The organism is Bacillus sp. FSL H8-0534, from assembly GCF_038005885.1.
GTDB classification, from domain to species: Bacteria; Bacillota; Bacilli; order Bacillales; family Bacillaceae_G; genus Bacillus_A; species Bacillus_A pseudomycoides.
The window spans coordinates 1672475-1730145 of the sequence record NZ_JBBOUC010000001.1; the positions used below are offsets into that span (position 1 = coordinate 1672475).

General features: G+C 35.1%; 59 protein-coding genes, 3 pseudogenes and 2 riboswitches (2 of these 64 running past the window's edge). Of the genes and pseudogenes, 17 read left to right on the forward strand and 45 right to left on the reverse strand.

The window, feature by feature from the left end; all coding sequences use genetic code 11:
• The 10 genes and pseudogenes from MHH71_RS08810 to MHH71_RS08855 form a co-directional block, all read right to left on the reverse strand.
• Window positions 1–133, reverse strand: the 5' end (the start) of a protein-coding gene (locus tag MHH71_RS08810) for an SAV0927 family protein (RefSeq protein WP_006094112.1). It extends 158 nt beyond the left edge of the window; only the first 133 of its 291 coding nucleotides appear in the window; the start codon lies at window positions 131–133; the stop codon falls past the left edge of the window.
• An 18-nt stretch (window positions 134–151) separates the two neighbouring features.
• Window positions 152–1450 carry a Glu/Leu/Phe/Val family dehydrogenase gene (locus MHH71_RS08815; protein WP_006094111.1) on the reverse strand — a complete coding sequence of 433 codons (1299 nt, stop codon included), beginning with the start codon at window positions 1448–1450 and terminating at the stop codon, window positions 152–154.
• Between the two features lie 223 nt (window positions 1451–1673).
• Window positions 1674–3023 carry an APC family permease gene (locus MHH71_RS08820; protein ID WP_003196101.1) on the reverse strand — a complete coding sequence of 450 codons (1350 nt, stop codon included), beginning with the start codon at window positions 3021–3023 and terminating at the stop codon, window positions 1674–1676.
• Window positions 3024–3438: 415 nt separating this feature from the next.
• Window positions 3439–4407, reverse strand: a complete 969-nt coding sequence (nrdF, locus tag MHH71_RS08825; protein ID WP_003196100.1) for a class 1b ribonucleoside-diphosphate reductase subunit beta — start codon at window positions 4405–4407, stop codon at window positions 3439–3441.
• Window positions 4408–4588: 181 nt separating this feature from the next.
• Window positions 4589–5977 carry a ribonucleoside-diphosphate reductase subunit alpha gene (locus tag MHH71_RS08830; RefSeq protein WP_003196099.1) on the reverse strand — a complete coding sequence of 463 codons (1389 nt, stop codon included), beginning with the start codon at window positions 5975–5977 and terminating at the stop codon, window positions 4589–4591.
• A 17-nt stretch (window positions 5978–5994) separates the two neighbouring features.
• The gene (locus tag MHH71_RS08835) at window positions 5995–6786 is read right to left on the reverse strand and encodes an HNH endonuclease (RefSeq protein ID WP_006094110.1); all 792 of its coding nucleotides are present in this window, start codon (window positions 6784–6786) and stop codon (window positions 5995–5997) included.
• Between the two features lie 240 nt (window positions 6787–7026).
• Window positions 7027–7725: pseudogene (locus MHH71_RS08840) on the reverse strand (ribonucleotide reductase N-terminal alpha domain-containing protein); the annotation flags it as partial.
• Window positions 7712–8071 (reverse strand): class Ib ribonucleoside-diphosphate reductase assembly flavoprotein NrdI, encoded by a 360-nt coding sequence (gene nrdI / locus MHH71_RS08845; protein WP_006094109.1) that lies wholly within the window; start codon window positions 8069–8071, stop codon window positions 7712–7714. The pseudogene MHH71_RS08840 and the gene nrdI, both read right to left, overlap by 14 nt.
• 545 nt (window positions 8072–8616) lie before the next feature.
• Complete coding sequence (locus MHH71_RS08850) at window positions 8617–8928, reverse strand: hypothetical protein (protein ID WP_006094108.1); 312 nt, start codon at window positions 8926–8928, stop codon at window positions 8617–8619.
• A gap of 24 nt (window positions 8929–8952) precedes the next feature.
• Window positions 8953–9147 (reverse strand): hypothetical protein, encoded by a 195-nt coding sequence (locus MHH71_RS08855; RefSeq protein ID WP_003196093.1) that lies wholly within the window; start codon window positions 9145–9147, stop codon window positions 8953–8955.
• Window positions 9148–9364: 217 nt separating this feature from the next.
• Here MHH71_RS08855 and MHH71_RS08860 point away from each other — a divergent pair, with 217 nt between their 5' ends.
• Window positions 9365–9943 carry a GNAT family N-acetyltransferase gene (locus tag MHH71_RS08860; RefSeq protein WP_006094107.1) on the forward strand — a complete coding sequence of 193 codons (579 nt, stop codon included), beginning with the start codon at window positions 9365–9367 and terminating at the stop codon, window positions 9941–9943.
• 36 nt (window positions 9944–9979) lie between these two features.
• On the opposite strand, the gene MHH71_RS08865 is transcribed toward MHH71_RS08860, so the two are convergent.
• Both MHH71_RS08865 and MHH71_RS08870 read right to left on the reverse strand, forming a co-directional pair.
• Window positions 9980–10582: a histidine phosphatase family protein gene (locus MHH71_RS08865; protein WP_018764170.1), complete on the reverse strand. Its 603-nt coding sequence runs from the start codon at window positions 10580–10582 to the stop codon at window positions 9980–9982.
• A gap of 94 nt (window positions 10583–10676) precedes the next feature.
• Window positions 10677–10835 (reverse strand): hypothetical protein, encoded by a 159-nt coding sequence (locus tag MHH71_RS08870; RefSeq protein ID WP_003196090.1) that lies wholly within the window; start codon window positions 10833–10835, stop codon window positions 10677–10679.
• Between the two features lie 232 nt (window positions 10836–11067).
• Between MHH71_RS08870 and MHH71_RS08875 the strand changes: the two genes are divergently transcribed.
• The gene (locus tag MHH71_RS08875; protein WP_003196089.1) at window positions 11068–11253 is read left to right on the forward strand and encodes a YkvS family protein; all 186 of its coding nucleotides are present in this window, start codon (window positions 11068–11070) and stop codon (window positions 11251–11253) included.
• A gap of 48 nt (window positions 11254–11301) precedes the next feature.
• On the opposite strand, the gene queF is transcribed toward MHH71_RS08875, so the two are convergent.
• The 4 genes from queF to queC are packed head-to-tail and all read right to left on the reverse strand — an operon-like array spanning window position 11302 to window position 13693.
• Window positions 11302–11799 (reverse strand): preQ(1) synthase, encoded by a 498-nt coding sequence (gene queF / locus MHH71_RS08880; RefSeq protein WP_003196088.1) that lies wholly within the window; start codon window positions 11797–11799, stop codon window positions 11302–11304.
• Window positions 11800–11827: 28 nt separating this feature from the next.
• Entirely contained in the window at window positions 11828–12544 is a 717-nt protein-coding gene (gene queE, locus MHH71_RS08885; protein WP_018764168.1) for a 7-carboxy-7-deazaguanine synthase QueE, read from the reverse strand.
• The gene (gene queD, locus MHH71_RS08890) at window positions 12537–13031 is read right to left on the reverse strand and encodes a 6-carboxytetrahydropterin synthase QueD (RefSeq protein WP_003196086.1); all 495 of its coding nucleotides are present in this window, start codon (window positions 13029–13031) and stop codon (window positions 12537–12539) included. Before queD ends, queE begins: the two co-directional genes overlap by 8 nt.
• Window positions 13031–13693 carry a 7-cyano-7-deazaguanine synthase QueC gene (queC, locus tag MHH71_RS08895; RefSeq protein WP_018764167.1) on the reverse strand — a complete coding sequence of 221 codons (663 nt, stop codon included), beginning with the start codon at window positions 13691–13693 and terminating at the stop codon, window positions 13031–13033. The genes queD and queC overlap by 1 nt, the downstream gene beginning before the upstream one ends.
• A gap of 93 nt (window positions 13694–13786) precedes the next feature.
• A riboswitch (PreQ1 riboswitch) is annotated at window positions 13787–13830 on the reverse strand.
• A gap of 420 nt (window positions 13831–14250) precedes the next feature.
• On the opposite strand from queC, the gene MHH71_RS08900 reads away from it, so the two are divergent.
• Window positions 14251–15459, forward strand: a complete 1209-nt coding sequence (locus tag MHH71_RS08900) for an ATP-binding protein (RefSeq protein WP_026008420.1) — start codon at window positions 14251–14253, stop codon at window positions 15457–15459.
• Window positions 15460–15467: 8 nt separating this feature from the next.
• On the opposite strand, the gene MHH71_RS08905 is transcribed toward MHH71_RS08900, so the two are convergent.
• From MHH71_RS08905 to MHH71_RS08920, 4 genes are all read right to left on the reverse strand, one after another.
• Complete coding sequence (locus tag MHH71_RS08905) at window positions 15468–15584, reverse strand: DUF6254 family protein (RefSeq protein ID WP_000018497.1); 117 nt, start codon at window positions 15582–15584, stop codon at window positions 15468–15470.
• Window positions 15585–15860: 276 nt separating this feature from the next.
• Window positions 15861–16394, reverse strand: coding sequence for a DinB family protein (locus MHH71_RS08910; protein ID WP_006094103.1), 534 nt, complete (start codon window positions 16392–16394; stop codon window positions 15861–15863).
• A gap of 138 nt (window positions 16395–16532) precedes the next feature.
• Window positions 16533–18227, reverse strand: a complete 1695-nt coding sequence (locus MHH71_RS08915) for a M3 family oligoendopeptidase (RefSeq protein ID WP_003196081.1) — start codon at window positions 18225–18227, stop codon at window positions 16533–16535.
• Between the two features lie 712 nt (window positions 18228–18939).
• Complete coding sequence (locus tag MHH71_RS08920; protein WP_006094102.1) at window positions 18940–19386, reverse strand: MarR family winged helix-turn-helix transcriptional regulator; 447 nt, start codon at window positions 19384–19386, stop codon at window positions 18940–18942.
• Between the two features lie 238 nt (window positions 19387–19624).
• On the opposite strand from MHH71_RS08920, the gene MHH71_RS08925 reads away from it, so the two are divergent.
• Complete coding sequence (locus MHH71_RS08925; protein ID WP_018764165.1) at window positions 19625–21121, forward strand: DUF3149 domain-containing protein; 1497 nt, start codon at window positions 19625–19627, stop codon at window positions 21119–21121.
• A gap of 29 nt (window positions 21122–21150) precedes the next feature.
• On the opposite strand, the gene MHH71_RS08930 is transcribed toward MHH71_RS08925, so the two are convergent.
• On the reverse strand, window positions 21151–21432 hold the full coding sequence (locus tag MHH71_RS08930) for an aspartyl-phosphate phosphatase Spo0E family protein (protein ID WP_006094100.1): 282 nt from the start codon (window positions 21430–21432) through the stop codon (window positions 21151–21153).
• A 552-nt stretch (window positions 21433–21984) separates the two neighbouring features.
• Here MHH71_RS08930 and MHH71_RS08935 point away from each other — a divergent pair.
• Complete coding sequence (locus tag MHH71_RS08935) at window positions 21985–22752, forward strand: divergent polysaccharide deacetylase family protein (protein ID WP_006094099.1); 768 nt, start codon at window positions 21985–21987, stop codon at window positions 22750–22752.
• 41 nt (window positions 22753–22793) lie between these two features.
• On the opposite strand, the gene cbpA is transcribed toward MHH71_RS08935, so the two are convergent.
• The 5 genes and pseudogenes from cbpA to MHH71_RS08960 all read right to left on the reverse strand — a co-directional run bounded on the left by cbpA (window position 22794) and on the right by MHH71_RS08960 (window position 26407).
• Window positions 22794–23417 (reverse strand): cyclic di-AMP binding protein CbpA, encoded by a 624-nt coding sequence (gene cbpA / locus MHH71_RS08940; RefSeq protein ID WP_018764164.1) that lies wholly within the window; start codon window positions 23415–23417, stop codon window positions 22794–22796.
• Window positions 23418–23540: 123 nt separating this feature from the next.
• On the reverse strand, window positions 23541–24170 hold the full coding sequence (locus MHH71_RS08945) for a class II aldolase/adducin family protein (RefSeq protein ID WP_006094098.1): 630 nt from the start codon (window positions 24168–24170) through the stop codon (window positions 23541–23543).
• Between the two features lie 472 nt (window positions 24171–24642).
• Window positions 24643–25425 carry a DeoR/GlpR family DNA-binding transcription regulator gene (locus tag MHH71_RS08950; protein ID WP_003196072.1) on the reverse strand — a complete coding sequence of 261 codons (783 nt, stop codon included), beginning with the start codon at window positions 25423–25425 and terminating at the stop codon, window positions 24643–24645.
• Between the two features lie 28 nt (window positions 25426–25453).
• Window positions 25454–25973: pseudogene (locus tag MHH71_RS08955) on the reverse strand (2-aminoethylphosphonate-binding protein).
• A 281-nt stretch (window positions 25974–26254) separates the two neighbouring features.
• A complete protein-coding gene (locus MHH71_RS08960) occupies window positions 26255–26407 on the reverse strand; it encodes a hypothetical protein (protein WP_000240797.1) in 153 nt (50 codons plus the stop codon).
• 173 nt (window positions 26408–26580) lie between these two features.
• Here MHH71_RS08960 and MHH71_RS08965 point away from each other — a divergent pair, with 173 nt between their 5' ends.
• Complete coding sequence (locus MHH71_RS08965; protein WP_016113926.1) at window positions 26581–26916, forward strand: DUF3905 domain-containing protein; 336 nt, start codon at window positions 26581–26583, stop codon at window positions 26914–26916.
• Window positions 26917–26953: 37 nt separating this feature from the next.
• Here the strand turns inward: MHH71_RS08965 and MHH71_RS08970 are convergent, their stop codons facing one another.
• From MHH71_RS08970 to phaR, 5 genes and pseudogenes are all read right to left on the reverse strand, one after another.
• Window positions 26954–28303, reverse strand: coding sequence for a TrkH family potassium uptake protein (locus tag MHH71_RS08970; RefSeq protein ID WP_006094095.1), 1350 nt, complete (start codon window positions 28301–28303; stop codon window positions 26954–26956).
• A gap of 23 nt (window positions 28304–28326) precedes the next feature.
• Window positions 28327–29520, reverse strand: a pseudogene (locus MHH71_RS08975) (NAD(P)/FAD-dependent oxidoreductase).
• Window positions 29521–29669: 149 nt separating this feature from the next.
• Window positions 29670–30755 (reverse strand): class III poly(R)-hydroxyalkanoic acid synthase subunit PhaC, encoded by a 1086-nt coding sequence (phaC, locus tag MHH71_RS08980; RefSeq protein WP_003196066.1) that lies wholly within the window; start codon window positions 30753–30755, stop codon window positions 29670–29672.
• An 83-nt stretch (window positions 30756–30838) separates the two neighbouring features.
• Window positions 30839–31582, reverse strand: coding sequence for an acetoacetyl-CoA reductase (locus tag MHH71_RS08985; RefSeq protein WP_003196065.1), 744 nt, complete (start codon window positions 31580–31582; stop codon window positions 30839–30841).
• A 160-nt stretch (window positions 31583–31742) separates the two neighbouring features.
• Window positions 31743–32225: a polyhydroxyalkanoic acid synthase subunit PhaR gene (gene phaR / locus MHH71_RS08990; protein ID WP_006094092.1), complete on the reverse strand. Its 483-nt coding sequence runs from the start codon at window positions 32223–32225 to the stop codon at window positions 31743–31745.
• Between the two features lie 198 nt (window positions 32226–32423).
• On the opposite strand from phaR, the gene phaQ reads away from it, so the two are divergent.
• The 7 genes from phaQ (at window position 32424) to MHH71_RS09025 (ending at window position 38058) form a co-directional block, all read left to right on the forward strand.
• The gene (phaQ, locus tag MHH71_RS08995; RefSeq protein ID WP_003196063.1) at window positions 32424–32876 is read left to right on the forward strand and encodes a poly-beta-hydroxybutyrate-responsive repressor; all 453 of its coding nucleotides are present in this window, start codon (window positions 32424–32426) and stop codon (window positions 32874–32876) included.
• Window positions 32877–32918: 42 nt separating this feature from the next.
• Entirely contained in the window at window positions 32919–33443 is a 525-nt protein-coding gene (gene phaP, locus MHH71_RS09000; protein ID WP_003196062.1) for a polyhydroxyalkanoic acid inclusion protein PhaP, read from the forward strand.
• A gap of 101 nt (window positions 33444–33544) precedes the next feature.
• Window positions 33545–33988, forward strand: a complete 444-nt coding sequence (locus tag MHH71_RS09005) for a MaoC family dehydratase (RefSeq protein ID WP_018764158.1) — start codon at window positions 33545–33547, stop codon at window positions 33986–33988.
• A 189-nt stretch (window positions 33989–34177) separates the two neighbouring features.
• Window positions 34178–34363, forward strand: coding sequence for an alpha/beta-type small acid-soluble spore protein (locus tag MHH71_RS09010; RefSeq protein ID WP_000241213.1), 186 nt, complete (start codon window positions 34178–34180; stop codon window positions 34361–34363).
• A gap of 115 nt (window positions 34364–34478) precedes the next feature.
• On the forward strand, window positions 34479–35798 hold the full coding sequence (locus MHH71_RS09015) for a TrkH family potassium uptake protein (RefSeq protein WP_006094090.1): 1320 nt from the start codon (window positions 34479–34481) through the stop codon (window positions 35796–35798).
• A 38-nt stretch (window positions 35799–35836) separates the two neighbouring features.
• A riboswitch (yybP-ykoY riboswitch) is annotated at window positions 35837–36003 on the forward strand.
• A 91-nt stretch (window positions 36004–36094) separates the two neighbouring features.
• Window positions 36095–36892, forward strand: a complete 798-nt coding sequence (locus tag MHH71_RS09020) for a TerC family protein (protein WP_006094089.1) — start codon at window positions 36095–36097, stop codon at window positions 36890–36892.
• Between the two features lie 314 nt (window positions 36893–37206).
• Window positions 37207–38058 (forward strand): formate/nitrite transporter family protein, encoded by an 852-nt coding sequence (locus MHH71_RS09025; protein WP_006094088.1) that lies wholly within the window; start codon window positions 37207–37209, stop codon window positions 38056–38058.
• A gap of 29 nt (window positions 38059–38087) precedes the next feature.
• On the opposite strand, the gene MHH71_RS09030 is transcribed toward MHH71_RS09025, so the two are convergent.
• From MHH71_RS09030 to MHH71_RS09070, 9 genes are all read right to left on the reverse strand, one after another.
• Entirely contained in the window at window positions 38088–38399 is a 312-nt protein-coding gene (locus MHH71_RS09030) for a cyclic-phosphate processing receiver domain-containing protein (protein ID WP_033794431.1), read from the reverse strand.
• 64 nt (window positions 38400–38463) lie between these two features.
• On the reverse strand, window positions 38464–39246 hold the full coding sequence (locus MHH71_RS09035) for a prepilin peptidase (RefSeq protein ID WP_006094087.1): 783 nt from the start codon (window positions 39244–39246) through the stop codon (window positions 38464–38466).
• Window positions 39247–39299: 53 nt separating this feature from the next.
• The gene (locus tag MHH71_RS09040) at window positions 39300–40010 is read right to left on the reverse strand and encodes a LutC/YkgG family protein (protein WP_006094086.1); all 711 of its coding nucleotides are present in this window, start codon (window positions 40008–40010) and stop codon (window positions 39300–39302) included.
• Entirely contained in the window at window positions 40010–41431 is a 1422-nt protein-coding gene (locus MHH71_RS09045) for a LutB/LldF family L-lactate oxidation iron-sulfur protein (RefSeq protein WP_006094085.1), read from the reverse strand. Before MHH71_RS09045 ends, MHH71_RS09040 begins: the two co-directional genes overlap by 1 nt.
• 16 nt (window positions 41432–41447) lie before the next feature.
• Window positions 41448–42167 (reverse strand): (Fe-S)-binding protein, encoded by a 720-nt coding sequence (locus MHH71_RS09050; RefSeq protein ID WP_003206400.1) that lies wholly within the window; start codon window positions 42165–42167, stop codon window positions 41448–41450.
• 171 nt (window positions 42168–42338) lie between these two features.
• Complete coding sequence (locus MHH71_RS09055) at window positions 42339–43028, reverse strand: FadR/GntR family transcriptional regulator (RefSeq protein WP_255258758.1); 690 nt, start codon at window positions 43026–43028, stop codon at window positions 42339–42341.
• 313 nt (window positions 43029–43341) lie between these two features.
• Complete coding sequence (locus MHH71_RS09060; RefSeq protein WP_003206404.1) at window positions 43342–44742, reverse strand: sensor histidine kinase; 1401 nt, start codon at window positions 44740–44742, stop codon at window positions 43342–43344.
• Between the two features lies 1 nt (window position 44743).
• Complete coding sequence (locus tag MHH71_RS09065) at window positions 44744–45418, reverse strand: response regulator transcription factor (RefSeq protein ID WP_018781063.1); 675 nt, start codon at window positions 45416–45418, stop codon at window positions 44744–44746.
• Entirely contained in the window at window positions 45415–46386 is a 972-nt protein-coding gene (locus MHH71_RS09070; protein ID WP_033798751.1) for a YncE family protein, read from the reverse strand. Before MHH71_RS09070 ends, MHH71_RS09065 begins: the two co-directional genes overlap by 4 nt.
• 137 nt (window positions 46387–46523) lie before the next feature.
• Between MHH71_RS09070 and MHH71_RS09075 the strand changes: the two genes are divergently transcribed.
• The 4 genes from MHH71_RS09075 (at window position 46524) to MHH71_RS09090 (ending at window position 51855) form a co-directional block, all read left to right on the forward strand.
• On the forward strand, window positions 46524–47639 hold the full coding sequence (locus MHH71_RS09075) for a CdaR family transcriptional regulator (RefSeq protein ID WP_006094082.1): 1116 nt from the start codon (window positions 46524–46526) through the stop codon (window positions 47637–47639).
• A 177-nt stretch (window positions 47640–47816) separates the two neighbouring features.
• Window positions 47817–49229 carry a glycolate oxidase subunit GlcD gene (gene glcD / locus MHH71_RS09080; protein ID WP_006094081.1) on the forward strand — a complete coding sequence of 471 codons (1413 nt, stop codon included), beginning with the start codon at window positions 47817–47819 and terminating at the stop codon, window positions 49227–49229.
• Window positions 49226–50554: a (Fe-S)-binding protein gene (locus MHH71_RS09085; RefSeq protein WP_033798750.1), complete on the forward strand. Its 1329-nt coding sequence runs from the start codon at window positions 49226–49228 to the stop codon at window positions 50552–50554. Before glcD ends, MHH71_RS09085 begins: the two co-directional genes overlap by 4 nt.
• A gap of 458 nt (window positions 50555–51012) precedes the next feature.
• Entirely contained in the window at window positions 51013–51855 is an 843-nt protein-coding gene (locus MHH71_RS09090) for a CAP domain-containing protein (RefSeq protein WP_006094079.1), read from the forward strand.
• Between the two features lie 367 nt (window positions 51856–52222).
• Here the strand turns inward: MHH71_RS09090 and MHH71_RS09095 are convergent, their stop codons facing one another.
• The 5 genes from MHH71_RS09095 to MHH71_RS09115 all read right to left on the reverse strand — a co-directional run.
• Complete coding sequence (locus tag MHH71_RS09095; protein ID WP_018764147.1) at window positions 52223–52828, reverse strand: DUF1648 domain-containing protein; 606 nt, start codon at window positions 52826–52828, stop codon at window positions 52223–52225.
• A gap of 90 nt (window positions 52829–52918) precedes the next feature.
• Complete coding sequence (locus MHH71_RS09100; protein WP_003196042.1) at window positions 52919–53842, reverse strand: RluA family pseudouridine synthase; 924 nt, start codon at window positions 53840–53842, stop codon at window positions 52919–52921.
• 100 nt (window positions 53843–53942) lie between these two features.
• Entirely contained in the window at window positions 53943–54359 is a 417-nt protein-coding gene (locus MHH71_RS09105; RefSeq protein ID WP_003206419.1) for a hypothetical protein, read from the reverse strand.
• A 283-nt stretch (window positions 54360–54642) separates the two neighbouring features.
• The gene (locus tag MHH71_RS09110) at window positions 54643–56838 is read right to left on the reverse strand and encodes an MMPL family transporter (protein ID WP_006094078.1); all 2196 of its coding nucleotides are present in this window, start codon (window positions 56836–56838) and stop codon (window positions 54643–54645) included.
• A 324-nt stretch (window positions 56839–57162) separates the two neighbouring features.
• Window positions 57163–57671, reverse strand: the 3' portion of a protein-coding gene (locus MHH71_RS09115; RefSeq protein ID WP_006094077.1) for a phosphatase PAP2 family protein. The gene runs 139 nt beyond the window's last position; 509 of the gene's 648 nt are visible here — the last part of the coding sequence; its start codon lies beyond the right edge, outside the window — the gene reads right to left on this strand; the stop codon is at window positions 57163–57165.

Genomic DNA, 57671 nt, shown 5'->3' on the forward strand with positions numbered 1-57671 from the left:
ATGTGACCATTGCTTTTCCAAAAAATTGCTGTGAATACGTGACTGCTATATCATAGCGATGATGATTCGACATAATACAGTAATAACCAATTGGTTGCTTTTCAATTTGTTCTAATAAAATGTCCAGTTTCATTTGATTCCTCCCTTTAGCTTAAAAATGCAACCATCCTCTTAGACGCGACGCTTCTACAATTTTACGAACCCCTTCTATATAAGCAGCAATTTTCATATTTACCCCAAACCGTTTTGAAGTGTTAAATACATCAGAAAAGCTAGATGTAATTTTTTCTTTTAAACATTGGTCTACATATTGCTCTGTCCAATAATATCCTTGGTTATTTTGGCACCACTCAAAATAAGAAACAATAACACCTCCAGAGTTCGCTAAAATATCCGGAACAACTAAAACATCTTTCTCTTCTAATATTGTTATCGCCTCTTTCGTTGTCGGACCATTTGCAGCCTCAATGATAATCTTACACCCAAGTCTTTCTGCATTATGTTTCGTAATTACTCCTCCAATTGCTGCTGGAATGAGTACATCACATTCTTTTTCTAGCAACTCTTGGTTAGAGATTGTTTTACTAAAGAGGTTCGATACAACACCAAAAGAATCTCGATTCTCTAATAAATAAGGAACATCTAGACCGTCTGAGTTATAAATGCCACCTAAAGCATCAGATACTCCTACTACTTTCACACCAATATCATATAAATATTTTGCCAAATGACTTCCAACGTTTCCAAACCCTTGAATGATTACCCGCATATTTTGAATTGGAATATGTTTTAATTCACTCACTAATTGGAGCGTGTATAATACCCCTTTAGAAGTAGCTGTTTCTCGTCCTTGTGATCCTCCTAGCATTAACGGCTTTCCAGTAATAAAACCAGGAGAATCAAATTCCCTAATATGATCATACTCATCCAGCATCCAAGCCATAATCTGAGCATTTGTATACATATCAGGAGCTGGAATATCTTTAGTAGGTCCAACAATTTGGCTCACTGCTCTTACATAGCCACGGCTAAGTAACTCTAATTCTCTAAAGCTCATCTTCTGCGGATCACAAATAATTCCGCCCTTTGCTCCTCCATATGGAAGTCCTGTAACTCCGCATTTTAAGCTCATCCATCCGGCCAACGCTTTTACTTCCTCTGCTGTAACATCTGGATGAAACCTGATACCACCTTTTGTTGGCCCTGCTGCATCATTATGCTGAGCACGATATCCTTGAAATACCTTTGTTGTTCCATCATCCATTCGAACAGGAATACTTACTTCTAAAAAACGCATCGGCTTCTTAAGAAACTCGAATACTTCCTCTGGATAATGCAAAACATGGAGTGCTTCTTTTAATATGGCTTGAAATTCCTCTAAAGCATTTTCCGACTCAACTTTTTCTTGAATAGATTGTATTACATCCTCTTTTTCTGATTGAATTGCCACGATAACACCTCATTTATTTATTTATTTTTACTAGTTTTATAAAGCAATAATCGTGCCAACTGGAAATATAATGTTTATATTATCGTTTCAACCTCAACTCTTTCTCTTATTTACAAAATGTCTCACGTTCTTTATGAATAGTTGAATGATTTATGTATTATTGCATACTTGTAGCCTCTACAAAATAAAAAACACCGGATAAATCCCGATGTTTTTTATTATTTTACATTTCCTGCACTTCTTCAAAGTGCATTTGCGGAGGTGCTGAACGAAACATGTTCGTAATATATAAAAGATAACCGATTCCAATGGCAGCCCAGCTAAGTCCAAGAATAAGCGAATGAATATTGAGGTTAAACCATAATACAGCCACTGTACCTGCACCTAAAATAGGCATAACTAAGAAATTTAAAAAATCTTTTGTTGTTTTATATCTTTTTTGCTTTATAACATAGTAGGCAATTACAGATAAATTAACAAATGTAAATGCAATAAGCGCTCCGAAGTTAATAAGAGATGCTGCTGTTTCTAAATCAATAAACATAGCAGAGAGCGCAATAATTCCCACAAAAATAATGTTATATACTGGAGTTCGCAAGCGAGGATGAATGTATCCAAATATCTTCTGCGGAATTACATTATCTCGCCCCATTACGTATAATAATCGCGATACACTTGTATGAGAAGCTAAGCCTGATGCTATTGTTCCCATAAATGTTCCTACTAAAAAGAAAGTTTGAAATAATTTTCCTCCGACGTATAATGCAATTTCTGGAGCTGCTGATTCTTGATCTTTAAATACGGATGCATCTGGAAAAAAGGATTGTGTAAAGTACGTAGTGACAATGAATAAAATTCCGCCAATTAAAGCAGTAAGAAAAATAGCTCGAGGAATCGTCTTCTTTGCGTTTGGTGTTTCTTCTGAAAATGTAGTTACTGCATCAAAACCTAAAAATGAAAAACAAAGAATTGTTGCCCCTGCAACTAACGGTGATATTTGTATATCTGATTGAAAAAACGGCTGAATGGAAAAGACTTCTCCAGTTCCTTCTCCTGCTATCAATCCTTTTATAACGAGAACTACAAACACAACCATTACTAGCACTTGAAATGTTACTAAGAACGTGTTGAAATTGGCAGTAACATTTACACTAATAATATTGATAAGTGTAATAAGTAGAACAAAACCAATGACCCATGCCCAATCTGGAACACTTGGAAAAAGTGCCGACATATAAATTCTTGTTAATAGTGCATTCACCATTGGTAAAAACAAATAATCCAATAATGCTGACCATCCAACAAGAAACCCAAGCCTTGCACTAATTGTCTTTTGTGTATAAGTGTAAGCAGATCCCGCAGTAGGAAAAACCTTTACCATTTTTCCGTAGCTTGCAGCTGTAAATAACATCCCTGCTAATGCAATAAGATAAGCTCCAGGAACATGCCCACCCGTTTTTTCAGAAACGATTCCAAATGTATCAAACCCTACCATTGGTGTCATATACCCAACGCCTAGCATAACAATTGACCAAAGTCCTAATGAACGCTTTAACCCAACTCCTTTTCCCACCTATCATTCCTCCTACTTTCTCTATCTAATTTTCATGTACAGATTGATAACTAAACAGAAAACGCTTTCAATGAACCGTATATGTCATATAATGCATTACAAAACCCCTTTCTTTATTTTTTAAATATTCATGCAATTTTTGAGCCAAAATTGTCTTTGTTAAAAAATTTACTAAACAGCCATATTTTTTTATGCTCCAATGAAATTACAGGTGGGATTATTTTTCTAATTGCTTCGTTAATTTTCTATTCATTTTGACATAACTTATTCAATCTCTCATACCAATAAATACAAATGAAGTGAAACTTTAATCAGTCGGCGAATAAAAACTTATCATGAGATAATAACATTATGTAAACTATTCATAACAAAAAAGCTGCCTTTATATGAAAGACAGCTTTTTCAATCTTATCTATTAAAAATCGAATACGAAATCATCGTCTGATAACTTTTCAACATTTGTTGCTTTTACATAACCATTCCCTTTTACAGAGAAGAAATCATGGTTTTTCGTATCTGTACGTAAACCGTTTAATACGATTGGGTTAATTTCTTCTTCCTCAAAGCGTGGTTCTAATCCTAAGTTCATAAGCCCTTTATTCGCATTGTAACGAACAAAGCGATTTACATCTTCAACAAGACCAATGGATGTATAAATTTCTTCTGTATATGCCATTTCAATTTCATACAGTTCCATCAATAACTCTTGTGTTTCTTTTTGCACCTCTTGTTGTTCTTCTGCAGAAAATTCCGCAAAGATTTGCTGTGCTAAAATACCAACGAATACGCCGTGAATTGACTCGTCACGAATTATTAAGTTAATAATTTCACCACTCGCTGTTAATTTTCCTTGTCCTGCTAAGTAAAGCGGATAGAAAAATCCGCTATAGAACAAGTAACTTTCTAAAAATACACTTGCTACCATAGCCATGTATAATTCTTTTTTCGTTACTTGTGGCTTCAATAAACGACGATAGTAACCTGTAATAATACCTGCTTTTTTCTCAAGCAATGGATGGCTATCTACCCATTCAAAGATCTCATCAATTTCTTCTTCCGTTGCGAGTGTCGTAAAGATATGACTGTAACTCTTCGCATGTACTTCTTCCATAGCACCCATGAAAGCTAATACACTTTTCGCTTGCAAATTCTCAAGATGAACAAGTACAAGTGGCATCCCTTCGCCGCCTTGCTTTGTATCTAAAAGTGTTAAACCACCTAATACACGCTTATACACAATTTGCTCTTCTTTTGATAATTGCACCCAAGTATTTTTGTCAGAAGATACCGCAATTTCTTCTTCTGTCCAAAACTGAGCGATGTTTTGCTTCCAAAACATTAAACTAAAATCGTCTTCTTTTTTGTTCCAGTTTACCGCGCGCATTGAATCGCCCCTTCTCTATCAATAAGCTTTTCTAATATGCGGTAAAGCTTTCAGTTTGTAATGAAAACTTAACCGCATGTTAGACGTCTTAAATTTTATAACTAAGCATGAGCAGGGTCAGAAAAACCCTGCTCATGATGTCTTACTCTTTATTTTGTATATCAATCAATTATAGTTTGCATCAAACTGTACAAGCAACGCACTCTTCCACGCTTAACTTACGTGTTCTTGTATAATACAAACTCTTTAGACCTTTTTTATGTGCATAGATGTAATAACGTGCTAATTCACGCGTAGAAATATCGCTATTTACATAAAGAATTGTACTAATTCCTTGGTCAATATGCTCTTGAATTTCTGCGATTAAATCAATTAGTTTAAACTGATTCATATCGTAAGAAGATTTATAATACCAGAACGTATCTTTTGATAAATACGGCATTGGGTAATATGTTGTCGCATTTGCATACGTTCTTGACTCAATTTGACTTACGATCGGCATTACGCTTGAAGTTGCATTTTGCACGTAACTGATCGATTGTGTCGGAGCGATAGCCAATCTATATGAGTTGTATAAACCGTGCTTCTGTACTTCCTCTTTTAGACTTGTCCAATCTTCTTTTGTTGGAATATAGATTCCTTCAAATAACTGCTGTACTTTATCAGTTACAGGACTATAGTCTGTTGTTTCATACTTTTCAAAGTATGAGCCATTTGCATAATCCGACTTATCGAAGTCTTTAAATGTTTCGCCCTTTTCTTTCGCAATACCCATACTCTTTTCAATGGAGTAGTAATTTAACATCATAAAGAATGTACGAACAAATTCTTTCGCTTCTGCACTTTCATAAGCAATTTTATTTTTCGCTAAATATCCATGTAAGTTCATAGCACCAAGTCCAACTGAATGAAGCTCATCATTTGCTTTTTTCACAGTCGGCGCGTTTGGAATAACAGTCATATCAGAAACAGCTGTTAATGCTTCCATTCCTGCATGAACTGCTTCACGAATTTCTTTATTCTCCATTACGTTTACAATGTTTAATGATCCTAAGTTACAGTTAATATCACGGCGGATAATGTCATCTGTACCATAGTCATTAATTTCAGATGTTTCTTGTAACTGGAAGATTTCCGTACAAAGGTTTGACATCTTCACAGTTCCAATATCCTTTAACGGATGTTGTTTGTTCGCATTTGATTTAAACATTAAGTATGGATAACCAGACTCAAGCTGAATCATAGCAATTTTAATGAGCATATCACGTGCACTAATATCAAGTGGCTTCTTCTTCACATTCGGATTACTCATCAGTTCATCATACATTTCATCAATATCTATATCATCTAAATGTTTTCCGTACTCTTTATATACTGTATAAGGTGCGAAAACATGGAATGGTTCGTTTTTCTCTGCAAGCTCAAAGAACTTACTCGGAACGATAATACCGATTGATAGGGACTGAATACGGCTCTTCTCGTCGGCATTTATTTTTTTTGTATCGAGGAATTCTATAATATCCCAATGGAAAATGTTTAAATATACTGCTCCGGCACCTTTTCTTTGCATATTGTTACTCCATACCTTTAAAACGTATGGGGGATAGTCATTTCTGCTATCCTCTCTATATCGCTATAGAGTTCAGACCATATCTTCTTCTCACCAAATTCTTTGTTTAACCACTCATCGTATGTTTGATGTACATGAATATGACATAAATCACAAAGTGGCAATAAATTCATTATAAGGTTTGCTTGATTAAAGCTTTCAAAAAAACGGAATGGAATAATGTGATGTAATCTTAGTGTATTTATATCATATTTTTCTAAACACCTTTGACAACGAAAATCATAAAACTCAAACATATACTCTCGCATCCTGGACCAGTTTTTCCCATACTTGTTCGTTGTGCCGTAATTCAGCTCCACAAAAAATTTATTATTACAACTTTTTGAACAAAAAACTTTTGAATCTCTAACAGTATATGCTGGCCTAGAAAAAGGGTTTTCACAGTAAGAACATATTAAATTTACAAGCTGACTTCTATTCAATGTCCACCTACACTCATGCGAACATGTTTTTGTTACACTTTTATCAGAATAAAATTCACTCGCACATATAACACAAACTAATTTATATCTTTTAGTTTGACATTTCTTACTACAAAACTTTTGATTTATCCTTTTTCCTACAAATGATTTTCCACATCCAAAACATATTAAATTATAGTTTGTATTAATAAGTGCAAGCTTCTTCCGACACTCTAATATTCCACACGTTTTGGATCGTTCCATCTCTCTTTTATTATTCTGATTAACCTCATATTTACTTTTACAAATAGGACATATTTTTGTTATAAAGCTCTTTTTTCTCCCCATAACTGGATACACCCTTTGAATTCGGTTGGTTTGAGAAGCCAGGTTCGAGCTATATAGTCACCTACATAGCCACTTGGTCGTTGAACCTTCTCCCTATCTAATAGACTTAGGAGCTCGGCTGCTGATTTCCTGCAATCTTGGATTTTTAGGGGGCGCTACGTAATTTCTTCGTAGTATCCTACCTAGATATACTCAGGCGTTCCAGCAATTGACCCGGTTTTATAGTTGAGCCATAAGTTAACCCAACTGATTCGCATATGAAAACGAATCTTCAAGCAATTTCATAACTGGTACAACACCGCTTGCTGCGTTATCAATACCTTTAATTTGCTCACCGCGTGCGCGTAGCTTAGAAAGGTTTAAAGCGACTCCGCCACCAATTTTTGATAGCTGCATCGCCGTATTAATATTAAATCCAATCGAATTTAAGCTATCATCCATCTCTAACAAGAAACAAGACACCATTTCTCCTCTTCTGCTTCTTCCTGCATTCAAAAAGGTTGGTGTCGCTGGTTGGTAGTTTTGTTTTACAATCATGCTTGCAAATTGTTTTGCTTTATTAACATCACCGCGTCCTAAGTATAATGACACAATTGATACACGATCTTCGTAGCTTTCTAAGTATTGTTTTTGATTATTTGTTTTTAATGCATAATCCTTATAAAACTTAGATGCCGCCATATAAGATTGGAACTCGAAGTTTTCACCGTATGCAACGTTGTATACTTCCTCTACTTCCTCCAACTTATACTCGTCCAGAACGTTGTAATAGTAATCGTGCTTGTTCATATACTCGATTCGCTCTGCCACGCTATCAAAATGAACGGTATTCGCTCTCGCTTCTTCCATAAAGACTTCTAATGCTTCTTTATCTTTATGAAGCTGGTAGAAACCGTCTTGCATTTGCGTGATTTCATTATTCAGTTCAATGTGTCGCAATCTCCCGCACCCTTTCTTTAAAATATTCTACATCTTTATTTGTTCCAGATAACTCAAATTTTGATACAATAGGTACTTCGTATCTGGATGAGATTTTATCTGCACTTGCTCCGAACATATCTCCCCAGTTGCGATTGCCACTTGCAGATACGCCTTTTAAATTTGCATTATTGCGTTCTAAAAATTCTAAAACACGTTCCGGCACATTTCCAAAACCTGTTGTATACGTAATAAGAACAAAATCTTCGTCTAATACTAGATCGTCATTAATTTGAACGGCCGGCATATTTAATTTGTGGATGAAACGCTTCACGTTTCCTGTCATAGAATCATATGCAACTAACATTTCCGACCCTCCCCTTCTTTCTTTAATATCTAGATGTCGTTTCATGATTTCTCTATATATTGTATTACGTTTCAAAACAAGACACAAGATATATGTATAAATTCTTTCTTTTTTTAACTTTTACTTTTCGACATGACAAGTCCTTTTTTTCAATACAAAGACTATGAAACAACATTCTAAAACTCATGTCAATAAAGTGCTTTTCGAAAAAGTTGTCAACGAATTTAATCATATTTACAAAAATGTTATCAATATGTTTTGTCAAAAAACAGTAAATGCTGGAGAAATATATTTCTCCAGCATCACATAAAAAAGAACAGAATTTACGAGATAATCTGTTCGAAACCGGTTACACATTATTCAGATCACACAAGTAAGGAATTCTCTCTCTTGTGGATTAAACATTTATTAAATCGAGTACATATACTTTCTTTTTTGTTACACAATAAAACATATTATTGTAATGAAAAGGACAATTATTATGGCACACCAATTTATTCGTTAGTGTGATGAGAATTTTAAAAAGACTGTACACAAAGCACCGCTCATTCGCAATGTTCAATACGTAAAATATCCTTTATAAATAAATGATGAAAATTTTCGTCTTTATCTTGCATTGTAAATACTGGCGCTTCTTCATCAAAATATACAACCATTCCCTCTACATATTGATTCATAAGCTGAAATTTCACAGTTGCTCGAATGTGAATTTCTTGCTCATATGCTACTTTCAATTTTTCTATAACTTCTTCTGTACGTTTCTCAGGAAACATAACCATTCCTACGAATCGTTTTCCTGTACCATCTTTCCACATGTAGTCCCAGTGCGGTAAAATACCTTGTTTAAATTCTCCCATAATTCTCCTCTCCTTTTCCTTCTATTAAGAACGCGGTGTTTCTATATATGTATAAATAATTTTCCCGCCGTGCTGTGCATTCCCACTGAAATGTTTAAAATCTTCTCGATTTACTACAACCTCACGAAACGTATAAAATACATCCTTAGTTACAATATACTCTTCTATCTCTCCATTTTTCAGTTGATCTAAAATTGTATTTGCTAATTGTTTATCCATGTATTTCACCTCTCTGCAATATTTTATCCTATCTTTCACAAGTCGACAATGTTAAATTTCTTACATTCACAGCAAGTATCATATACTACCATAACGGTTCATCTATACTGAATCAATTGGATATTCAAGCTTATCCTATAAAATTCAAGAAATTGATGAATAACTGGTTGAAACTTTATTTTATGTTACAATAAGAATGACAACTAGGAGGGATAATATGATTCGGAAAGCAAAAAAGACAGATGCGAAGGCAATATCTCCTTTATTGTATAACGCTCTGCATGAAATTGCTGAAAAAATCACAGGTGGGAGAACAGGAACAGAAGTCTTGACAGGGCTTGAAACTTGGTTTTCAAAAAAAGAAAATCGACTTAGCTACGAGAACTGTTTCGTTGAAGAACAAGATGGACAAGCAATTGGAATCATCGTAGCCTATCATGGCAGCCATGCAAAACAACTAGATACTCCCATTGTAAAACACTTACGAAAAATCCATCAAGATTCATCTATTACGCTAGAAAAAGAAGCTGAGCTCGATGAATATTATATTGACACATTATCCGTTTCAAACACATATGGCGGACGAGGGATCGGCTCAAGATTGATTAAAGCAGCAGAAAATGATGCCTATGAAAAAGGCTATGAGAAAATCGCATTACTTGTAAATTTAGAAAACAAGCGAGCTTTCTCTTTATATAAAAAACTTGGCTACCAAGAGGATAAAACGGTTATGCTTGTTGGAGAGCCATATGCTCATTTAGTGAAACCACTATATAAAAAAGCTTTCGTTTCTTAAAAAAAGCACACGATTCTTTATTGTAATCGTGTGCCTTTATGTTAAATTGGTATTCAATATATTTCCATTCATTGCTTCATGAAATGTATATTCTGTACAACTCCATGGCTTCCCATGAAAAATAGGCGGACCAGACCATCCTCTAGCACGTAGCTCAGCCCCAATCATCGTATTAAAATAACTATGCCCTATGAGCGCAATTTGCCCATGTACTAACGCATATCCGACTAATGTATCAGCTGCTTGCTTCGCTCTTCCTTGTACTTCACGATAAGACTCAACACCTTTAGAATATCCAATCATCCATAATGTACGCCCAATAAATGTCCATACTTCCGGTTTGCACTTCACCCATTTCGGAACAAAGAAACTAGATGGTACTTCTGCCTCTCGAAAAAGGGAGCTTTGTATAAAAGAAAGAGAATTTGTTAATTCTGCTGCTGACTGTACCGTACGTTTTTGATCACTCGTTACAATAAGCTTCGCAGATTCGATTACTTCAACCGTCTCAATTGGTATGTCCATACTTTTTTCCATACCGTCTAAATCGTACCGCTCCATCCATTTGTGGAACGATGATACTGTCATTGATTCTGTAACATTGTTCAAGCGACCGTGACGAATAAAAGAAATTCGCATCTTCTCCACTCTCCATTCACCGCTCATCACCTATATTATTATGCACTTTTTCTTATTATCATCATACCATGGAGAAAGAGAAAGTCATACTTCCTTACATATCCGCACCGCTCTCATGAGTGACAGAAGCATGCATACCATCTAATCCATCAAAATATGTATCTGTTTCATGGATACGAATTATTTTTAATTGTTTATATGAAAATAAGAATAAAAGGATCATTATAAAACTTCCAACAATTTTAAACAACATTTTTACCGCCCCCAGTTTATTATACCCCTATATACTGATATAAGCACTTTTTTATCAATTCCCTCTCCTAAAATAGAAAAATACTTTATACATTTCTTATGAAAAATGACTATTTTTTGAAATTTTATCATGGAAACATTTACAAACAGGGGAATATAGTTCAAAATAAAGGGAAATAAAAAAGAACAACATTGTTCTTTTTTTGGTAAAACTGTAACAAGGAGAGTTGCTTATGAAAACCGCAGAAACTGGAGATATTATCGAATTTAAAGGTGGAATGCAAGGCCGTGTTCAAAAAGTAAATAAAAACTCCGTTATTGTCGATATAACAATCATGGAGAATTTTAGAGAACTAGATATGGAACCTCTTACAGTTGTAAATCACAAAAACTATACAGTTATCAATCAACATGCGTAATATAATAGAAAAAAAAGGATCTGCATGTATCATACAGATCCTTTTTCATTAACGATTATCGATTGTTTCAGGATATAAATCGTGATTCATCATGCGATATTCTGCCATTTTTTCATATTTTGTACCAGGACGACCATAGTTACAATATGGATCAATCGAGATACCACCACGTGGTGTGAATTTCCCCCACACTTCAATATAACGTGGATCCATTAATTTGATTAAATCATTCATAATGACATTCATACAATCTTCATGAAAATCTCCATGGTTACGGAAACTAAATAAATACAATTTTAATGATTTACTCTCTACCATTTTTTGCTCTGGAATATAACTAATATAGATCGTTGCAAAATCTGGTTGTCCTGTTTTTGGACATAAGCTTGTAAATTCAGGACAGTTGAACTTTACAAAATAATCACGGTTTGGATGATTATTATCAAATGTCTCTAAAATTTTTGGGCTATATTCAAATAAATATTTTGTATTTTGGTTTCCAAGTAACGTTACATCTTTTAAATCTTCATCTAATCTTCCTGCCATTTTTCATACATCCCTTCAATTCGATTCCTTATACGCCTCGTTTATTTCCCCACACTAACGCGTGAAGCTGAGGTAATACTTTTGCGTCATTCATTTCTTTGCAATGAACAGCTTTTTCAATGAGCCATTCATATTTTTGTAGTAAATTCCTAATAAGAATTGCATCATCCACTGTTTTCGTATCATCATTTCCAACTTGTAAGAAAAACGGTACATGCGGATAACGCTCATGCACTTTTATCGCATATTCAAAATCGTGATCATCAAATACAACGACTTTTAAGCTAAAATCTTTTCCTGCTAATCTTTCAATAACAGAATCCAGCATAATAAAATCAGTTTTCATCTGTGAGCTTGGGGGCTTTGGCGAAATTGTTATTTCGTCAATATGAAGCAACCATTCCTGCCATTTACTTCCTTGCGTCTCAATGGCGGTGCGAATTTGTTTTTCTTGTAATAAAGACAGAAAATCATCTATATTTTTCAACAACACTGGATTCCCACCTGAAATCGTTACATGTGAAAAATTTTCTCCACCAATTTCTACAAGCTCACTCCATATCTCTTCGGGAGTCATTTGCCGAATTTGTTCTTTCGCTGATCCATCCCATGTAAAGGACGAATCGCACCACGCGCAACTATAGTCACAACCTGCTGTACGAATGAACATCGTCTTTTGTCCAACAACCATTCCTTCACCTTGAATGGTCGGCCCAAAAATTTCCAGAACAGGAATTTTACTCACCGATCATCCACTCCCGTCTTACTTCTGCATAACTTGTTGGTGTTTCAAATAGACGAACAAATTCAACCCGTGCTCCTTTATATTCATTTGCACGGTCTTCTTTTGTAAGTGCCTCTGCCATCTTCTCATATATCCAAACGACCATATTTTCAGCTGTCGTATTCATCGCTGGTAATGTTTCATTTAAATAACGATGATCCAAATAAATTTCTATTTCATTTTTCCAAATTTCTTTTATATCTCCAAAGTCAATAGCAAGTCCAATCTCATTTACATATCCACTAATTCCAAAAACAACTTTGTATGTGTGACCATGTAAATTTTTACATTTCCCCTCATAACAGTGCAAATGATGCGCTGCATCAAATGTAAATTCCTTACTTACCATCACTCGTTTATTATGATATTTCAGTTGTTCACGTTGAATGTCCTTGTCCACTTTTTGTAAATTTTCTACAATGCGAAATCCAAAAAAATTCTGTTCCATTATGCGTTCGCTCCTTCGCGTTCTTGTAAATACGTATCTAAACCTGCTTTACGAAGTTTACAAGCTGGACATTCACCGCAGCCATCACCGATTATTCCGTTATAACATGTTAATGTTTTTTCTCTAACAAACTCAAATGCGCCAAGTTCGTCTGACAATTTCCATGTTTCTGCTTTATCAATCCACATAAGTGGTGTATGAATAACAAATGGATAATCCATAGATAAATTTAAAGTAACGTTTAACGATTTCACAAATACATCACGACAATCAGGGTAACCGCTAAAATCTGTTTCACATACGCCCGTTACAATATGACGTGCTCCAACTTGTTTTGCTAGCACAGCTGCAAATGATAAGAATAGTAAATTTCGTCCATCTACAAATGTTGATGGCAATTCACCTTCTTCATGTGTAATCTCCATATCCGTTCTCGTTAACGCATTTGGAGCAAGTTGATTTAATAGGCTCATGTCAAGTACTGTATGTTTAATTCCTAACTCTTTCGCAATATCAGCTGCACAGTCGATTTCTAACTTATGACGTTGATTATAATTAAATGTCACAGCTTCAACTTCTGCGAACTGCTGCATTGCCCAAAATAAACATGTTGTACTATCCTGGCCACCACTAAAAACGACAACTGCTTTTTCTTTTTTCATCTCACTCATTCTCCTTCTCTACTACGAATAAGAAGAAAGAACGTTCTTGAACTGTCACAATAAAAAAACAAAACAATACCTAAGGATATTGTTGTTTCCATAGTTTTTTATAGAGGGAGTTCGCGAACCTCTCCCATGTTATACATGGAATTTCTTCTTTCATTAACAACACATATTGTAACATACTGCACATATCCAGAAAAACATCTGATTTTTCTGTCTTTTTTGTAAGTTTAAGATTCATTTTCTTGTATTTTAATAGTATGATTATACTTATATAAATCCATTTTGATTTCCCAACATATAAGTCGCTGCTATAAAGAACAAAAGGTGACCGCTACTTATTTTCTCTCTTTGTTTTCACTTTGCATGGGGCAGAAAGAGGCGCTGACTGCTTCTATGCATGGCCGGATGCTCTCTCACCTAAAAAGAAAGGTTTTATGTCGGTTTTTCAATTTGTACTTATATAACACCATACATATGAGAATAGGGAGGAGATAAACCTGAAACTCTTTATTATTTATCTCTTTTTAAACATATTATCCATCCTCGTTATGATGCTAATGTATCACTCATTTTGGAATCAAAAAGGGAAACATTCACCTAAGTTAAATTCAACCGTATTTATATTATTTTGCAGTGCTGCAACAATTCTTTGTATTTCTTTTGCAGCAAGGATGGATAATGGATTTCAATTTGATATGCGTCATATTGTATTAATTGTCGGTACGTTAACAGGAGGTCCTATTGCTGGTGGATCGATTTTAGCTGTATTAAACATATACCGTTTTTTGTTAGGAGGCATAGGAGTTTTTCCATCTATTATAGCTTCCATTTGCTTATATATTATTCTCCTTGCCACATACAGACTCTTTCAAAGAGGGAGCAATCATATAAAAGTAGTACTTGCTATTTTATATAGTTTTGTATACGTATTTAGCTGGATTCCTTTTTTCCTTGCTGAAGTTCCTAGCACTGAATATTACCTCCCTCATATTATTGTGTATGAATTATGTACCATCATTGGTACCATTCTTATTCTTTATTTACTAAACGTACTACAATTACAAATACGCCTACAAGAAGAACTAATTAACGCTGAAAAATTTCACCTAATCGGAGAAATGGCTGCCTCTATCTCTCATGAAGTTCGTAATCCTTTAACTTCAACGAAAGGTTTTTTACAACTCCTACAATCCGAAGAATGCTCTGAAGAAGATCGAAAATTATATACAGAAATTGCTATACGTGGTATTGAACAAGCAAATCACGTACTCACAGATTATCTAACATTTGCAAAACCAAGTATAGAAAAAGAACAAGTATTACAAATCGAAGATGAATTACTTCGTGCTGTATCTCTCATTACTCCACTAGCTAATTTGACAAATGTTCGTATAACTTACACAAAGCAAAGCAACATCTTTTGTATTTCTGGAGAAAAACAAAAATTTAACCAATGCTTATTAAACATTTTAAAAAATTGTATTGAAGCCATGCCAAAAGGGGGAGATCTTATTCTCACATTAATACCGAGTCATACACAGATACAGTTAGCCATAAAAGATACTGGTATTGGCATGGATCTAGAACAACTGAAACGTCTTGGTTCTCCCTTCTATTCAACGAAAGAAAAAGGCACTGGACTTGGGATGATGGTCGTATTCAGCATCGTAAAAGCAATGGGTGGAAAAATCGATATTTCAAGTGAAAAAGACATTGGTACAACCTTTCTATTAACTTTCCCACTCATACAAAAAACGTGATGGAATCATCACGTTTTTTCCGTTTCATCAACAAGTTCCGCAAAAGTCTTTACTTTCCCATGCGGTTTTTGATTTTCTTTTCGTGCCTTCCAACTACGCTCTTGCTCTTTCTTTTTGTGTGACATGCTTTCAACTCCTTCTATGTTCTCTTTATGTATTATTCCAAAATAAAAGATAAAAATATGCATCAATCCAGTTTCTTCATCCTCCACTAATAATTAGTCCTCATTAATTAGGATTTTATAAGTGGTTTATCCCCTACCCATCTTCTTTTTCTGCATCTTAAGGAGTGGATATTACTACCCTCGAAAAGCAGGGATAAATAAGAAGAAGCGAGATAATTACTACCTCGCTTCTTCTTATTTATTCAATATAGTTCCCATGTAAATGGGAATTTTTCTTTACCTTTGCAAAATCGCATATTTTGCTTCTTTTAACTGTGTAAGATGGCGTTGTTCATGTAAATCAAGGAATTGAATCCATTGATATAGATTAAGCTCCTGAAACACAGGATGTTTTAACGAATTTTCGAACAATTCTTTTTCGTCTATAATACTATGCAGCGTATGCAATAATTCTGCGCGTGAATGTTCGAGTAATTGAATTCCTTGTTGTCTTTTCATTAATGTTTCTGTTGGTTGCATTTGTTGAGGTGCTTCTCGTTTATATGTTCGATCAAGAGTAAGTTGGAGATCTTTGAGTGGAACTACTTTTTTGTCTTTTTTCTGTAAAGCATACACAAGGGATGAAGTGACAGATTGTTCAATTAGGTGTAGATGATGCATAATTTGAATGATACTCCATTTATCACGGCGCGGTTTTACATTCACTTCCGTATCATTTAACATCTCAATTTCTGATAATAGTGTGTTTCTTGTAGATTGTAACGATTGCAGCAAAGTTTCCAAACTAATATTCATATTAGATTGAAGCATAATTCTCCCCCCTCTTTTTTGGTAAAAAAAGGTGTTTCCAACTTAGAAACACCTTTAAATAAATCTGAATTTTCTTATATTATCTCATTGTTTTATGAATGTGTCGATTACAAAATGTGAAAAAAACAAGGTTGATTTTTACAATTTTGTGTCATCCACTGCATGTAACCACGTTTGAATCTCAGTGATTACGCCTTGCACACACCCATCTGTAAATGGAGATGTCAAATTCGCAATTTCTACTAATTGTAAGAAGGATTGACTTCCACCCTTTTGACAAAGGTTCACATAGTCTTCCCACGCTTCTTGTCTATTGTCTCTTGCTCGCTTCCAAAATTGCAGTGCGCAAATTTGAGCTAATGTATAATCAATATAGTAGAAAGGTGAGCTATAAATATGCCCTTGACGCTGCCAGAAACCACCACGTTCTAAATAATCATTGTCTTCATAGTCTCGATGTGGTAAGTACTTTCTCTCAATATTACGCCATGCCGCTTTGCGATCCTCTGGAGATGCTTCCGGATTTTCATATACATAATGTTGATATTCATCAACAGATACACCGTATGGTAAAAATAGAAGTGCTGAACTTAAATGAGAGAAATAATATTTATCCGTATCTTCCTCAAAGAATAATTTCATCCATGGCCACGTGAAAAATTCCATACTCATAGAATGAATTTCACACGCTTCGTACGTTGGCCAATTGTACTCTGGAATTTCAAACTTCCGACTCTCATATACTTGAAACGCATGACCTGCCTCGTGTGTTAACACATCAATATCACCTGATGTTCCATTAAAGTTCGAGAAAATAAACGGAGCTTTATAATTTTCAATGTATGTACAATAACCGCCACCAGCTTTTCCTTTTTTCGCAACTAAATCTAATAATTCATTATCTAACATAAAGTTGAAGAACTCATCTGTTTCTTTTGATAATTCTTTATACATTGTCTTCCCATGATTAATAATCCACTCTGCATCTCCCTTTGGAGTCGGATTACCTGTTGCATATTCAAAATTCTCATCATAGTAAGCAAGCTTTTCTACACCAATGCGTGCTTGCTGCCTTTTTCGTAATTCTGTCGCAACTGGAACGATGTAATCTAGTACTTGTTTACGATAATTGGCAACCATTTCCGCATTATAATCTGTGCGATACATTCTTGCATATCCAAGTTCAACAAAGTTTTTAAAACCAAGTGTTTTCGCAATCTTCGTTCTTACTTTTACAAGTTCATCATAAATACTGTCTAACTCTTCTTCATGCTCTTCTAAAAAACCATAATAAGCTTCACTTGCTCTTTTACGCATATCTCTATCCGTATGTTGCATAAAAGGTCCAAGTTGTGATAATGTTCTCTCTTCTCCTTCAAAATCAATTTTTGCAGCCGCTAAAAGTTGTGTATATTGCGAAGATAATTTATTTTCTAATTGTAAATCTTTCACAACCTCATCTGAATATGTTTTTGAATTACATTCTGCTAAAGCAAATAATTGTTTCCCATAATAAGCCTCCAGTTCATCACGAAACGGAGAATTCATCAATGCTTTATAATATTTCGTTACATAGCCTTGTACAATCGGAGAATACTCATCAAAAAAATCTTGTTCTTCCTTATAAAAGGGATCCGTTGTATCAACAGAATGGCGGATATAACAAATATTTCCCATTGTACCAAAATCATTGCGAATCTCATTAATTACACCAATTACTTGCTTTTGCTCTTCTATCGTCTTTACATTCTCAAACTGTTCTAAAGCTACAGTGAATTTTTCTTGCAACTCTTCCGTATTTGGGCGTGTATATTCATAGTTCTTAAATGACATGAATATGCCTCCTCTCAATTATATGTACCCTTACTATAATTCCATTTCCTTTTCTGAATCTCCTTTTATTCTTCAACAGAATCCATTAGAAACTGTAACATTCCATCCATACTTCTTGTAGAACGGTGAATGAAATTACTACCTATATAAAATGAAACTTCCATCCGTGAGTTTTTTCTTTATCCTTCAAACCCTCACCTATCTTTCTCGCTTCTCTCTGAATCTTGAGGAAGAGGTTTTTCTGCCCGTAAATAGCGGGATAATCAAAAAAGCCTTTGACCATTTTACATCGAAAGCTTTTTTAACATGTTATATAAAACCATTTTGATTTTTCGACATATAAATCGCTACTATGAATAACAAAAGATGACCTGCACTCTTTTCCTCTCTTTGTTTCCACTTGGCATGGAGCAGGTAAAGGATCTGGCCGCTTCTACGCATGGCCAGTCGCTCTCTCTCATCAAAAAAAGAAAGGTTTTCTGCCGTTTTTTCAATTTGTACTTATATAAATTGAAATTCCCATCACTACTCGGGACTTTGCGAGATAACCCTTTGTTAACTTCCAACACATAAAGTCATGGCTATGAACAACAAAAGGAAATTACTACTCATTTTCTCCTTTTGTTTTCACTTGGCATGGGGCTGAAAAAGGATCTGGCCGCTTCTACGCATGGCCGGTCGCGCTCTCCCATCAAAAAAGAAAGGTTTTCTATCACTTTTCATATTTCCCAACTTTTTTAAGCAAAGATAACAGCTCATTTTTCTCATCTTTTGTTAACATTCCAAAGGAATCCTGTATAACTTTTTCATGCTTTGGAAAAATAGAAGCGATGAAGGTCTCTCCTTCTCCTGTTAACTGTGCATATATAACACGGCGATCATTCGGGCATGGAATTCGTTTCACAAGCCCCTTTTTTTCTAACTTATCAACAACATACGTAATACTTCCACTTGCAATTAAAATACGCTCTCCAATTTGTTGAAGCGGCTGACTACCTTTATGATATATCAATTCTAATACAGCAAACTCAGTTGGATTTAGTCTGTTACTTTGTATTGATTTATTTGTAGCATCCATAACAAAGTGGTGCACACGCGATAATGCAATAAACAATTTCAAAGATTGAGAAATCTCTTCCCTCTCATCATTCAACTTCATACGATTTCAACCCTTCACTTAAATTCACAAAAATTCGAGACAATCTACCAAATAAAAAGTTTTTCCATAAAGCAAAATAGCTATCAATGGTTCATCTTTGTCTCCGAATGATCGCTCAATCATTTCTCATTTTTACTCTTTCCCACATGCTAAGTACTAACTTTCACACATGAAATAAAAACATGACAATTTTAACACAGTTTATATATAATGATAATAAAAAAAAGGAGTAGCAATCTTGAATGGAAAATTACGAAGCATAACTTTTTATATACTGCTTGTTATATTACCGACACTGGGAATCGGTGCAACTTTCTATTCTTATCACACCTACCAAATGCAACAGGAAAACAAACAAGCTGCTCATACTGTTTTATTTTTATATAAGGACTACTTAGATCACCGTATTGGCGAAGCAATTTCCGCCTTAGAGATGCTTGCTATGGTCGTAAATACAGAAACAGAAAATACAAACGGAATTCAGCAAATATTACACGATACCGATGAAAAAGACGAGCGTTTTTCTGGATTATATTATACAAATAAAAACGGCCTAATTACTGTAGCATCAAAAGGTTTAACAACACCAATTCAGGTTGCAGATCGGTATTATATAGCAGAAGCTTTTAAATCAAAAAAAACAACTGTATCATCTGTCATTACAGATCGGGTTCTTGGACACCAAGCTATTATGATTGCCACACCCATTTTTACAAAACACAAACAAATTTCTGGTTTATTGTTGGCTAGTTTACGCTTTGATTATATATCGTCTGCTTTAAATGCTATTAAACCACAATATCATTTTGAAGTAACCGATGAGCATGATGTAGTCTTTTTAACAGATGATAATAACGAACCAACTGGGCAACATACAAACAAAATTTCTACTCCACTACCAAAATTAAAATGGAAAGTTGCTGTTTCTCCATTACCTATTCATAAAACAACTTTATACAAAACCGTTGCGGTAGAATGTATGGTTACTTTATTTTTAATGACAATTTTATTTTTACTCGTTCAATATATTTTGCTGAAACGACAAACAAGATTGGAGAGACAACAAAATGAAATACAAAAAATTGAATTAGTTGGTACTTTTGCAGCTAGTACAGCTCATGAAATCCGTAATCCACTTACTGGAATTAAAGGTCTTGTAGCACTCTTAAAGGAAAAACATATACAAGAACAAGACCAATTTTATTTTTCTGTTATCGAACAAGAAATAAAACGTATCAATGAAATTGTTAGCGAATTTCTTATTCTTGGTAAACCAACAGCGATTATCGAAAAAAAGTATGATGTAAGGGATATTATCAAAGAGGTCTCATTAATTATTCGATCCGAAGCAAATTTGCATAATATTATATTCACCTTGCAGTTACCAGACCATCCTGTTCATATCCGTTGTTCAAAAGATCATATGAAACAAGTGGTTTTAAATATTACAAAAAATGCAATTGAAGCTATGTCATCTGGTGATGTATTAACAATTCAGGTAACCAGTAATAAAGAGCACGCACAATTACACATTATTGACACAGGAAAGGGTATTCCAAAGCATATTCAAAAACACCTCTTTCATCCGTTCTTTACCAGTAAAGATACCGGAACAGGTCTTGGTCTTGTCATATGCAAACGAATTATAGAAATGTATGATGGACAAATTGTGATTGATAGCACAAAAAATAAAGGAACCACAGTTCATATAAAGCTTCCATTAGATTCAGCATAATTATCCTTCTCTGCGGAGGGTAATTATGTTTATTTCATAAAAGCAGTCACAAACATTTTCCAAAAAGCACTTGATTTTCCTTCATATTCTATTTGAAAAAAGGGTACCTTCATAAATGCGAACCATCTTGGTGTTTTTTGTTCTTTATATCGTTGATACTGTACAATAAGCTTGTCCAATTCTTGACTCACTTGAATTGTTTCAGTACTGTTTAATCCGTTTGTTAAACCTAAATGAATCATTTCTTCACGCTTCATATGAATATCACGCGAAAGTTTTTCCATTGTGTACTCCCGTTTTGCTGTAAACATCCATATCCCCCTCATTATTCTTCCATACTCTCTACTTCATTTTCACTCCATACATTCAGACTACAAATGTATATTGTAACCGAATTAGAATACTCAGAAATTCTAACATTTTCTCCCTGTAATTTACAAATCTTTATCCTCACTTTGAGAATTATTACAAATTATTCTATCTTTGTAAATACATTCGCAATAATAGACATTTTTTTCATGGTATTTTTTCCAAACGACAAATAAACTCTACTTTTACATTTTTGATTTCCAGTACTTCGACATTTTTCTCGTTTAATTTATGTAAAAAACGCAAATCATAATTATAGATTTGCGTTTCCATCTTCACAAATACAGTACCTTATTTTATTAAAAAAGATAAATTTTCTATAAAGGTAAACCTTAATCAGTACGAACTTTCTTCATTCCCACTGATTATTAGCACTTACCAATCAGGATTTTAGTGCAGTTCATGCAAATTACATATCTAATTTGTTTCACTAACTAGAAATTTGATAAAGCTTTATTTATAACAAATCACCCATTCAGAAAGGAATTTTTTATATGCGTAAACATATCATTATTTTTTTCATTTTATTATCTACTGTCATTTTTCCTTTTCAAACGTATGCCCATACAAATAAAGTTGCCATTGTAATCGACGACTTTGGAAATAATATGAAGGGAACTGAAAGGATGTTATCACTTCCCATTCCACTTACTGTAGCTGTTATGCCCTTTCTTCCATCTACAAAACAAGATGCAGTAGCTGCACATCAAAAAGGGCATGAAGTTATTATTCATATGCCAATGGAGCCTATTAAAGGAAAAAAAGAATGGCTTGGTCCTAAAGCCATTACAACTGATTTAAGTGATCATGAAATTGAAAGTCGGGTCGAACAAGCGATTCAAGAAGTACCACATGCAATTGGGATGAATAATCATATGGGTTCTAAAGTAACAGCTGATGAAAGAATTATGCGAATCATACTATCAGTATGTAAAAAACATGGCCTATTTTATTTAGATAGTAAAACAAATCCCAATAGCGTAGTACCAAAAATCGGAAAGGAATTAGGAGTTCCTATTGTAGAAAATCAATTATTCTTTGATGATGTTTATACATCATCTCATATTACAAAGCAAGCACAGTTACTTCTACAAAAAATTAAAGAAAAACCTGTCGTAGTAGCAATTGGTCATGTCGGCCCTCCTGGGGAAATTACTTCTCGTGTTATTGAGTCCACCATTCCTAAAGTACGTGAACATGCAGACTTTATTTTCTTATCCGACCTTGTCCTCTCACCACCACCTGTCTCCAAACAAAAATAGAGAGCAGCTATATGCTGCTCTCTATTTTTCATACTACTACCTTATATATAATCTACATGACTCACGCGAAATCCTTTTTTCTCTATTTTTGCAATTAATGATTCTAATGCTTTTTCACTTAAGTCATCTGTAATGTTCACAATAACACGACGAATATATTGATCACCATTGTCCAATGTAAATAATCCACCAATATGATAAGACCTGAGCAACGTTCCTAACTCCTTAATTGTCCCCTTACAATCTTGCGTTGCGATTGTTATTATATAACCACCCGTTTGCATCCCAAATGAATCTTCAATGACATCAAATATATTAGAATGTGTTAAAATGCCAACAAATTCATTGTACTCATTCAATACAGCTAAAAATGGAAGACGCCTAATTACATAAAAGGCTCGAAAAAAAGAATCCTTTTCAAAAATAAATGCAGATTTATCTTCCATAATATCTTTCACACATACATCTTCTAAACCCTCATTACATTTACGTTCTAAAATATCTACTTTATAAATGATCCCTTTAAATCTCTTCTCATCTTCTGCAAGTACAGGGATTGCTCTATATCCCTTCACGTCCATAATTTTTAACGCCTGTTCCCCCGAATCATTATCCTTACAAAATGTCACCTGTTGTTTCGGCAGAAAATGATATTTAACTCGCAAAATACGTTCCTCCTCACATGACGACATGTAATCTATATATAATAAGGAGACCCATATTTTATGAGTGAAATTATTTTTTAAAACGCTTTCATTTATTAGTTTGCACGTGACGAATTATTCTCTTTATATAACTGAACTCTTAGTTCCTTTAATCATCAATAATTTCACGTGATAATTCATTAAATACTCTAACCCTTCTAGCCATTTTTTCGTCTCTTCTGGCGAGTTTCCCCATACAATCATTCCGTAATTATGAACAAGTATAGCACCGCCGCCTTCTATAAAATTAGGAACATGATTCTCTAATAAATCAGCAAACTTCTTTTCATTTTCTACAATCGGAATCGTAATCTCTGTAATTCCTTCTTTTCCAAAAACACGTTCTACAGTGCGTTTTTCAAATGTAACTGCTCCTTCTTTTCCATATAACTCTGATATTAAATGACTATCTACAGTTTGAACTTGCAAAATACACTCCGCATTACCTTTTTTATAAATATCTGCATGCATAAACGATTCAACTGCTGGTTTTTCATCATTTGCAAATACAGGCTCACACATACTATTTACTACAATAAAATCCTCTTCTGCAAATAACCCTTTGTCTCTTCCTTCAATATTTACTAAAAATGTTAATGGTTCTTGTGATGTCCGCATAGATAAACTAATTTTTGTACCATAAAACCAATCACGGAGAGCCAATTCCATTCTTACATCTCTTAACTCTTTCCACTTCTTTAAAAAAAATAACATTTCGTCACCCCCATGAGAATATTACTGTAATGGTTTAGCCATTTCTATGTAAAAGAAGTATTTTTTGATTATTCCAAAAATTTAATTGAATTATCACATGAGAATCTCTTTTTGTCAATACAATTTCTTCATCTACCTGAAAATTAGGCACGTGTTACACAACAAAAAAAGCTCTTTCACAGAGCCTTTTTGTTCATCATTTGAAGCATCTCACTCTTCTCTTGCTCATTAATAATGCCGATCTTTTGTAACATATTTGTATACAATATAAGTTTATTATACAAGCGTTCCGACACCTTTTCCCCTTCTTTCCTCTAGTCAACTTTTTTTCTGTTGGTAAATTATATGAAGGAAGCCGAAAAATGTGTCCATTTTTTTTGCACTGATACAAAACTTTTCAAAGTACCTCTCTCATCTATGTGTAAAACAATAAAACAGTAGGCCCTACAACTTTCGGATTGGAAACCTATATTTAACTAATCGTCCAGCGAATATTATTTTTTGTAATAAATTCTTCAAAACTATGAGGCATTTTTTTATCGCAAATTACGTGCCCAATATCAGAAAAACCGGCGATTCGATAATTTCCTTTTACCCCCAGTTTTGTATGATCACATAAAATAAACGCCTTTTCCGCTAATTGAATCATCGCTTCTGATAACTTAGCTTTTTCCAATTCAAAACTCGAGATTCCAAAACTAGGTAACAATCCATCAATTGAAATAAATGCCTTATGAAAATGAAACTGACGAATGACTTGCTGTGAAATAGATCCTGATACACGACAGTGTTTTGGAGATACCTTTCCTCCAATAAATAATACTTCACCATCAAACATTTTTTTATTTATAGAAGAAATGAATTGGGTTGCAACAGGAAATGAACTCGTCACAACAGTTAAGTTTTTCCGATGAACGAGATACGGGACCATTTGCAGGGGCGTGCTTCCATCATCAATAACAATGACATCTCCATCTTCTACAAAAGTTGCTGCTTTATAGCCAATTCTTTTCTTTTCCTCAATATATAGCATTTCTCTTTCTAGCATAGGGGGCTCTATCCCTGCTCCCGGAAGTTGAACCGCTCCCCCGTATACTTTCTTCAACTTCTTTTCCCGATCAAGCTCTTCTAAATATCTGCGAATGGTTTCTGTTGATACTGAAAATTCACTTGCTAGCTCTGAAACTTTCACTTTTCCCTTAAACTCTACTTTTTCAAGAATACTACGCTTTCTCTCTTCTCCAACAATAGACATAACTTCACCTCATTTTTCTCTCTCCCACTTACTTTTTCGGTTCTGCTTTTTGCCCAAATTCTTTTTCCAAACGTTCTAAAGTTTTATCGCGATTATCAGCCGCCCATTTAAAATCGTTATTTTTATATAACTTATCTGTTACATCTTTTGGGAAACCATCCGGAAGTTTATAATCATTTTTAATCGTCGCGAATCCATTTTTCTGGCTTTTTATCATCTTTAAATTGCGAAAGTACACGATCTACACCTTTTGGAGAGTATTCTTTCAACATTTCTTTCTTTTCTAGAGCTAAAAGACTAGAAGCTGCTGTTCCCCATACAACATCTGCTTGTGTATTTTTCCCTTCTGCTAACAATTTCGCTGTAATAACCCCTGTTGAATCACGAACAATATTTAATTTCACATCTGGGTATTTCTTTTTAAAGGAATCAAGATAACTAGGTACAAGTTCTTCTTCAATTGCTGTGTAAACTGCTAATGATCCAGACAGTTTGTCATCTTTCACTTTCGCCCCAGCAGTTTCTTCTTTCTTAGTACCACATCCCATTAATAAAGAAAATATTCCCCCGGTTGCTACAGCTTTACAGAGTGTTTTTTCACTTTTTCTCTCTCCTTTTATTTTTCTTATGTACAACTCCAATATAAACGCCAAGTGTAAAAACAGTATTAAACTAACATTAATCTTTTGTTTGTTGTTTGTTTTTGTGTAATACGTTGCTACTTCAATGTTTTTTCATATTTTTTCACAACAAAAAAACAGAAAATTTACAATTAATTAAGAAAAGATTAAAAATTCCACAAAAAAATGAGGCGTTTGTAAAAAACGCCTCATTTTTGCTTACCCTTTTTTGAATTGCGATTTGCATATTTCGCTGGATTTTCATTTTCATACTCTACCGCAAATTCCGCATCCGGTAGGCTTTCTTTTGGAGTTTTATTATGATTCATTGCCGCATGTTGTTTTACTTTTCGTTTTACCACTTACAATACCTTCCTTCACTGTAATGACATCTTACTTTCTATATTAGTTTGAGAAAACTTTCAAAAATTATTGATGGGAAGTGTTAACAAGTACAAAGCAACGTATATATGGAAACACTATATCTGAACAGGAAATTCATATTTCCTACTATAATAAAGAAGGAACGATTACTTTGAAGAAAAAACAACAAATTCATTCACCCATTTTAGATGAAACCTTGCCGCATCAAATGAATTTCCCCTCCTTTAAAGGAACAGGAAAACAAATGCAACAACCCTTTATTAATCAATACGATGTTGTAATTGGAGATAGTAAATACAATTCTAAAAATAGCCCACTTAACAATTGGAGTGATGAAGTTGATCCGGCCATTATGGCTGGCGAAGAATGGATCCATCCAACAAATGATATCGGATGGATTTCAGAAGAAAATCAAGAAGTGTTACGAAACAAAACAGACGGGGTTGAAGATTCATTTATGCACCCTCAATTTGGTATTAACGATTAAAAAACCATTCTACCTTTATAGGTAGAATGGTTTCATGTTATCCAATAATAATTCTCTCTTTGGGATATTTATAGCGAGGTGGTTGTTCCCTTCCACCACTTGCTAAAATAAATGTTAAAATACCAACACGACCAATAAACATGAGAACAATTAATACAAGTTTTCCAGCAGTTGTTAAATCAGAAGTGATACCTGTTGATAACCCAGTCGTTCCAAATGCAGAACATACTTCAACAATTAAACTCATAAATGGTGCATTTTCAGTCATCGATAAAATAAATAAAGCAAAAGCACATAATAAAATCCCCATAGTCATAACAACGGACGCTTTTAAAACGTCTTCCTCATGCAATTGCCGTTTAAAAACACGTACCGTTCTGTCACCTTTTGCAAACGTATATAGGGAAAGAATATTCACAGCAAACGTCGTTGTACGTATTCCCCCTCCAACTGAACTTGGAGAAGCACCAATAAACATTAAAACACTCATAAATAAAAGCGTCGGCTGTGACAAGTCACGTATATCCATTGTCGCTAATCCACCACTTCTCGTTGTAACGGATTGAAACAACGTATAAAATACCGTTTCATGCCAGGATTTCCCTAATAAAAACTGATTTCGCTCCAATAAAAAAATAACGATTGTTCCCACAATAATAAGCGAGAAAAATGTCGTTGTTGTCAATTTTGTAAATAGTGAAAAACGAAACAATTGATGTTTTTCCTTACTCAAATACTGTTTTACTTCCATTAGCACAGGAAAGCCAATTGCTCCTAAAATAATAAGAAGCATATGAATTATTTGTACAATATAGTCTTTCTGATATGGAATAAGCGACTGACCAGTTAAATCAAATCCACCATTCGTTGTTGCACTAATAGAGGCAAAAAAACCATGAAAATACGCTTCTTTCCAACTTGGGAAATAGAGTAAAAATCTTGTTCCTAATAGAAGCGCCCCAACCACTTCTATCGAAATAATCAAAATTAAAATAGACCGCATCAACTCAACAAGCCCTGATAAATTTCCTTGGTTATGATCTGCCATAATTAATCGTCTTCGCTGCAATCCTATTTTCTTACCTGTTATCATCCAAACAAATGTACCAAGTGCCATAATTCCTAAACCGCCTAATTGTAATACGAGCGCTAAAATCATAATACCTGCCGTATTAAACGTATCTGGAATAGAAACCACTGAAAGCCCCGTAACACTAACAGCGCTAACAGATATAAATAACGCATCTATAAAAGTCCATTTTACACCTGGCTTAATGACAAATGGTAAACTTAATAAAATTACAGAAACAATTACTGCTATGAAATAAAATAAAACAATAAGCTGTACCGGACGCAATTTTTGCAAAAATTTCTTTATATCTCTCATCCCATCACTTCGCTACCTTTTTTCTATCGATTAAACAAAGAAAAATCATCATTTTCTTTATTTGTAAATAACTGCTGAAATAGTTTTGCAAATACCATTCCATATACAGTTCCATTTCCTCCATACGGTAATGCATAATACAAATTAGAGACTTTATCATCTTCTTTACAAATAGGAAGACCATCATGACTTCCGCCAAATGCAGCAGCCCAATAATATTCAGCTCTTATATTTGAAAGATTTGGAAACATCTCTTGTATAATTTTAGTTAGCAACTCTCGTTTATGCAATAACTTTGTATCACCAAATTTCTGAAGTTGCATCGCTTCATCTAATCCGCCTACAATAATTCTATTTTTGTACGTACGAAAATACAAATACGGCCGAGCAGTTTCCCAAATTAATGATTGTTCGTGCCACCCATTAAAATGCTCTTGCTCATTTGTAACAATAGCATAAGAGGTTTCTACCGTTGTATTTGCTTCTTTTTTCCCAAATAGTGTTTCATATCCTGTAGCCATAATCACTGCTTTCGCTACAATTTTCTTACCTATTTTTGTGTAAGAAACCAAATCTTTTTGAACAGGCTTAATATGCACAACCTCTGTATTTTCAAAAATAGAAGCACCTAGCTGGTTTGCTTTATGTATAAGACCATGAGCTAACATATACGGGTTCACTTCTGCATCCCCCCCTGTATATAATGCTGCCGGTTTTGTAAATGAATATCGTTTCTTAATATCAGATTCTGTAAAATACTCAACAGGAAATCCGTAACGTTGTAATGTACGATACTCTTCTTGAAGGAATGAAATATCTTCATTTTGACTTGCATAATATAAGCTTCTTCTCGGAATAAAACAAGGATCAATATCTAACATTGGAACAACCTGTTCCAATGTTCGCAGTGCCTAGTAACAAAGCTGATAAGCTCGCACCCCTTTTGCTTCCCCAAATGTATGAATCAAAGATGTCAATGACTTATCATGAACAAATTGTAGTAATCCTGTATTAGCAACTGTGCTTCCGTGTGCAATTTTTCGTTTATCAATCAACGTGACACTCATTCCTAATTTTGTTAAAAAATATGCAATTTGAGCGCCTGATTCTCCGCTTCCAACAATAAGCACATCACATATCATATCATTTTCTAATATCGGATAACAAGGCATACAAGCTTCTTCATTCCAGTATAACTTCCCTAATGCTAATTTCATAACTATTCTCCTACAATTGAATTTCCTCCCTTTTATTTTTTGTTACTTTACATAAAAAAATCCAGCTAGCCTATGCTAGCTGGATTTTCCATTTCATTCGTATGAACAAAAAAGATATGTGTTCAAGCCATATTAATCACTTTTTCACTTCAATTAGAGCGTTCCTCAAGCCAATTTCCAACTGTAGGATACGTTTGTTTTACAGCCGTTCCACCATATACAACTGACATATGTCCTGTCGGCAAGCACACATACTGTTTGTCTGTACTAGAAATATGGTCCAGCAACGCCTCTACTTGGCATGGCAATGCAATATGATCACGTTTTGCAGAAATATTTAAGACATTTGCCTTAATGTTTTCAAGTTTTACTTTTTGACCTCGAATCACGAGCTCACCTTTAACCAATTTATTATTTTGATAAAAATCGCGAATCCATTGTCGATACGATTCACCTGGGAATGGGATACCATCTCCAACCCATTTTTGAATTAGCTTCCAGCTTTCAACAAAGCGCTCATTTTCTGAGCGATCAAGTAAAGCAACATACGGACCAACAAAGTTTGTAATTGGCTTTAACATTTTATTTCCGAAATCAATCATTTCCGGCGGTATATTTCCAAATGTATCAACTGCTTTGTCTAAGTTAAAATACTTTTCATCTAATAATGGACCATATAATCCGGTTTCAGAGAAATCAAATGGACTTGTCATAAAAATTAAATTTCGAATCGGCATATGTGGGTGAAGTGCCGCATAAATGGATGTTAGCGTACCACCCATACAATATCCGAGTAGAGATACCTCGTCCGCTTTTGCAGTTCGCATTACTTTTTTAACTGCTTTTGCAATATAGTCGAACACAAAATCATCAAACTTTAAATGACTATCTTCTAAACCGAATGTGCCCCAATCAAGCATATACACATCAAAACCACGATCTACTAAATATTCCACCAAACTATTTCCTGGTGTCAAATCCATAATATATGGTTTATTAATTAGCGCATAGATCAATAAAATGGGAACCGAATGTGTTTTTTCCTGCTTTGGAATGTAACGATACAGCTTCGTTTTATTTTTCGTCCAAATGACCTCTTTTGGAGTTAAAGCAACTTGTGGCTCTGGTTCACGCAGTAAAACTTCACTCGCTCTTTTAAAACGACGATATGCTTTTCGATATTCTTCTGGGTATAGTTCCAATTGCTTTTCCCATTCTGTTACGAATGTAGTCATTTTCCTATCTCCTTTTTAACTGATTTCCTTCTTCAAGAAAGAAGTGCACTCCTGCTATGGATATGCACTTTCTCCTTGCTTCATTACATATATAATCCGCCGTTAATATTTAACTGTTGACCAGTGATATACGCTCCATCACGGCACAAGTATACAACACCTTTTGCAATTTCATCCGCTTGTCCGAAACGTTTCTTTGGAATCTTAGAAACGATTTTTTGACGAACATCTTCCGGCACTTCTGCTACCATTTCTGTATCAATGAATCCTGGGCAAATCGCATTCACTGTTACATTTGTTTTCGCAAGTTCTAGCGCTAATGACTTTGTAAATCCTAACATACCAGCTTTTGCTGCTGAATAGTTTGTTTGTCCAAATCCACCAGCTTGTCCAATAATAGAAGAAATGCTAATGATTCTACCCTCTTCTGATTCTGTTATGTAAGGAAGTGCCGCACTCGTTGTATTAAATACACTACTTAAGTTTACATCGATTACGCGATCCCAATCTTCACGGTTTAATTTTTTGAAAGTACGGTCTCTTGTAATACCAGCATTATTTACAAGAATATCTACCTTACCAAAATGATTCACAGCTTCATCTACAAGGCGCTTCGCATCTTCTAGCTTAGAAACATCTGCCTGAACTGCATATACATCATGACCTTCTGTTCCTAATTCATTCACTAGATTTTCAGCCGCTTCTTTACTGCTATTATAGTTAATAACAACCTTTGCTCCCTCTTTTGCTAATGCTACTGTAATCGCTTTACCAATTCCTTTTGCCCCACCTGTTACGATTGCTACTTTACCATTTAATTGAACCATTTCTATTCCCCCTTTATTGAATTTGTTAGATATAAGAATGCATCACCTTGATGCATATTTTAAAACGATATTCTACATACAAACTATTTTCAGCTGTTCATACCATTCGTAAAAGAGGTTCTCCCTTTCCCTTTTTGAACGTATAAACAACACTTCTTAACTACTTTTTATTCTCTGGTTTCAGAGGCGCTTTCGCCACTTCTTTCTCTGGTTCCTGTAATTTTGCTAACACTTCATTTTGTTTTTCAAGTAATCCTAAAATCTTATCCACTTTATCTTCTAATGTACGAATATCTTGTTTCACTTTTGTTACATCACGTTTTAGCGTAGGAGATTGTCCTAAAGAATCTGCTTTTTCTTCCAAAAACTCTTCGATGTTATCAACTTTATTTTCTAAGTTAATAACAAGCGTAGCTACTCTTGCGATATCGTCTTGGGTTGGCATGTTCACTTTTTCTAAATAGCCTTTTGTTGCATCATTCAACATCTTCTGATAAAACAAATTCAAATCTAGAACGCTTCCCATCCAAGCAGAATATTCTTCTGTTTTGATTGTTTCATTGAGCGTTTTTCCCCAAAATGTTTCGGTCTGTTCATAAGCTTCTTTCCATGCTTGTAGTGGATCGAATTTTTGATCAATCACTTCTCCTACACTCCTTTATTCGTTTTTGAAACAATTCAACCTATTCACTATTTTCTAATATTCTGAATAAAACTTCAAGTCTGTATTTTGTTTTTTTCTATATTCCAACAAATGTATTGACATAGAAAACAGATAGGTGTAAATTGCACTTATAAGCAAAAAATTCCATTTAACTGATTCATGAGGTGATGCACAATCATGCTACATAATGAACCAGAACAACAAGAAAGTTTGGAAACAAACCAAGCGAAACAACCAAACTCCATGCCAAAAAACTTCTTAGTTCCCTTCTTACTTCTCTGTCTAAAAGACTGGAGTCTTCACGGTTACAAACTGATTCAAATGCTAATGGATATTGGCTTTTCTTCCGTTGACCAAGGTAATGTTTATAGAACCTTGCGCAAGTTAGAAAAAGAAAACCTCATATCTTCCACTTGGGATACAAGTGAAGGAGGGCCAGCAAAGCGAATTTATTCTTTAACAGAATATGGAGAGCAATATTTAGCAACATGCGCGACCTCTTTTGAACATTACCAAAATATGTTGCGAACATTCTTCACGTTATACACCAATGCATTCTTTCCATTTTCTACTTCTCCAGAAAAGGATGAAAAAAAATCTTCATCTTCACCTGGTGGTACAGCAGAATAATCTGCGTTCACAATATGCAAAAAAATATTTGGAGGTCAAACCATGGAAACTAAACCATACGAACTGGTCGATGCATTTTGGAAAAATTGGTCACATTCTCTTTCCCTTTTCTCTTCAGCAGGGAAACAATTGGAGCAACTTACTTTAGAAACTTTAAAACAACAGCAGGATGCTTTGCATAAATTAACAGCAGGAGTAGATGAACTCGAAAAAGAACTACAACAATTCACTACTCAATTTAATAGTCAATATACAGAATACGTGAAGCAATTCACAGGCAACTCCTTAAATGAACAAATTAACGAATGGCAAGAAAAATGGAACGAACTTTCTAATCATATTCATCAACTTACTGTGTCTCCAACAAAAACATCTTTATCGATTCTTACTCAAACGAACGGCAAGTTTGAAGAAACAACAAAACAATTCATTGAACAACAACAACTTCAACGTGACGAGGGTCAAAAACAATTAGAAGGTTTTTTGGAAGAATTCAAATCTACACAACTGGAACTCGTAAAAAAGTTCGAGGAAAACTCAAAAAATCTATTTACTTCCATCAAGTAAGGAAAATGTGGCAGCTTACCGCAGAACAAACTAAACTCTTTCTTCCTCCCATTGCATCAAGATGGCTTACATTTTTCGATATGGAAAAGAAGGAGGAAAAAATGAATCCATTTCAAGAAGCGCAGTCTGTTCCAGAGCTTCATTATGATGAGATTCAAGTTGGCGATCAAGCATCCTTAACAAAAACGATTACCAATGAAGACATTATCACTTTTGCAAAACTGACCGGGGATGTAAATCCAATTCATATTCTGGACTCTTTTGCAAAAACAACAATGTTTAAAGAAAGAATTGCACATGGTATGCTTGTTTCAGGATTTATTTCGACCATTCTCGGAACAAAATTACCAGGAAAAAACACAATTTATTTATCACAAAATGTATCATTTCGTGCACCTGTAAAAATTGGTGATACCTTACGCGTAGTCGCAGAAGTTATCAAAAAACGTGATGATAAAAAAATTATTACGTTGCAAACAAATGTATATAATCAATGGAATGATATAGTTGTCGAAGGTACAGCAACAATAATGAAAAAAGAGTAGCACACATGCTACTCTTTTTTCGTATCCAATAACTTCTAATCTCACCGATTACTTCCGTGTATGACCAAACATATAACACATACACTAACGATACCAGTTTATACAGTGAGCTAGCTTGTATCAGCAAAACATTCCTTTACTGCTCATTAAAAACAAATAAACTGGAATATAAATTAGGATGTGTTATCAATGGTAAAAACAAATAAATTACTTGTTCCTGGTGCTGAGCAAGCGCTAGAACAATTTAAATATGAAATTGCACAAGAGTTTGGTGTAAGCTTAGGTTCGAATACAGCATCTCGTTCTAACGGATCTGTCGGTGGCGAAGTAACAAAACGTCTCGTTTCCTTAGCACAACAACAATTACGTGGATAATTCTATAAATAATTGATTCAGGGGCAGATATATTCTGCCTCTTTTCCTTTTCAACATACATTGTAATTCTTTTTGACATACTACAAAGAGCAAGCCGAAAGGAAAGGTATATACTATGAAACGGATTAATATTAAAATGAGTCCTCCTCGTGTACTTACGTTATCTTTTATTGCACTATCCATTATCGGAACATGCCTATTAAAACTGCCTATCTCCACTACAACTTCAATTTCTTGGCTAGATGCATTATTTACAACTGTTTCTGCATTTACAGTTACAGGACTTGGCGTTGTTGACACCGGAAAAGTGTTCACCCTATTTGGGCAACTTGTCATTTTAACACTCATACAAGTTGGCGGTCTCGGCATTATGAGCTTTGCTATATTAATCGCGATTATGCTCGGGAGAAAAATCGGTCTCCAAAATCGAATTTTACTACAGCAAGCATTAAATCAAACAAATATCGGCGGAGTGATTCGTCTCGCAAAATCATTATTTCTATTTTCTTTTACCATTGAATGTTTCGCTACTCTTCTTCTTGCTTTTGAATGGGTTCCAAAATACGGTGTTTTTAACGGACTATATTATAGTTTTTTTCATGCCATTTCAGCATTTAACAACGCCGGATTTTCCATTTGGACTGATAATTTAATGTCACAATCTCATAGTATACTCGTCAACATAGTCATTTCCTCTCTCATTATTTTAGGCGGAATTGGTTTCACAGTCATAGTGGATATAAAAAGAAAACGCAACTTTAAGAACCTTACATTACACTCTAAACTTATGCTCTCATCTACTCTTATTGTAAATATTGCTGCTACAATTTTAATTTTTATATTTGAATTCCATAATCCAATTTCTATGAAAGGATTTACACCGTTTGAAGAAGGACTAGCAGCCTATTTCCAAGCTGTTTCCACACGTACAGCTGGTTTTAATACTGTAGACATGGCACAATTAACAAAACCATCTCTTTTACTAATGATGTTGCTCATGTTCATTGGAGCTGGTAGTGCTTCAACAGGTGGCGGCATTAAATTAACAACCTTTTTAATTATGCTACTCGGGGTTCTTAAATTTTTACAAGAGCAAGATGACATTGTCATCTTTAAAAAATCAATAAAAGATGGTTTGATTGTAAAATCACTTGCCATTGTAGTCATTTCAATCTCATTTATTTTTTTCGCCATATTAATTTTAAGTATCACCGAACAAGTTCCCCTCTTAATGAGTGCCTTTGAAGTATTTTCGGCATTTGGGACTGTTGGTCTCAGTATGGGACTTACCTCAAAATTGACAATAATCGGAAAGATAACCATTATCTTTATGATGTTTTTTGGAAAAATGGGTCCTTTAACATTAGCATTTTCTTTTGCACATAAAAAACAAAGAAAGATAAAATATCCAAACGAAGACATTTTAACAGGTTGACAAACATTTACATTATCCATATAATGAAAATACAATAGCATATTTCCAAAGGGGAGTAGCGTCCAAGAATATATTCTTGGAAACAAAGTCGTCATTACGTAGAACTCAGTTCTTCCGGCTTTGTTGGCATTTTTATTACATATGTCTAGCAAGACCTTTGCCTATCAACGGCAGAGGTCTTTTTTGTATTCTTTTCCAATTCCTTCCGTCGTTGATAGGTTGGAGTATGGGGAAACTAAACAGTGGGGAAACCTCTTCACTTGTTTAGGATTTATACAATTGAGAGGAGAATGTACATGGATGTATCATTATTATTGGAGTATGGTTGGGTATTGCTTATCTTAATTGCACTAGAAGGAATTTTAGCAGCAGATAACGCTCTAGTCCTTGCCATTATGGTAAAACATTTACCAGAAGACAAACGAAAAAAAGCATTATTTTACGGATTAGCAGGAGCTTTCGTGTTCCGTTTTGGATCATTGTTTATGATCTCTTTCTTAGTCGACGTATGGCAAGTGCAAGCACTGGGGGCGATTTATTTAATGTTTATCGCTGGTAACCATTTATTCAAAACATATGTTAAAAAGAATACACATGAAGAAACTGAAGAGAAAGAAACAAAGAAAAAACAAGAAAACTTTTGGTGGACAGTATTTAAAGTTGAAGTTGCCGACATTGCGTTTGCCGTTGATTCTATTTTAGCAGCTGTTGCATTAGCGATGACTTTACCAAAAACAGGCCTTGGTACAATTGGTAGTCTTGATACAGGACAATTTCTTGTTATTTTTACAGGTGGGCTCATTGGTTTAATCATTATGCGATTTGCTGCATCTGCTTTCGTACAAATATTAAAACGTAAACCAGGGTTAGAAACTGCTGCATTCTTAATTGTTGGTTGGGTTGGTGTGAAACTAGCAGTTTATACGTTAGCACACCCTGCTTTAAATGTTATTCCACACAGTTTCCCAGAATCAGCACCATGGAAAATTGGATTTTGGATTGTACTAATTGGAATTGCAATGGGTGGTTGGTTCTTATCTAAAGATACAAGTGTCCAAAATACACAAAAGAATTTGGATGAAAAAGCGCTGTAACAACAGCGTTTTTTCATTTACCTGACACTAAATAGTCCCCCCTTCAAAAATAGATAGAGGATAACTAATCCATTTGCCATCCTTGAAAGATAACACCCAAATGATAGAAGTTTCATTTTATTACATAAAAAGTTGCCATTTCCCTCTATTTTTACAAACATATGATATGATACCACAATTTGTTAACGCTTTCATTCAGAAGGTATGTCCTTTTTGTGAAACATTGCACAAACTTATTGAAACTAAGAGTAAATACGTGTACCTTATTCATATGAGGAGTACTTATAGACAATGTACTAAAGGAGCGTATTATTATGCTAGAACAAGGATTAGCTTACGTTGTACAACTTGCGCAGAAAAAGAAACAAATGTTGGATGCAAATCCAATGCAATATTTCATTCGCGCTGCACTAGCTGGCATCTATATTGGTTTTACTATTGTACTATGTTTTAAATTAGGGAATTTCTTCAATGTTGTAAATTCACCCGCAACATATTTAGCATCTTCTATGTTTTTTGGAATTGCACTTATATTAATTATATATGGCGGAGCTGAATTATTTACAGGAAATACAATGTATTTTACAGTCGCAACTCTGCGAAAGGAAACAACAATTGGCGATACACTTCGTAATTGGATCGCTTGTTATGTAGGTAACTTAGCAGGTGCAGTATTTTTTGCATTGTTATTTTACGCAACTGGTATTTTCCAATCAATCAATCATGGACATTTAATGAGTACAGTCGTTGCAGTAAAAATGGGAACACCTACAATGCAATTATTTTTCAAAGCGATTTTATGTAACTGGCTCGTATGCCTTGCATGTTTCCTACCTTCTCAAGTAAAAGGAGATACAGCAAAAATACTTATTATGATGTTTCTTGTCTTTACTTTCTTCTTATCCGGTTATGAACATAGTATTGCAAACTTATCATTATTTGCACTATCTTTAGTATCACCACATCCTGATACAATTTCTTTCGCTGGTGCTATCCATAACTTAATTCCGGTTACAATTGGCAACATTATCGGCGGATCCGTATTCGTTGGTATGGTATATCATTATTTAACTCAAAAAAATCCAGAGCCTAAAGCGGCAGAAGATAACTTAGAAGCAGTTCAACAAGAAGAAATCATCCCTTTACAAGCACAGATGAAACACTAAAAAAGTTCCAAGGATCCCCTTGGAGCTTTTTAACTTCCAGTGCATTTCACCTGTATATTTGAGGAAATCTCTCTCGTTTCTTTTCCTTTATTTATCCGTTCTAACATGTACTGCATACCAATTGAATCATTTGTATGTAAATGAATTTCCTGTACATAAAGGCCTTCCGTACAAAAAACTTCTAAAAAATCCAAACCATTTTTCTGACGCCATCCCATATTATAATCGAGCGATATAATATCTACATCAGAATTGTGCAAAAAATTCAAAGCAGTTTCGACTGTTGTCGCTAAGACATAACCGAAGGGGCAAGGTCTTTGATCATCCATATACACTTTCATTTTCTACTTCTCCTTTATCCCGCTATTTGCGGACAGTAATACCTCCACTGATTACAGTTTCACTTTATTCCAGATATATCATAGCCAAATAACATATTGTTCCAAGTGCAATAAACGGTCCGAATGGCAATGGTTGTCTTGATGTAATACGCTTGAGTAACATACCAATTCCAAAGAAACAAAGACTCAAACTAGAGGCACAACAAAGCACAATAAAAATTGCTTTCGCCCCTATTATAAATCCAAGTAGCGAAAGTAATTTCACATCACCTCCTCCAAGTCCATTCGGAAATAGAATTTGAACGAGATATAACACAATAAATATCGTTCCTGCACCAATCAAGCCCTCCCACCAAGGAACGAGTGAAATAAAAATATGTTCTATTACAAATAAACAAGCAAAAGAGAATAAAATTACATCCGGGATTAACATATAGAACAAATCTGTCATTGTAATGATAATGAGTAAAGAAAGTAACGTCCATATAAGAATTAGTTCTTTATCCATTCCAATCACATACGTAAAAAAAAGAAATGCTCCCCCTGTTATCACCTCAAACAATGTATAAATAAAGGGTACTTTCATTTTACAATGAATGCAGCGACCTCTTTGTAAACAAAAAGAAATAATTGGAATAAGCTCTTTCGGCCTTAGCGTATGACGACAATAGTCACAATAAGAACGAGGAGCAATAATAGATTGTCCAATAGGAATGCGTACTGCTACAACCGTATAAAAAGAACCTAGCACCGTTCCTATTAAAAAAGCATATAAATAAAATATCACACCATCCTCTCCTTCCCCAAAAAAATATAGCAAAAAGAGAGCGACACTTCCATTTCGCATTATCTTTGTTCTAATAAAAAAGCAGGCCATTTCTTAGCCTGCTTTTCCCCATTTTACACTACAAAATAATATGCTTTTAATGGTCCATGTACACCTACAACAAGATTCATTTCAATATCAGCTGAGTTACTTGGACCTGTAATAAAGTTAATACAAGATGCAACTTCTTCTCCATTCTCTACACGCGTATTCATATCATGAACCGCTTGTGTAATACGTGGTACAATTGTTTCACGTGGAATGATTGCAAAATAAATCGTAGGCAAGAAGTGTAAAGAACGACCTTGTCCTTTATGACTTTGCACGACAATTGTACCGGATTCTGCTAATGTGTAATCACTAAAAGCAATACCAATATTTGCTTTTTCAGCCAAGCGAATATTTTCTTCTTTTTTCTCTGGATCCCAAGTGTTTACTTCAACATTTTCGTTCGGAAGTTCTATAGAAAATAGAGCATTCAAACCGTACGTATCAAAACGTTCGTCCCCCGATAATAAAATAGGTCCACCGCCGTTTTCAGTAATTACTTTTCGAACTACTGCACTCAGTTCATCCTTTGTTGTTTCAATTACAGTCGTATGAATGTTGGTACATTGTTTTTTGAATACTGCTAACAATTCTTCCTCTGAATAATCTTTCAACGTTTCTACGTTTACATTATTCTTCCATACTGGACGCTGTACTCCTTCTGTTTTACGCGCTCGCCCAAGTTCTTTCGCAATGTTGTCTAAAAAGGAATCACGGTTTTGAATTGTCCCTGTCATCAGTCATTCCCGCCTTTCTTATGATCTTTATACCAATCACGGAATCTTTCTTTACTTGGAGCTGGGAACTCGCGAATATCCGTCCAGTTTTTCAGCGGCCCTACACCTTTCGTTACACGATTACCAGACGTAAATGGACTCATAGCAGCCGGAGCAATTTTAGATCCCATTTTGTATAAAGATGCGGAAGACGCACCCATACTAAACATCTTCATTGCTAATTTTTCTGCAAGTGGCGCTCGCCCTTCTTTCTCAACAATGACTTGGCGATGTTTTAATAACAAGTCATGCAATGGAATTTTTACCGGACAAGCTTCTGTACACGCTCCGCATAAACTAGAAGCATACGGAAGCTCTTTATAATCATCATATCCACCTAAAAGTGGTGTTAATACTGCCCCAATTGGACCAGAATAGATGGATCCATAAGAGTGACCCCCAACATGACGATATACAGGACATACGTTTACACAAGCTGCACAGCGAATACATTGCAACACTTGACGGAATTCAGAACCTAAAATTGTAGAACGTCCATTATCAACAACAACTAAATGAAATTCTTCTGGTCCGTCTACTTCCTCTTCCTGAATCGGTCCTGCTACCGTTACATAACTTGTTAATTTTTGACCAACCGCACTGCGGCACAGTAAACCAACAAGAACATCTAGTTCTTCCATAGTTGGAACCATACGTTCCATACCCATTACCGCGATTTGTGTTTTGGGAATAGACATAACAAGGTCAGCATTTCCTTCGTTTGTTACTAGACAAAGAGAGCCTGTATTTGCAACTGCAAAGTTACATCCCGTTACCCCAATTTCAGCATCCATAAATTTTTCACGAAGTTGTTTACGAACAAACTTTGTCATTTCATATGGATCATCAGAATTTTCATACCCAAGCTTTTCTTTAAACACATCACGAATTTGCGTTCTGTTTTTATGAAGTGCTGGTGCAATGATATGAGATGGTGGATCGTTATCTACTTGTAAAATGTACTCACCTAAGTCACTCTCTAATACTTCACAGCCAATTTCTTCAAGTGCATGGTTCATGCTAATTTCTTCCGTTACCATCGACTTTGATTTTACAACTTTTTTTGCTTGCTTCTTCTTTGCTACCTCTTGAATATACTGTGCTGCTTCTTCTTTCGTTTTTGCAAAGAAAACATGCCCGCCTCTTTTAGATACATTTTCACTCAGTTGCATTAAATAGTAGTCTAAGTTTTCTAACGTATGCTGACGAATTTGTTCACCAAGTTCACGCCATTCTTCCCAGTTTCCTAATTCATCGGCTGCTTTTAAGCGATTTGTATATAAACGCGTTTGTGCAGAAGATACTGCCCCGCGCATAAATGAATCTTGAATTCCATCGCCAACGCGATCATTAAATTTTTTCTCACTGATTTTCATAGACATAGCTTATGTTCTCCCTTCATGAGCGACTATTCAATACCTCAGCAATATGCATTACTTTTACTTCTTTACCTAAGCGCTCAATACGTCCGCCAATGTTTAACAAACACCCACAGTCAGCACCAATTAAATAATCAGCACCTGTTTCCATCACACTATCCACTTTCTCATCTACCATTTGTTCAGAGATTGGTGTCATTTTAACTGAAAACGTTCCCCCAAAACCACAACAATTTTGTACGTTTGGTAGTTCTTTTACAGTTAGCCCTTTTACATTTGATAGTAAAATCCCTGGAGCTTCTTTTACTCCTAGCAAACGTGTCATATGACAAGATTTGTGAACAGTCGCTGTTCCTTCTAAGTGCGCACCAACATCTGTAACTTTTAACACATCAACAATAAATTGTGTTAATTCATATGTTTTATCTGCTACTTTTTGTGCACGAGGTGCCCATTTCGGATCATCTTTAAAAACGTGTGGATACTCATGAAACATTGTCGCACAAGAACCAGATGGTGTAACGATATATTCTGCATCTTCGAAAGTTTCAATCATATGCTTCATCGCTTCTTTTGCTGCTTCTACATGACCGCTGTTATATGCTGGTTGTCCACAGCAAACTTGAGCTTCTGGAAATTCAATTTCACACCCTAAATGCTCCAACAATTCAACCGTTGCTTTACCAACATTTGTTTCAAACATATCAACTAAGCAAGTAACAAACAAAGTAACTTTCATAATTATAATTCCCCCTCATTACAACTTCGCCAACAATCATATGGTCATCAGATGACTTAACAGAAAGAAGAAGCTAGGCATAATTGACCTACCTAAACCTCTCCCTAAAAAGAAAACGCTTACTCAATCTTTCTCTATTTTATCAGAAAAATGAAATTTTGAAAGACTAAATCACGAATTTATATCTTGTCTACCTGTGACAATATGCTCTACATTTGTTAAATGATTTAGCATTGCTTGCTGTGCAGATTCCACATCTTGTTTCAATACCGCATCATAAATAACTTGATGCTCTTCTAAAAGTCGTTCTGCTGTTGTTTGTTCACCATATAAAATAATGCGTCTCGACTCACCAATCGTCTCAGCAATCATTTCCGAAACATGATTCATAAGTTCGAGTAAGATGTTGTTATGTGAAGATTCTGCAATTCCCATATGAAAATGAAAGTCCGCTTTTTCACCAGCCCTTTCATTCCCCATGCTTTTTTCCATTTCATCTAACCAATGCTTCATATTTTTCAAATTATCTTCTGTACGTTTTACTGCTGCTGCCCGAACTGCCCCGACTTCAAGCACTTTTCGTACTTCCAATAAATCTAAAATATCTTCCTTCTTCATTAACAACATGTTATTTAAAGGTTTTGTCAATGCTGAAGAATCGAAGTTCTTCACATATGTTCCTTCCCCTTGTTTCATTTCAATTAACCCCATAGCTCGCAAGGCACTAAGCGCTTCACGAACTGCAGATCTGCCAACTTGAAACTGCTCGGCTAATTGATGAACAGGAAGAAGTTTGTCACCAGGTTTTAATGTACCATTTTTTATCATCGTTAAAATGGCTTCAGATACTTCTTCGTAAATTTTTTTCGGCTTAATAGATTTGTACTCCAGTTAAATCACCTCAGTATCATCCAAACAACAATTCAAACGATTTATAAGAACATAGCATCCATAACCATTTTAGAACGAATTAGTAAGAAGTACAAATGTTTTGTTCATAAAATAGCCAAATTTTTGTTATATAGAGGAAATTGATGGTTATTATACCCAGTAGCGGGTTGTAACTGGTATTTAATCTGGTATTATTCGCCTTCATTTCCTATTTCCCCCTCTATTCACGGATAGTAAGACCCCCACTTCAAAACGTGTTACGTTTAAGTGGGGAAATTGACAACTAAAACATACTTCCTTCTTCATTCGCAGGTAATTTTATAATAACCGTTGTTCCCTTTCCTTTTTCACTTTCGACTCGCCATTCTCCATCATGGATATGCACGATTTGTTTGACAATCGCAAGACCAAGACCTGTTCCACCATGCCTGCGACTTCGCCCTTTATCAACCCGATAGAAACGTTCGCCAAGCTGCTCTAAATGCTCAGCATCAATACCAATTCCCGTATCCTTTATTTTCAATTCACACTGCCTATCTTTTTTCTTCAATTGTATAGAAATGTTTCCATTTTGATTTGTATAACGAATAGCGTTGTCTAGCAAGTTATGAAGCACCTGTTGCATCCGATCCTCATCAATCGTTACAATAATATCTGGATCAAGATCCGTTGAAATATACAGCTCTTTTTCCATACATTTCAATTCGTACGTTTCTAATACATCTTCAATAAGCTGCGCAAATACAATCGGTTGTTTTTTTAATGGAAAATGGTCTCCTTCAAGTTGCGCCAAATCCAATAAATCATGAACAAGCCGTTGCATACGACCAGCTTCTCTATGAATGAGCTGTGTAAATTTTGATTGTTGCTGTCCCTTTGCAACTCCATCTAATATCGCTTCACTATACCCCTTAATATAACTTAGCGGCGTCCGCAGTTCATGAGAAACATTTGCTGAAAATTCCTTACGTTTGACATCTTCCATTTCTAATGAATTTGCCATTTTATTAAACGCTTTCCCTAAACGTCCTATTTCATCTTCCGACGAAATCGTAATACGCTCAGAAAAATCTCCTGTTGCCATATGATTTGCAACTCGTTCCATTTGTGAGAGCGGTTTTGTAATCGCAATAATAATTTTTCTACCAATCCATATTGTAAGTAAAATCATAACGAAAGCTAATGGAGCTAAAATAAGTCCCATATCATAGATTAAATCTTTAATACTCTTTAATGGAATATATGAGTACACAATCCCAACTAATTTCTTTTCTTCTAAAACAGGAATAACAACTCCCATAATATTACGCTCGAAATGTTCTTCATATCCAACCTTCGTAACGGTCTTTCCATCTAACAATGTTTGTCTATCACTCTCACTAATAAGGGAATGATGATGTACATCAAAAGGTATACAAGCACTTAAATCACGAGGATTACTAACGAAAAGTACATCCGCACTCGAGATACGATCAAATGCCTGAACTTTCTCTCCAAACGCTAACGTACCCTCGTCCTTTTTATATTGAGATACGAGCCTTTTCCCTTCCATTACTAACGAATCTTCAATGTTTTGAACATATAACTTTTCATATGAATATAAGGACACGAAATAAAGAAAAGAAACTGTCACACATACTGCACATACCACCGTAAGCCAAAGCTTTTGTACCATCGTAAACATGTTACACCTCAAATTTATAACCTACACCCCAAACTGTTTGAATGTAGTTTCCACTTTCTCCAAGTTTTAAACGCATCGTTTTCACATGTGTATCTACCGTTCTCGTACTTCCTGCGTAATCATATCCCCATACTTTTTCAAGTAATTGCTCACGACTAAACACTTGTCCACTATGCCCGCAAAGAAAATAAAGTAGATCAAACTCTTTTACAGTAAGAGAAATAGGCTCTCCGTCTATTTCAATTCGACGACTTTTTTCGTTAATTACGATTGGACCAAATTGAAGTTCTTCTTCTTGTTGTTCTTGCTTCGTATATCTTCTTAATACAGCTTCCATACGAGCAATGAGCTCACCTGGACTAAATGGCTTTACAATATAATCGTCCGCTCCCATCCGTAAACCATTAACGCGGTTCCATTCTTCTCCTTTTGCTGTTAAAAAAATAATTGGTACATCCGATGTTTTTCGAATTTCTTTACAGACTGAAATTCCATCCATCTGTGGCATCATAATATCTAAAATAACAAAATCGTAATGATCTGTATCAAGCATATGAAGCGCATCTTTTCCGTTCTCTGCTTCTCCCCATTCATATCCGAAATTATCTAAATACATGCCAACAAGCTGTCTCATATCACTTTCATCATCTACAAGTAATACTTTATGTTTGTTCATCTCTCTCTCCCTTCTCGCTGCGTAAGTTGAAACGGTCCCTTTCCAACCGCAATCGTTTGTTTCACTTTCATTTTCTGAATATCAATTACATACACTTCATTACTATCATAGCTAGCTACATAACCTTCTTTCCCACTTTTCAAAAAAGCAAATGGATTAGATCCTACCTCAAGAGCTCCTACTTCTTGATATGTTCGCGCATCAAATTTTCTTAATGTATTCGATCCATGACTTAATGCATACACGAATTTTTCATCTCCCGCAAGACTAACTGGCATAAATGGTGCATGTAAAGAGCGAACCATCTGTCCATCTGCTAAAGAATAAACCAATACTTTCTCATTCACTTGCTTCCCATCTCCATGTCCACCAATCCATATTTCCTTTCCATCAGCGCTGACCATTGCCCCTGTTGATGCTGGTGGTACCATAAATGAATGCACAACTTTCTTTTGGTCTAAGTCAATTGTTGATAACTGTGTATCATAAAAATTTAATACATGTAATTGTTTATCATTCTGCACCATTGTTAGCGGGCCTTTCCCTACCGAAACACTCTCTGTCTCTTTTCCATTTATTGTAAAGAATCGTACTTTTTGTTCATTTTGATCAGCCATAAATAATTGTTTTCCATCATTTGATACGATGACATTCGTAATTCCTTTTCCCGTTTTCCATTTGTTCACTTCGTTTCCTTCTGTTAACGAGTATATATATGCATATTCTAACTGCTTACCATATACAAGCATGTCTTCCCCACTTGGCAGCAGCACGATTCCTGTAATAGGTTCTTTTAATTCCCATGTTGTTAATGTCTTTTTCGACTTTTCATCAATAAAACTAACGCTACCTTCTTTAATATTTGTTGTTATGATGATACTTTTATTTTTAGCAATCGGTGTATATGAATTCCCCTGACATCCTGCTAACAGAAACAAAAAACATAGCAGAAAAAAGTATTTCTTCAAAAGATTCCCTCCATCTTTAGATGATTTCGTTATAATTGTAAAATAGCAAATATTTGTGAGGAAAGTGTGAAATCTTCCTAGTCTTAATAAAACTACATATATAATGTACAACAAATAGAAATAGAGGTGTGCAAATTATGCTTTTTCCCGATTTAGCAAACAAAATTGTCCGTGAAGTTCGAAGGCTAATTACTGAAAATATTATAATTATTGATATACAAGGCACAATTATCGCTAGCACAAATCCAGCACGAATTGGACAATTTCATGAAGGCGCCCTTCGCTGTGCGAAAGAAAAGAAAACTGTCATCATTACAAAAGAAGATGAACGATATTTACAAGGGGTAAAAGCAGGAATGAATCTGCCTCTCCTTTTCCATGATGAAGTAATTGGCGTTATTGGCATTACAGGTGAACCCGAAAACATTTCACAATACGGGGAAATATTACGAAAAATGACCGAATTATTAATTCATGAAAATTATTTTTTAGAACAACTAGAACTCGAGCAACGTTCCTATGAAGCTTTTGTTTTTGATTGGTTGCAAAGCAATGATTGGTCTCCTAGTTTTCTCGACCGTGCGAAAACACTCGGTATCGATTTACATAAGAAAAAACAACTTATTTTATTTTCATTTGATCAAGATGATACAATGCTACAACGGAAAATTTGGCAGCATATTCGTAACTTGTTAGCTAAAGAAGAACTATTTGTACGCTGGGGAAATGACCGTTTTATATTATTTACAACAATGGAAGCAAAGAAAAGAACTTTTCAATTTTTAAAGAGATTGAAACACGATTGTGAATCTTTATTTCCGATTATACTATATATTGGTATTGGACAAACAGTAATGCCAAATGAAATGCATGTATCATACGAACAAGCATTGCGTGCGCTTTCGGTTGCCTTTAAAACAAAAGGCATTATATTTAATGAAGATTTACGTTTAGAAATGTGTTTACAAGATATTACCGCTAACACTCGTGAAGAATTTCTTCAACGCACCATTTATCACTTGCTACCTGCAACTGAACTCATGCAAACACTACGCTTATTTATCGATCATAATCAATCCTATAAACAAACAGCAGAACTGTTACACATTCATATTAATACATTACATTACAGACTTAAAAAAATAGAAGATTATACAGGACTTGACCCAAAACAATTTAAAGATTTAATTATTTTATACTTTGCACTTCTTTTATTAGATAATCATACAAAAAAAGACAGCAAAAACAATTAATCTTCAGTTGATTATACATAGAAAGAAATCCCCTACTTTTTTATGATTATAATGAAAACACTGTTACAACGTGTATATTCTTATTTTCATCATTCAGTAAATAGTCACTGAATGATGAAATGAGTCAAACTCTTATGAATAGGATAAACAAGTTAACAGTTTGAGGGGGATTTTCTAATGTTAGAACAACATATTATTGATTCATTCGTATCCATTGTTGGCAAAGATAATGTAGATACGTCCAACATGGGACGTTTAACCTATAGCTACGATGCAACTCCAAATTTCCAAGCGATGCCCGATGCGGTTGTCGCACCACGCAACACGAACGAAGTAGCTGAAATATTAAAAGTATGTAACAATCATAAAGTTCCAGTTTACGTACGAGGCTCTGGAACAAACCTTTGCGCAGGAACATGTCCACTTGAAGGCGGAGTTGTTCTTATCTTCCGCCATATGAATCATATTTTAGAAATAGATGAAGAAAACTTAACAATTACCGTGCAAGCTGGTGTCATTACACTTGATATTATTAAAGCAGTGGAAGAAAAAGGGCTATTTTATCCACCAGATCCAAGCTCTATGAAGATTTCTACAATCGGTGGGAATATCAATGAAAATTCCGGTGGCTTACGGGGTTTAAAATACGGTGTAACACGAGATTATGTTATGGGCCTTGAGATTGTCTTGCCAAATGGTGATATCATTCGCACCGGTGGTAAATTAGCAAAAGATGTAGCTGGCTATGATTTAACTCGCCTATTCATCGGCTCTGAAGGCACACTTGGTGTTGTAACAGAAGCCATTTTAAAACTTGTTCCAATGCCTGAAACAAAGAAAACAATGCTTGCATTATATCAAGACATCAATGAAGCCGCTCGTGCTGTATCAGCAATTATTGCCAATAAAATTATTCCAGCAACACTTGAATTTTTAGATCAACCAACAATTGAAGTGGTAGAAGAATTTGCACAGATTGGTTTACCAACAGATGTAAAAGCAATTCTCCTAATCGAACAAGATGGCTCTCCTGAAGTTGTGAACCGCGATATTGAAAAAATGGCTGAAGTTTGCCGTTCTATGCATGCGGTTGATGTTCGTATTGCAAAGGATGAAACAGAAGCAGATGCACTCCGTACAGCGCGTCGCAGTGCGCTCTCTGCTCTAGCAAGACTGAAACCTACCACAATTTTAGAAGATGCTACTGTACCACGTTCTCAAATTGCTCCTATGGTTGAAGCAATTAATGCCATCGCTAAAAAATATGATATTTCTATTTGTACATTTGGGCATGCTGGTGATGGAAACTTACATCCAACATGTATGACCGATGCTCGTAATGCTGAAGAAATGCACCGTGCTGAACAAGCCTTTGCAGAAATTTTCGAAAAGGCAATTGAACTTGGTGGTACCATTACAGGTGAACATGGCGTTGGTGCCATGAAAGCTCCTTATTTAGAGTTGAAATTAGGAAAAGAAGGCATCGCTGCTATGAAAGGTATTAAGCAAGCTTTCGATCCACATAACATTATGAATCCTGGAAAAATGTTTGCCAAGGACTCTCGTAAAAGAGTGGTGGTAGAAAGATGACAACATTAAATAAGGGACAGATTCAAAAAGCATTTAAAGAACGCCTGAATGAAGATGAATTATTAAACTGTATGCGATGTGGATTTTGTTTACCAACTTGTCCTACCTATATTCAATCTGGATATAAAGAGTCTCATTCCCCGCGCGGTCGTATCGCTTTAATGAAGGGCGTTGTCGATGGATTAATTGAGCCGGATGAAGATATTGAAAATACATTAAATGTTTGCCTTGGGTGCCGCGCTTGTGAACCTGTTTGCCCATCTGGCGTAAATTACGGACATTTATTAGAAGAAGCACGCGATATTATGAATCAAAATAAAAAGTTCTCAATGCCCGTCAAAGCTGTTCGCAAAATTGTATTCGAAGGCTTATTCCCTCACCAAAATCGCATGCGAACATTAACAGGACTAATCGGTTTTTATCAACGCTCTGGCTTACAAACGTTAACACATAAAACAGGCATTATGAAGTTGTTCCCAGAAACACTCGCAACAATGGATCTCGTCTTACCAAAAGTACCTAAGATGAAAGAAATGAAAAATCGCCCTGAATTTTTACCAGCTGAAACAACAAAGAAAAAACGTGTTGCTTTCTTTACTGGCTGTTTAATGGATACAATGTTTTTGGAAACAAACAACGCTACGATGAAACTCCTTCAACTTGCTGGCTGTGATGTTGTGATTCCAAAAGAACAAAATTGCTGCGGAGCACTACATGGTCATGCCGGAGAAAAAAGTGGCGCAAAAGAGCTTGCAAAACGAAACATCCAAGCCTTTGAAGATTTAAAAATTGATTATATTATTACAAACGCCGGTGGTTGTGGCGCGTATCTCGTAGATTATGACTACTTATTAAAAGATGATCCAAAATGGGCAGAACGCGCAAAACAATTTGTTACGAAAATAAAAGATATCACTGCTATTTTAGTAGAATTAGATTTTCATAAACGAACTGATTTACGCCTTCCTCCGCAAATTATTACGTATCAAGACTCTTGTCACTTGCGTAATGTCATGCGGACATCTTCTCAACCTCGTATGCTCTTACAAGCAATTCAAGGTGTGACATATCGTGAAATGAAAGAAGCGGATCGTTGCTGTGGTTCTGCTGGTATTTATAATATTGTACATTCGGAATTATCCATGGAATTTTTAGATTACAAAATGGAACGTGTTCATGAAACCGATGCAACAATAATTGTCACTGCAAATCCAGGGTGCTTACTACAAATGAAACTCGGCATTGAACGTGAAAAGCTTTCTCATAAAATGAGAGGTATTCATATTGTAGATTTATTATTAGAAGCAATTGAATCAAACTTGTAATATATGTAACAATGTGAAAACGGCTATCTCTTTCTTCTATGTAAAGAGATAGCCGCTTTTTTATTCGCTACAAGATTAAAAATATGTTACCGTCTATAAAAAAAGAACAACAAAAAGATTACAACTTCGTAAAAAAGCATCCATTATATTCCTCAAAAAAGTGGTAAAACCCTTGATGTGAATGGTTTTCATCTTTCCTAAATAGGTAATTTCACCCAAAATATCACCTTTATAAGCAAGGCAAAAAATGCTGAAATTTCCTTTTACAATCTAGTTTTCTCGCATTTCATCTCTTATTTAAATCTAGGATAAAATAGGTAATTTTATAGTCTATGTATTTTTTTCCATCTTTTTTCCGGCAATTTGTATGCTACGATGAATTTGTCAGTCGGACAGGCTGTCAAAAATAAATCTGTGTGAGAACAGTTAAAAAACTTTTACATAGGGGGACACATATCATGAAAAAGCGTGTTTTATTATCTGTAGCAGCAGCAACTGCATTTACATTCGGAGCATCTACTCTTAGTGCCGAGGCAGCAACGGTACAATCATCCACAATAAAGGTTCAGAATATTCAACATTCCAAAGTCTTTATGCAACATATGAATCAACAAGAATTACAAAAATACTTACAATCTATGGGAATTAACTCTCTAGCACAATGGAATCAAGTAAAATTCCAACAAGGGAACTGCTTCATTCCTGGTCAGCAACCAAACGTACCTACTACACCAGAGGTTACTAAACCAGAAACTACTAAACCGGTAGAACAAAAACCGGCTGAAGAAACAGCAAAACCAGAGGCTCAAAAGCCGGCTGAAAACAACAACAACAACAACAACAACAATACTAATAACAATACTAATAACAATGAAGCACAAAAACCGGCTGAAAATAAGCCAGCTGAAGAAGCAAAAGGCTCTTTAAGCGAATTTGAACAACGCGTTGTTGAATTAACAAATGCTGAGCGTGCAAAACAAGGCTTACCAGCATTAAAAGTTGACGCTGAATTAAGTAAAGTTGCACGTGCTAAATCTGAAGATATGCAAAAAAATAACTACTTCGATCATAATAGCCCAACATACGGATCTCCATTCGATATGATGAAGAAGTTCGGTATTTCTTATAAATCTGCAGGTGAAAACATCGCACAAGGCCAACGTACACCAGAAGAAGTTGTACAAGCTTGGATGAATAGTGAAGGTCACCGTGCAAATATTTTAAATAGCGGTTACACTCACATCGGTGTTGGTTATGTTGAAAGTGGAAACTACTGGACACAACAATTTATTACGAAGTAAGTATATGAATTAAAACCTTTCTTTTTAGAGGGAGAGAGAGGATCTGGCCGCACATAGAAGCGGTCAGATCCTTTTTCTGTCCCATGCCATGTGAAACCAAAAGGAGACAATGGGTGCAGGTCTCCTTTTGGTCTTCATAGCCGCGACTTATATATTGGAAAATCAAAATGGATTTATATATATAAGGAGTCTCCTATTATAGAAGACTCCTTTTTCCCTCTATTCGCGAGCAGTAAGACCCCCACCTCAAAATTCAGCGAAAACAAGACGTTAGGTTTTGGGATCAACTGCCCGGAAAAGCCCGATTGGTGAGGGCCGATAATCAGCGGAGGGGGATAAAGAAGCTCCCACTGATTAAAGTTTTACTTTATGTTTCATAATTTTCTAGTATATATGAATACAAAATACAACACATAAAAGCAATAGACCCACAGCTAATCACACCGATTAGTAGATACAATCCCCATTGTAGTTTCAAAAACAAACAAATTAATATGATAAGCGACATGTATTGAAAAATACGCTGACTAAACAAACGTATTTTCTGTAACACAATCGGCTCCTCTTCTTTTTTTCTTCCTTTTTTAAATCCTTTACTAACCATAAAAAGAAACGCGCTAATCCCTATTATAAGACCCGTTTGAAATGGTATATCTATTCCAGTGCCAATAGCAAGAATAAACATATGAATAAATAATAAAAATAGCGATACATTCTCTTTAAATCTCATCACAATATAGTGGTCATTCTCATTAAACTTATATACGTAACGTGAGATTATATACAACAGACCATGAAAAAAAACAATAAGATAAGGAATAAATAATACCACCACTTGCTTCCTCGCATATTCATTTGGTTCACCATTCTGATTCCAGTGCACCGCTAGATAATTCGGTAAATTTGGATATAGAAACAACGTAAATAGAAGGCCAGCAAAAAATATACCCATAATATATTTATATCTTACCAAGTAATCTTCACCTCTCTTTTCTATTTACGGCTTCGATTTTCACAAAAAATTTCCTGCAAAAAATATCTTTCTCAACTAAACAGAAAAACTTTACTTGTTCGACGTTTGGAAAGATTTCATGATGTTATTTAAATAGCTAGGAAGTGGAACCTCTACTGTTATCTCTTCTTTTGTAATTGGATGTAAAAATGCAATCCGCATAGCATGTAAGGCTTGACTTGACATATATGTGGATTGTCCACCATATAACGTATCACCAATTAGTGGATGACCACTATGACTCATATGAACGCGAATTTGATGTGTTTTTCCTGTCTCTAATTGTAACGTTACAAGCGTTACATCTTGATGCTTAAAATATTTCTCTACCCGATAATGCGTTACCGCTTGATCGCCTTTTAAAGAAACTCGGCGTCTTGTTGCATGATGTCGATCTCTTCCAATCGCTGCGTCAATTATCCCTTGCTTCTTTTTTACTTTCCCTTCCACCAATGCCAAATACGTTCTTTTAATGTTACGCTCCATTAATAACCGATCCATAATAGCACCAGCTATCCCATGCTTTGCAAATACAACGCCACCCGTTGTATCTTTATCTAATCGATGAATATGCCGTACTTTCGTCTCCACACCTTGCATTTGTAAATGAAAAGCAACAAGGTTTGCAAGTGTTCCTGTTCCACCTTTGCTAGAAGGATGCGTATCCATATGCGCAGGTTTATTTACAATTAATACGTGATCGTCTTCAAATATCACTTCTAAATCACCGAACTCCGGCTGGACACCATATTCTTCCTGGATAAACATATGAACTTGCAATTTATCTCCTTCTGCTAAAGGTTCACTCCATCGTTTTCGTTCTCCATTGACGATGATACCTTTTTCCATACGAAGTTGATGTAATAGTTTTTTTGGGACGCCCCATTCTTCTTTTAACAAAGAATCAATGCTGATACCGCTCCATTTAGCAGGAACCGTAATTTCGCACCATTCTCCCTTTCGTTTCATTTCCATGCTTTATCCACCTTATTTCTATTGATTCTACTATTGTAACGGAAAATGATTCATTATGCATTGTTTAAAGCAAAAGACAGTCTATTGCATAGACTGCCCTCTAAGCACGTAATTTCTTCATTTCTCGTAACATTTGTTCTGCTTTTTGCTCATAAGATAAATCTTTAAAAAAATCTGCTAATCGCTTGTAGTCATTGTAAGCATCTAATAAATCATCTATCGTTTCTTCCTGAGAAACTTTTGGCTTCGATTTCATTTTCACCGGGTACCGATAACCGGACATCTCATGTATTTTATAATATTCTTCCTCCACTTGAATTACTTTCACAAGTTCCTCTTCTTCAGCATCCATTGTGTACCCATCAAATTCCCTCAGTAATTCATAAATAATATGAGTCCATTCATCTTTTGGGTAAAACCCTTTTTCTAGTCTATAGCCGACAATGCGATACATGTGCCCATCATTTTCTGCAAACTGTACAGTATCATTTAACTTAAATTTAAAATAGCGAAACATTGTCTTCACCTGCTTTTATATGTATTGTTCTTACCACATACTATTTGCAAAAAGAGGGTAATGCTATTCATAAAAAAAAAGCGCTCATCCTATAAGAGAAACTGCTAAAAAACTTTTCTTTTTGGGTGAGAGAGGAAATGAGAGAAGAACCACTTTTGTGTTCATATCTACGATTGATATGTCAGTAAATCAAAATGAATATATATGGAAAGAATGGCGGATCAAAAAAGACCACTGAAAAACTTCCGTTTTTCAGTGGTCTCTCTACAAGATGAGCGCTTTTTTAATCCGATGATTTTACTTTTTTCTTTCGGAACGGCAGCCACCAGTTCCAATCTCCGAACATTTTCATTAAACTTGGTACAAGCATAAGTCGAATTATTGTTGCATCAAGAAAAATAGCAAGTGCCACACCGAGTCCCATTTGCTTTACTGGTAAAATATCAGTAAATGCAAATGCTCCTGTTACAACAATCATAATGAGAGCAGCTGATGTAATGATACGACTCGTTGATACAAGTCCTTCTAACGTTGCCGTATCATTATCTCCTGTCTCTTCATACAATTCATGAATACGAGAAATAAGAAATACTTCATAATCCATACTTAAACCGAACACAAGGCCGAATATAAAGATTGGTAACACGAATAAAACTGAACTTTCTTCCAATCCAAAATGCCCACCTTCAAATAGCCAAATCACAATACCAATGGTTGCGCTTAAACTAAGTACATTCATCACAATGGCCTTAATTGGAATAAGTATAGATCGGAATGCAAAGAGCAAAATAAAGAAAGTGGAACCGAAAATGACAGACATCCCAACCACAACTTTATCTTTAATTTCATCCTCTAACTCTTGTTGAAATGTTGTCATACCACCTAAATAATACGTAATACTGTCATCTTTATACGTGTCTTTAAAATCACGAACCCATTGCTTCGCAGTTTCCGTTCTCGGCTTTGTATCCAAGGAAATTTGAAGAGTTGTTTTATTTCCTTTTGTATATGCTTCCAGTATAGGTTCCACTTGCGTACGCTGTGGGGATTGTAACAATGTAGCAAGCTGTTCAGGTTTCATACCGTTTAGTTCGTCATATAGACCTTTTACTTTATATACACGCTTATCTTTTTTCAGTTTTTGAATAACATCTTCTAACTTCTGTAAATTTTCTTTCTCTATGACATTACTTTTCATCTCTAGTACTAGTGTAACATCAGCATGTGTTTTTACAATTTTGTTAAATGACTCTTCATACCTTTCATATGCAATTCGTGTATCACTTTTCTCTGGCAATGCTTCTACACCAGGAAATTGCAGATTAGCAGTACGGAGCGGCAACAAACAGACAATAATAAACAATGTAACAACGATAATCATCATAATAGGATGCTTCATAACAAATTGAGCGAACTTACGCCACATATTTGAAGTGCGAGGTGCAGTTTGATCCCTTTTCAAGATTCGCTTCCCTATTAACGATAACAATGCCGGAAGAAGTGTAAGTGAAAATAACATACTCATTACAACAACAATCATCCCGCTAATCGCAACAGACTGAATATAATCAATTTCAAAGAAAAACAAACCGGATAAACCAACAAAAACACATAACCCTGAAAATACAATAGCACGCCCCGCTGTTTGATATGTGACAGCTATCGCCTCTTTTACTGTCCGATATGCCACTTCCTCTCGAAACCGATTCACAAACAGCAATGCAAAGTCAATTGATAGCGCAAGCCCAATCATAGGTGCAACATTTAATACAAAAATAGATAACTCTTTATCTACACCAATAAAATATAAAATGCCCATTGTACTAATAACACTCAGGGCCCCATTTAAAATCGGCAAGATGGAAGCAAGCAAGCTACCGAATGAAAATAGTAGTACAAGAAAGGCAATTGGCAATCCGATCATTTCTGCTACTTTCAAATCATTTTGTGTCCGCTCATTAATTTCTTCATTAATCTTTGGAAAACCTGTTGGTGATACTTTCAAAGTATCGTTACTTTCCTTTTCTATTTCTTTTGCAAATTGTAATGTCTTTTCATTCCGTTCTTTACTTGTTTTCCCGGAAAATAAAATTGTCGCATACGCAATATCGTCTTGTAACATTTCTTTATTTTCTAATGGATGATGGAATGAATCATACGTTTCTTTCGTTTGAATTCTTGTTGTAATGTCTTCGATTCTTTTTTGAAAATCCTCTTTTGAAATTCCTTTGTTCTTCTGGAAAACAAGAAGGAGCGTATCTTGAGACTGTTTAAAATCTTTATCTAAAATTGCTTTTGTCGTTTGATAGTCTCCTTTTGTTTGGAAACCATCGCCCCCTAATACCCCTGGAAGTTTTGGTGCGAAAATGCCGAGTGCTATCGCTAACACAACTAATGTAATTATGACTGTATAGCGAAGTTGATAAAGAAAACTACCGAAATTCCCCCATTTATCTATTTTATGTACATTTGTCTTCACACATCTTCACCTACTTTATATAATTAGTGAATCTTTCTATATAAATCCATTTTAATTTTTCGACATATAAGTTGCTGCGACGAAGAACAAAAAGTGACCGCTACTTGTTTTCTCTTTCTGTTTTCATTTGGCATGGGGCTGAAAAAGGATCTGACCGCTTCTATCCACGGACGGATCTTCTCTTCCACCTAAAAAATGGTTTATGTCGGTTTTTTCATTTGGATTTATATATATTTTAGCACATATTACCATAATCAATTAGAGAATTTGGTATGAAAAAAAACGTCCGAAAAACCCAGTAATCTGAGCCTTTTCGGACGTGTCTCATCTCTCTTGATTCGTTCCAAATCGCTCCGAAAATAAGCGATGAAAATAAATAGCGATAATTAATGCCATACCACTTAAACAATAGCCAGCTAAAATATCAGTCGGATAATGTACAGATAAAATAATCCTACTTAATCCAATCCATATGATTAGCAATGCCATCGCAATCGTAATAACAACTTTCCCAGCCACATTTTTTACGTTTGCAGCAATGATATAAGCAAGAAATCCATACGTAATCATTGATAGCATAGCATGGCCGCTCGGAAAACTATATCCAAGGGCATCAAGCGCTTCATTTAAGCTCGGACGATCTCTTTTCATCATTTCTTTTATTCCTTTATTCACAAGATGTGTCATTAACACGGCCGTAGGATACACAATCATCGCGGCATAGTAACGTTTCTTCCAAAACACGAACAGACTAAGAATAAGCGTGCTTATAATCCCAATTGCAGATCCCATTTTTGTAAAATATGTAAAAAACACAAGTGAACTTTCTGTTT

Coding starts and splice junctions, on each gene's coding strand:
- MHH71_RS08830 (WP_003196099.1), bottom strand. CDS start 5,977: ATGCAAAGAAAAGGTGCCGGAGCAGTATATTTAAACATTTTCCATTGG.
- MHH71_RS09100 (WP_003196042.1), bottom strand. CDS start 53,842: ATGGAAATGAAACGAAAGGGAGAATGGTGCGAAATTACGGTTCCTGCT.
- phaQ (WP_003196063.1), top strand. CDS start 32,424: ATGCTACATAATGAACCAGAACAACAAGAAAGTTTGGAAACAAACCAA.
- MHH71_RS08930 (WP_006094100.1), bottom strand. CDS start 21,432: ATGTTTACAGCAAAACGGGAGTACACAATGGAAAAACTTTCGCGTGAT.
- MHH71_RS09010 (WP_000241213.1), top strand. CDS start 34,178: ATGGTAAAAACAAATAAATTACTTGTTCCTGGTGCTGAGCAAGCGCTA.
- MHH71_RS08835 (WP_006094110.1), bottom strand. CDS start 6,786: ATGGGGAGAAAAAAGAGCTTTATAACAAAAATATGTCCTATTTGTAAA.
- MHH71_RS08900 (WP_026008420.1), top strand. CDS start 14,251: ATGCTAATGTATCACTCATTTTGGAATCAAAAAGGGAAACATTCACCT.
- MHH71_RS09105 (WP_003206419.1), bottom strand. CDS start 54,359: ATGTTTCGCTATTTTAAATTTAAGTTAAATGATACTGTACAGTTTGCA.
- MHH71_RS09045 (WP_006094085.1), bottom strand. CDS start 41,431: ATGTCTATGAAAATCAGTGAGAAAAAATTTAATGATCGCGTTGGCGAT.
- queD (WP_003196086.1), bottom strand. CDS start 13,031: ATGGAACAGAATTTTTTTGGATTTCGCATTGTAGAAAATTTACAAAAA.
- MHH71_RS08950 (WP_003196072.1), bottom strand. CDS start 25,425: ATGTCTATTGTTGGAGAAGAGAGAAAGCGTAGTATTCTTGAAAAAGTA.
- MHH71_RS08945 (WP_006094098.1), bottom strand. CDS start 24,170: ATGTTATTTTTTTTAAAGAAGTGGAAAGAGTTAAGAGATGTAAGAATG.
- MHH71_RS09020 (WP_006094089.1), top strand. CDS start 36,095: ATGGATGTATCATTATTATTGGAGTATGGTTGGGTATTGCTTATCTTA.
- queF (WP_003196088.1), bottom strand. CDS start 11,799: ATGGCAGGAAGATTAGATGAAGATTTAAAAGATGTAACGTTACTTGGA.
- nrdF (WP_003196100.1), bottom strand. CDS start 4,407: ATGCGCGCGGTAAACTGGAACAAAAAAGAAGACGATTTTAGTTTAATG.
- MHH71_RS08935 (WP_006094099.1), top strand. CDS start 21,985: ATGCGTAAACATATCATTATTTTTTTCATTTTATTATCTACTGTCATT.
- MHH71_RS09075 (WP_006094082.1), top strand. CDS start 46,524: ATGCTTTTTCCCGATTTAGCAAACAAAATTGTCCGTGAAGTTCGAAGG.
- MHH71_RS08875 (WP_003196089.1), top strand. CDS start 11,068: ATGAAAACCGCAGAAACTGGAGATATTATCGAATTTAAAGGTGGAATG.
- nrdI (WP_006094109.1), bottom strand. CDS start 8,071: ATGTTAGTTGCATATGATTCTATGACAGGAAACGTGAAGCGTTTCATC.
- MHH71_RS08985 (WP_003196065.1), bottom strand. CDS start 31,582: ATGGTTCAATTAAATGGTAAAGTAGCAATCGTAACAGGTGGGGCAAAA.
- MHH71_RS08920 (WP_006094102.1), bottom strand. CDS start 19,386: ATGAAGTTGAATGATGAGAGGGAAGAGATTTCTCAATCTTTGAAATTG.
- MHH71_RS09050 (WP_003206400.1), bottom strand. CDS start 42,167: ATGAAAGTTACTTTGTTTGTTACTTGCTTAGTTGATATGTTTGAAACA.
- MHH71_RS08970 (WP_006094095.1), bottom strand. CDS start 28,303: ATGAGAGATATAAAGAAATTTTTGCAAAAATTGCGTCCGGTACAGCTT.
- MHH71_RS08855 (WP_003196093.1), bottom strand. CDS start 9,147: ATGGATAAACAATTAGCAAATACAATTTTAGATCAACTGAAAAATGGA.
- MHH71_RS09025 (WP_006094088.1), top strand. CDS start 37,207: ATGCTAGAACAAGGATTAGCTTACGTTGTACAACTTGCGCAGAAAAAG.
- MHH71_RS09015 (WP_006094090.1), top strand. CDS start 34,479: ATGAAACGGATTAATATTAAAATGAGTCCTCCTCGTGTACTTACGTTA.
- MHH71_RS09005 (WP_018764158.1), top strand. CDS start 33,545: ATGAATCCATTTCAAGAAGCGCAGTCTGTTCCAGAGCTTCATTATGAT.
- MHH71_RS09040 (WP_006094086.1), bottom strand. CDS start 40,010: ATGACAGGGACAATTCAAAACCGTGATTCCTTTTTAGACAACATTGCG.
- MHH71_RS09085 (WP_033798750.1), top strand. CDS start 49,226: ATGACAACATTAAATAAGGGACAGATTCAAAAAGCATTTAAAGAACGC.
- MHH71_RS08865 (WP_018764170.1), bottom strand. CDS start 10,582: ATGCGAATTTCTTTTATTCGTCACGGTCGCTTGAACAATGTTACAGAA.
- glcD (WP_006094081.1), top strand. CDS start 47,817: ATGTTAGAACAACATATTATTGATTCATTCGTATCCATTGTTGGCAAA.
- MHH71_RS08910 (WP_006094103.1), bottom strand. CDS start 16,394: ATGCTTCAATCTAATATGAATATTAGTTTGGAAACTTTGCTGCAATCG.
- phaP (WP_003196062.1), top strand. CDS start 32,919: ATGGAAACTAAACCATACGAACTGGTCGATGCATTTTGGAAAAATTGG.
- phaC (WP_003196066.1), bottom strand. CDS start 30,755: ATGACTACATTCGTAACAGAATGGGAAAAGCAATTGGAACTATACCCA.
- MHH71_RS09090 (WP_006094079.1), top strand. CDS start 51,013: ATGAAAAAGCGTGTTTTATTATCTGTAGCAGCAGCAACTGCATTTACA.
- MHH71_RS08905 (WP_000018497.1), bottom strand. CDS start 15,584: ATGTCACACAAAAAGAAAGAGCAAGAGCGTAGTTGGAAGGCACGAAAA.
- MHH71_RS08915 (WP_003196081.1), bottom strand. CDS start 18,227: ATGTCATTTAAGAACTATGAATATACACGCCCAAATACGGAAGAGTTG.
- MHH71_RS09035 (WP_006094087.1), bottom strand. CDS start 39,246: ATGCGAAATGGAAGTGTCGCTCTCTTTTTGCTATATTTTTTTGGGGAA.
- MHH71_RS08870 (WP_003196090.1), bottom strand. CDS start 10,835: ATGTTGTTTAAAATTGTTGGAAGTTTTATAATGATCCTTTTATTCTTA.
- MHH71_RS08850 (WP_006094108.1), bottom strand. CDS start 8,928: ATGGGAGAATTTAAACAAGGTATTTTACCGCACTGGGACTACATGTGG.
- MHH71_RS08860 (WP_006094107.1), top strand. CDS start 9,365: ATGATTCGGAAAGCAAAAAAGACAGATGCGAAGGCAATATCTCCTTTA.
- MHH71_RS09065 (WP_018781063.1), bottom strand. CDS start 45,418: ATGAACAAACATAAAGTATTACTTGTAGATGATGAAAGTGATATGAGA.
- queC (WP_018764167.1), bottom strand. CDS start 13,693: ATGAAAAAAGAAAAAGCAGTTGTCGTTTTTAGTGGTGGCCAGGATAGT.
- MHH71_RS09060 (WP_003206404.1), bottom strand. CDS start 44,742: ATGTTTACGATGGTACAAAAGCTTTGGCTTACGGTGGTATGTGCAGTA.
- MHH71_RS09030 (WP_033794431.1), bottom strand. CDS start 38,399: ATGAAAGTGTATATGGATGATCAAAGACCTTGCCCCTTCGGTTATGTC.